The sequence below is a fragment of the Halochromatium glycolicum genome (assembly GCF_016584085.1).
Lineage (GTDB): Bacteria > Pseudomonadota > Gammaproteobacteria > Chromatiales > Chromatiaceae > Lamprobacter > Lamprobacter glycolicus.
Genome location: NZ_NRSJ01000046.1, coordinates 1 through 44,272, shown reverse-complemented (window position 1 = coordinate 44,272; position 44,272 = coordinate 1). Strand labels below are relative to the sequence as shown.

28 protein-coding genes and 2 pseudogenes are annotated in these 44,272 nt (G+C 65.5%); 12 read left to right on the top strand and 18 right to left on the bottom strand.

Annotated elements, in window-relative coordinates:
- Positions 1-748, bottom strand: a 748-nt coding sequence (locus CKO40_RS19390; protein WP_200348103.1) for an IS630 family transposase, incomplete at its 3' end; no start/stop codon positions are given.
- Positions 749-917: 169 nt separating this feature from the next.
- On the opposite strand from CKO40_RS19390, the gene CKO40_RS19385 reads away from it, so the two are divergent.
- Positions 918-1,163, top strand: a complete 246-nt coding sequence (locus CKO40_RS19385) for a PIN domain-containing protein (protein ID WP_200348102.1) — start codon at positions 918-920, stop codon at positions 1,161-1,163.
- A gap of 3 nt (positions 1,164-1,166) precedes the next feature.
- On the top strand, positions 1,167-1,340 hold the full coding sequence (locus CKO40_RS19380; RefSeq protein ID WP_200348101.1) for a hypothetical protein: 174 nt from the start codon (positions 1,167-1,169) through the stop codon (positions 1,338-1,340).
- Positions 1,341-1,431: 91 nt separating this feature from the next.
- Here CKO40_RS19380 and CKO40_RS19375 read toward each other — a convergent pair whose 3' ends face one another.
- From CKO40_RS19375 to CKO40_RS19345, 7 genes and pseudogenes are all read right to left on the bottom strand, one after another.
- Positions 1,432-2,508: a transposase gene (locus CKO40_RS19375; RefSeq protein WP_200348100.1), complete on the bottom strand. Its 1,077-nt coding sequence runs from the start codon at positions 2,506-2,508 to the stop codon at positions 1,432-1,434.
- Positions 2,478-2,798, bottom strand: a complete 321-nt coding sequence (locus CKO40_RS19370) for a hypothetical protein (protein ID WP_200348099.1) — start codon at positions 2,796-2,798, stop codon at positions 2,478-2,480. Before CKO40_RS19370 ends, CKO40_RS19375 begins: the two co-directional genes overlap by 31 nt.
- Positions 2,799-2,882: 84 nt before the next feature.
- Positions 2,883-3,056: pseudogene (locus tag CKO40_RS24575) on the bottom strand (LuxR C-terminal-related transcriptional regulator); the annotation flags it as partial.
- Positions 3,057-3,250: 194 nt separating this feature from the next.
- The gene (locus CKO40_RS19360; protein ID WP_200348098.1) at positions 3,251-3,784 is read right to left on the bottom strand and encodes a hypothetical protein; all 534 of its coding nucleotides are present in this window, start codon (positions 3,782-3,784) and stop codon (positions 3,251-3,253) included.
- A gap of 341 nt (positions 3,785-4,125) precedes the next feature.
- On the bottom strand, positions 4,126-5,754 hold the full coding sequence (hcp, locus tag CKO40_RS19355; protein ID WP_200348097.1) for a hydroxylamine reductase: 1,629 nt from the start codon (positions 5,752-5,754) through the stop codon (positions 4,126-4,128).
- A gap of 494 nt (positions 5,755-6,248) precedes the next feature.
- On the bottom strand, positions 6,249-8,279 hold the full coding sequence (locus CKO40_RS19350; RefSeq protein ID WP_200348096.1) for a sodium-translocating pyrophosphatase: 2,031 nt from the start codon (positions 8,277-8,279) through the stop codon (positions 6,249-6,251).
- Positions 8,280-8,492: 213 nt separating this feature from the next.
- A complete protein-coding gene (locus tag CKO40_RS19345; RefSeq protein ID WP_200348095.1) occupies positions 8,493-9,278 on the bottom strand; it encodes a hypothetical protein in 786 nt (261 codons plus the stop codon).
- Between the two features lie 524 nt (positions 9,279-9,802).
- Between CKO40_RS19345 and bcsA the strand changes: the two genes are divergently transcribed.
- The 4 genes from bcsA to CKO40_RS19325 are packed head-to-tail and all read left to right on the top strand — an operon-like array spanning position 9,803 to position 18,286.
- Positions 9,803-12,049 carry a UDP-forming cellulose synthase catalytic subunit gene (gene bcsA, locus CKO40_RS19340; RefSeq protein WP_200348094.1) on the top strand — a complete coding sequence of 749 codons (2,247 nt, stop codon included), beginning with the start codon at positions 9,803-9,805 and terminating at the stop codon, positions 12,047-12,049.
- A gap of 8 nt (positions 12,050-12,057) precedes the next feature.
- The gene (locus tag CKO40_RS19335) at positions 12,058-14,616 is read left to right on the top strand and encodes a cellulose biosynthesis cyclic di-GMP-binding regulatory protein BcsB (RefSeq protein ID WP_276570838.1); all 2,559 of its coding nucleotides are present in this window, start codon (positions 12,058-12,060) and stop codon (positions 14,614-14,616) included.
- Positions 14,617-14,624: 8 nt separating this feature from the next.
- Entirely contained in the window at positions 14,625-15,764 is a 1,140-nt protein-coding gene (locus tag CKO40_RS19330) for a family 8 glycosyl hydrolase (RefSeq protein WP_200348092.1), read from the top strand.
- Positions 15,761-18,286, top strand: a complete 2,526-nt coding sequence (locus CKO40_RS19325; RefSeq protein WP_200348091.1) for a cellulose synthase subunit BcsC-related outer membrane protein — start codon at positions 15,761-15,763, stop codon at positions 18,284-18,286. Before CKO40_RS19330 ends, CKO40_RS19325 begins: the two co-directional genes overlap by 4 nt.
- A 237-nt stretch (positions 18,287-18,523) precedes the next feature.
- On the opposite strand, the gene CKO40_RS19320 is transcribed toward CKO40_RS19325, so the two are convergent.
- From CKO40_RS19320 to CKO40_RS19310, 3 genes are all read right to left on the bottom strand, one after another.
- Positions 18,524-19,840 carry a hypothetical protein gene (locus CKO40_RS19320; protein WP_200348090.1) on the bottom strand — a complete coding sequence of 439 codons (1,317 nt, stop codon included), beginning with the start codon at positions 19,838-19,840 and terminating at the stop codon, positions 18,524-18,526.
- 4 nt (positions 19,841-19,844) lie between these two features.
- The gene (locus CKO40_RS19315) at positions 19,845-20,615 is read right to left on the bottom strand and encodes a Crp/Fnr family transcriptional regulator (protein ID WP_200348089.1); all 771 of its coding nucleotides are present in this window, start codon (positions 20,613-20,615) and stop codon (positions 19,845-19,847) included.
- A gap of 372 nt (positions 20,616-20,987) precedes the next feature.
- Entirely contained in the window at positions 20,988-21,572 is a 585-nt protein-coding gene (locus CKO40_RS19310; protein ID WP_200348088.1) for a CDP-alcohol phosphatidyltransferase family protein, read from the bottom strand.
- Between the two features lie 240 nt (positions 21,573-21,812).
- On the opposite strand from CKO40_RS19310, the gene CKO40_RS19305 reads away from it, so the two are divergent.
- Positions 21,813-22,277 carry a c-type cytochrome gene (locus CKO40_RS19305; RefSeq protein ID WP_200348087.1) on the top strand — a complete coding sequence of 155 codons (465 nt, stop codon included), beginning with the start codon at positions 21,813-21,815 and terminating at the stop codon, positions 22,275-22,277.
- A 44-nt stretch (positions 22,278-22,321) separates the two neighbouring features.
- On the opposite strand, the gene CKO40_RS19300 is transcribed toward CKO40_RS19305, so the two are convergent.
- The gene (locus CKO40_RS19300) at positions 22,322-23,017 is read right to left on the bottom strand and encodes a cytochrome b/b6 domain-containing protein (protein ID WP_200348086.1); all 696 of its coding nucleotides are present in this window, start codon (positions 23,015-23,017) and stop codon (positions 22,322-22,324) included.
- 178 nt (positions 23,018-23,195) lie between these two features.
- On the opposite strand from CKO40_RS19300, the gene CKO40_RS19295 reads away from it, so the two are divergent.
- Positions 23,196-23,630 carry a BLUF domain-containing protein gene (locus tag CKO40_RS19295; protein ID WP_200348085.1) on the top strand — a complete coding sequence of 145 codons (435 nt, stop codon included), beginning with the start codon at positions 23,196-23,198 and terminating at the stop codon, positions 23,628-23,630.
- Between the two features lie 40 nt (positions 23,631-23,670).
- On the opposite strand, the gene CKO40_RS19290 is transcribed toward CKO40_RS19295, so the two are convergent.
- Together CKO40_RS19290 and CKO40_RS19285 are read right to left on the bottom strand one after the other, a co-directional pair.
- Positions 23,671-24,735, bottom strand: a complete 1,065-nt coding sequence (locus tag CKO40_RS19290; protein ID WP_200348084.1) for a TolB family protein — start codon at positions 24,733-24,735, stop codon at positions 23,671-23,673.
- Between the two features lie 576 nt (positions 24,736-25,311).
- Positions 25,312-28,992 carry a M20/M25/M40 family metallo-hydrolase gene (locus CKO40_RS19285; RefSeq protein ID WP_200348083.1) on the bottom strand — a complete coding sequence of 1,227 codons (3,681 nt, stop codon included), beginning with the start codon at positions 28,990-28,992 and terminating at the stop codon, positions 25,312-25,314.
- 416 nt (positions 28,993-29,408) lie between these two features.
- Here CKO40_RS19285 and CKO40_RS19280 point away from each other — a divergent pair, with 416 nt between their 5' ends.
- Positions 29,409-31,226, top strand: a complete 1,818-nt coding sequence (locus tag CKO40_RS19280) for a hypothetical protein (RefSeq protein ID WP_200348082.1) — start codon at positions 29,409-29,411, stop codon at positions 31,224-31,226.
- The gene (locus tag CKO40_RS19275) at positions 31,223-34,984 is read left to right on the top strand and encodes a DEAD/DEAH box helicase (RefSeq protein ID WP_242477187.1); all 3,762 of its coding nucleotides are present in this window, start codon (positions 31,223-31,225) and stop codon (positions 34,982-34,984) included. The genes CKO40_RS19280 and CKO40_RS19275 overlap by 4 nt, the downstream gene beginning before the upstream one ends.
- Before the next feature lie 22 nt (positions 34,985-35,006).
- On the opposite strand, the gene CKO40_RS19270 is transcribed toward CKO40_RS19275, so the two are convergent.
- Positions 35,007-35,540 carry a type 1 glutamine amidotransferase domain-containing protein gene (locus CKO40_RS19270; protein ID WP_200348081.1) on the bottom strand — a complete coding sequence of 178 codons (534 nt, stop codon included), beginning with the start codon at positions 35,538-35,540 and terminating at the stop codon, positions 35,007-35,009.
- Positions 35,541-35,849: 309 nt separating this feature from the next.
- Here CKO40_RS19270 and glgB point away from each other — a divergent pair, with 309 nt between their 5' ends.
- Entirely contained in the window at positions 35,850-38,108 is a 2,259-nt protein-coding gene (gene glgB, locus CKO40_RS19265) for a 1,4-alpha-glucan branching protein GlgB (RefSeq protein ID WP_200348079.1), read from the top strand.
- Positions 38,109-38,297: 189 nt separating this feature from the next.
- Here glgB and CKO40_RS24570 read toward each other — a convergent pair whose 3' ends face one another.
- Positions 38,298-38,588: a hypothetical protein gene (locus CKO40_RS24570; RefSeq protein ID WP_242477186.1), complete on the bottom strand. Its 291-nt coding sequence runs from the start codon at positions 38,586-38,588 to the stop codon at positions 38,298-38,300.
- Between the two features lie 196 nt (positions 38,589-38,784).
- Between CKO40_RS24570 and CKO40_RS19260 the strand changes: the two genes are divergently transcribed.
- Positions 38,785-40,557: a glycogen synthase gene (locus CKO40_RS19260; RefSeq protein WP_338074226.1), complete on the top strand. Its 1,773-nt coding sequence runs from the start codon at positions 38,785-38,787 to the stop codon at positions 40,555-40,557.
- A gap of 77 nt (positions 40,558-40,634) precedes the next feature.
- Here CKO40_RS19260 and CKO40_RS19255 read toward each other — a convergent pair whose 3' ends face one another.
- The gene (locus CKO40_RS19255) at positions 40,635-41,615 is read right to left on the bottom strand and encodes a calcium/sodium antiporter (protein ID WP_338074225.1); all 981 of its coding nucleotides are present in this window, start codon (positions 41,613-41,615) and stop codon (positions 40,635-40,637) included.
- A gap of 182 nt (positions 41,616-41,797) precedes the next feature.
- Positions 41,798-44,272 (bottom strand): annotated as a pseudogene (locus CKO40_RS24565) (hypothetical protein); the annotation flags it as partial.

The following is a 44,272-nucleotide window of genomic DNA, read 5'->3' as shown; positions in this document are numbered from 1 at the left end:
TGACTTCGGCGGCGTGATGGCTGCTGAAGTGGTCGAGGATCACGATGATGGCCCGGTAGTCGGCGTTAGCGGCCCGGATGGCGTCGAAGAACGCGGCGATCGCCGTCTGGTTAGACCGGGGCAAGAAGTCCTGCACGGACGTGCCGATAAGGGCGTAGAAGCCGATGGCGTTGGCTTTCAGGCGCGCGGTGTTCTTGGTGATTTCACCGTGACCGAAGTGCCAGACCCGGGCGGTGTTGGCCGTCAGTTGGGGGCTGGCCTCGTCGAGGAAGCCGAGGGCGACCTCGTTATCGCTGAGCCCCTGCGCCCGCAGGCGCTCATAGGCGTCGATCAAGCGCTGCTCGAGCTGCGCCTCGGCGTCGCTGGGGCGTTTGGCATCGTAGGGATACGGCTTGCCGAAGTGCATCCCGAGCTTGTCACGCAAGATGCGGCTGACCTGGCTCTCGGAGAGGGTCACACCAAAGTGCTCGCGGATCAGGGTGCGCACCTCGCGGGTCTGCCAGAACGGGCGGTCTTCGAGCAGGGCCTTCAGGGCGGCCAAGTCGCCCTCATCGAGCGCGGGCGGTCGGCCTGGCTCGCCACCGCTCTCGGTGGGATGGCAGACGCCCCGATACCCGCGCTCGCGCCACGCCCGCACCCACACATAAGCGGTCGGCTCGGGCACATCGACCATCGCGCAGATCTGCGCCAATGAGAGCGAGCGTGGCAATTCGGCGAGCAGGTTCAGCAAGGTCAGGCGCAGGCGCACGGTAAGGTCTTTACTCTTCCTGCAAATACCGGCGCAACTGCGTTTTGTTCGGAATCTCGATGCGACGACTGCGAGTCATCTTCATCACCTCCGAGTCAGGTCTGCAATACCTACTTAACTATAGAACAAACTGCTGTTAACTATATCCATCATAGAAGAAATTGCGGCTTTGGATATCTCCGAAGAGGCCAAGAACATCGCCAAGGACTTGGTCAGATTCCAAGCTGTCCCGACAAATAGTGAAGAAGATGCCTTGCACATCGGTATTGCTGCAGCGAACGGGATTGACTACTTGCTTACTTGGAACTTTAAACACATCAATAACGCCGAGATGAAGGGAGCCATCGTAAAGGTCGTAGAAAACCATGGTTTTGTCTGCCCGGTGCTATGCTCTCCAGAAGAGTTAGGAGCGTAAATCATGACTGAAGATCCTATCGTTGAAGAAATAAGGCGCTACAGAGCACAGCATGCTGCAAAGTACGGGCATGATCTTGATCGTATTTGTGAAGCATTGCGGGAACGCCAAGCGAAGTCATCCAGGAGGGTCGTTAAGCTTAATCCGCGTTTACTTCTTTCGAAAACCGGCAGCTAATCGGGTAAGGGCGGGTGTTTAACCCGCCCTCCCCACACCACCTAGCATGCGGGTCCGCTACCAGCCCTTTAAAGGTGGGTCGCCAGCCGTGTTAACGCCCAGCCAAGAGTTTAGCCGTGGAGACATGCGGCTTGCCCTTGTGCTTGGTCCTCGGGGTGGGAGGTTTCTTCGGCCCGCGCGGACTCTTACGCAGCTTCTTGAGGTTGACGCGCTGAGCGAGCGCGAGCAGCAAGTCAGCACAGTGCGCGCGATCGGCCTGCGCAAAGACCTGCCAGTGTTGCTCCTCGACCGCGATGGTGAGCCCCTCGCTGGTGCGGGCGATCTCGCCGGCCAAGTCATACTCCGAGACCGTCTCGTTGACATTCACCTCGGGATGGGCGGCGCGCAGCGCGGCCATCACCACCGCATCGAGGTTGAAGGCCACCAGGGCCAGGCAGAAGCCGAACAGGGCGGCTTGTGGATAGCCCAGGGTATTGAGCTCGGAGTGGAGATGCCCCTCAAGCTTTTGAAACGCCGTCTCGATGGTCCAGCGGCTGCGGTCGAGCTCGGCCACCGTGGCCGCATCGGCCTGTTCCGCTGGCAGGTTGGTCAAGACGATCAGTTGCTGATCGCCGTTGCGAGTGGGACGCTCGAGTTCGAGCACGATGCGCCGCCAGGTCCAGGTGTGCCCCTCGGCATCGGTGACCTGCACGGCCTGCTCGAACACCGGCCCATCCGCCCCGGTGCCGGCCGGTTGCAGGGCACTGAGCGGCTTGATATGGAGCCCCGTGTGATGGCGGATGAGGAAGGCGGCCTGACGGCGCGCGATGGCGGCCAAGAAGGCGGTCACACAGAAGTTGCGATCGGCGATCCACAGGTCGTTGGCCTGCACCGTCTCGGCGACGTCATCGAGCAGGCTGCGCTCCTGGGCATGGCCATCGGCGCATGGGAAGACATCGCTGAGCAGGCCCCGGGCGTCATCGAAGACCACCAGCGACTTGCCCGGCAAGGGCGCCGCGGCACTGTCGCGCAACGGCTTGAGCCGCCGTTCGCTGGCGGCCAAACAGTTGCCGTCAAGGTACAGGATGCGATAGCCCGGCAGGCGCTCGGCCCGGGCACCGCCGAGCGCATCGATCAGCTCAGCGGCATCCTGGGCGCTCAAGCGCACCAGCACTTGCGCGGTCGACACCTCCACCCCCTTGAGCTTGTCCCCCTTGAGCTGTTACAGACGGCCGCGATCGAGGCGGCGATCGACGCCTCCCGATAGGCGGCATTGACGTTGGCCTGCACCCGGCAGATGACCTGCAGCATCAGCCCGACCAGCGAGGAGAACAGGATCGGGCGGGTGGACTGCGCCCCGGACGCCGACTCGAACCAGCGCTCGAGCCGCTCGGCGTTGAGCAGCCGCTCCAGCAGGCCGCGCACCATCACGCTCGCCGGCGCGCGCTCGGCAAAACGCTCCAGAACACCGTCAAACATTCGCGCATCAACTCCAGGGCTGCCAGAAGATGCCTAGAATTTACAACGTGTTAGGGCGACCTTTAAAGGGCTGGTTATCACAGCCTATAAGCTCAAAGGCAAGCCGTTTACGGCATTCGCCTCGACGCGGTTGTGCAGGCCGAGCTTCTGCAGCAGGTGCTTGACATGCGCCTTCACGGTCCCGATCGCGCGCTCGAGCTCGCGGGCGATGAGCTTGTTGTTCAGGCCCTCGGCGATCAGCTCCAGGGGCTCGCGCCCGCGGGCGGTGAGGCCGGGTCGGGACTGGTCGGGTCGGGCTGCTCACGCAGCGCAGGCCAGCAGTTCGGTGAGCCGGGGACTGATCACCAGACGTCCCTGCATCGCCTCCTGCGGCCGCACGAGGATGTCCTCGGGCTACATGTCCTTGAGCAGGTGGCCGTCGGCACCGGCGCATCGCTCGCCGCGCCGGCTCACTACCCATCGTTCTCGGAAGACCATCCGTCGGCACCGGCGGCTGATGATGCGCCCCGCTGCGCCGGCTCGAGCCGGGATTGCGGCAGCGGCGCTGACCGCCCGAGCACCTGCCCGAGTGCGGCCTGAGCGCGCTCAGCGATGAAGCGCGGTGAGAGGCGTCGATCGGCGAACAGCAGCGTCTGATCGGCCGGGCGGTCGAGGTAGAGCACCTCGTCAGCGGCGGGTTGGAAGGGGCGCCGGCTGATGCGGGCGATACGCCCGAGGTTCACTCCCCGTCCATCGTCGAGCAGGATCAGATGCGGCGCCAGCCCGCGTGCCGGGTCCGGGCGCGGGAAATCGATCACCCCGAGCAGTTCATAGGCGCGATCCGTCACCTGCACCCCAAGCTGGATGTCGGTCTCGCGCAGCTCGGCGAGGTAGATGCGCTCACCGATCGCCGCGCGCAGGCGCTCGACCTGAACAGGATAATCGGCCGAGGGCCAAAGCCCGCCTTCGTCGGTCCAGCCGGATTCGCGATCGTCCGCAGACGCCATCATCAACACTCCCATAGACCGGATCGGACGCCCAGTCGTTCAGAGGCGACCAGTCTAGAGCAGCGGCACCTTCTCAGCCGCCGGCACGCACTGAGCCCGCCGACCGGTGACGCTGAGGCCGCGACCCGCTACAGCAAGAAACAGGTGCGCCGTTGGCTAGGATCATTCTTGCCGATCCCGGCCATGATCGGCTCAATAATCTGGTCGGTGGACGCCGGCATCCAGTGTTCTGGCATTGAGGACGGAGCACGACCGGCAGCGAATGGTTTCAGCCGCCACGCCGCCCGGACCGGTCGGGCGGGGTCGGGCGGGGTCGGGCCGAGCAGCCTGGGCCGAGCGGATCAGGCCGCGGCCATCATCGCCGCGACGTCTTGCTGGACATCGCCGATCGGCTTGATGTCGAACTGCTCGATCAGGACCTTGGCCACGTTCGGCGACAGGAAGGCCGGCAATGTCGGACCGAGCCGGATGTGCTTCACACCCAGATGCAGCAGCGCCAGCAGCACGATGATCGCCTTCTGCTCGTACCAAGCGATGTCGTAGGAGATCGGCAGCTCGTTGATGTCGTCGAGCCCGAACACCTCCTTCAGCTTCAGCGCGATATAGGCCAGCGAATAGGAGTCGTTGCACTGGCCGGCGTCGAGCAGCCGCGGAATGCCGCCGATCTCGCCCAGCTCCAGCTTGTTGTAGCGGTACTTGGCGCAGCCGGCGGTCAGGATCACCGCGTCCTGCGGCAGCGCCTGGGCGACCTCGGTGAAGTAACTGCGCTCCTTGTGCCGACCATCGCAGCCGCCCATCACGACAAAGCGCTTGATGGCGCCGGTCTTGACCGCGTCGACTACCTGATCGGCCAGGGCCATGACCTGGGCATGGGCGAAGCCGGTCGTGAGCTCGCCCTGCTCCAGCTCGGTCGGCGGGTCGCAGCGCTTGGCCTGTTCGATGAGCGCCGAGAAGTCCTTGGCGCCGCCCTCGGGTCGATCCGGAATGTGCTGGATGCCGGGCCAGCCGGTCATGCCGGTGGTATAGATCCGATCCCGATAGGCGCTCTTGACCGGCGTGATGCAGTTAGTGGTCATCAGGATCGGGCCGTTGAAGGCGGCGAACTCCTTGTCCTGCTGCCACCAGGCGTTGCCGTAGTTGCCGACGAAGTGCGGGTAGCGCTTGAACGCCGGGTAGGCATGCGCCGGCAGCATCTCGCTGTGGGTGTAGACATCGACGCCGGTGCCGGCAGTCTGCTCGAGCAGGTCCTCGAGGTCCTTGAGGTCGTGGCCGGAGATCAGGATGCCGGGATTCTGGCCGACGCCGAGCTTGACCTGGGTGATCTCGGGGTGGCCGTAGGCGGCGGTGTTCGCCTGATCGAGGAGGGCCATCGCGGTCACGCCCTTCTCGCCGCATTCCATCACCAGCGCCGTCATCGCGTCGAGGTTCAGCTCGCGAGTCGTCGCGGCCAGGGCCTTGATCATGAAGGCATAGATCTCGGGCTTCTCGAGGCCGAGAATGGCGGCGTGGTCGGTGTAGGCCGCCATGCCCTTGACGCCGTAGATCAGCAGTTCGCGCAATGAGCGCAGGTCTTCATCGGGCTGCGAGAGCACGCCGACCTCGGCGCCCTTGGCGGCATAGGTGCTCACCGGGCCGTGCCAGGTGACGGCATCCTGATCGCTGCTGTAGCCAATCGCGACCTTGAGTGCATCGCGCTTGGCGAGCGCGGACTGGATCAGCGCCTCGATCCTCGCCGCGTCGAAGTTGGAGTTGGTGATGGTCGCGAATAGCGCCTGCGAGATGAAGGGACCGACGGTATCATCCGCCCTGCCCTGGCGTTCGGCCTCCTCGGCGACCACCGCTAGCCCCTTGAGCACATGGACCAACAGGTCGTGCAGCACGGCGACACTCTCGGTCTTGCCGCAGATGCCCTTGGTGGTGCAGCCGGTGCCCTTGGTGGCCTCTTCGCATTGGAAACAGAACATACTCATTGTTGGAAGACTCGCTACGCTGACGATGATTCAGGGTGGAATGCCGGTGTCGGCAGGGACAGTCTTCCAACTCAGCGGGGATCGCGACTTGACCGCGGTCAAGACCCGTTTTAGCTCATATAAACAGTTACTTACAAAAAATAAGGATTTTGGGGCGCCCGACTCCCGAGATCGGCTGCAATGCAGTGTTTAGAAGCCCTAACAGAATGCCTCCCTTAGCCCGATAGATCAGGAGGTTGCGCGAGTCGAGCGGCTGTTTCGATAGGACCTCTTAGCCAGCGACTTCATCCCGCACCTCCCGCAATGCCCGATTGACGAGGCGAATACCGGTTTCGATGCTGTCGAGACGGCCCAGGATCGGCACCGGACGCTGGACACGCGCGGTCTTCCAGCCAGCGACGGATTCGATATGTGCGGGGATTGTAATGGGCGTCGAAGTGACTCCCCGCGGCGGTTAACCGCCGCGGGGGCACCAGACCGATAGGCTGGACGGATCAGCCGAGCAGGCTGTTGCCAAGCAGCGGCGCGATGACCAGGCTGACGATCGCCATCACGTTGATCAGGATGTTCATCGACGGCCCTGAGGTGTCCTTGAAGGGGTCGCCGACGGTATCGCCGACCACCGTCGCCTTGTGGGTATCCGAGCCCTTGCCGCCATGCTCGCCCTTCTCGACCAGCTTCTTGGCGTTGTCCCAGGCGCCACCGGCATTGGCCATCGTCAGCGCCAGCAGCACGCAGCCGAGCAGCGCGCCGCCGAGCATGCCGCCGAGCGCGGCCGGCCCCAGCACAAAGCCGACCACCCAGGGCGCGGCGATCGCGATAACGCCGGGCAGCACCATCTTCTTCAGCGCCGCGGTGGTGGCGATGTCGACGCAGCGCGCGGTATCCGGCTCGGCATTGCCCTCGAGCAGTCCGGTGATCTCGCGGAACTGGCGGCGGATCTCGTTGATCATCTCGAAGGCGGCATCGCCAACCGCGGTCATCGTGATGGCCGCGATCGCAAACGGCAGAATACCGCCCAGGAACAGCCCGACGATCACCAGCGGGTCGCTCAGCAGCAGCTCGAAATCGGGCACATGCAGGGCCACGCTCTCGATGTAGGCGGTGATGATCGCCAAGGCCGCCAGCGCCGCGGCACCGATCGCGAAGCCCTTGCCGATCGCTGCGGTGGTGTTGCCGAGCTCATCGAGCGAGTCGGTGATGCGGCGCGTCTCGACCCCGAGGCCGGCCATCTCGGCGATGCCGCCGGCGTTGTCGGCTACTGGCCCGTAGGCGTCGATGGCCATGGTGATGCCGACGGTCGCGAGCATGCCCACCGCCGCGATGCCGACGCCATAGAGGCCCGCCAGCCAGTTCGAGACCAGGATGATGACGCTGATCGTGAGCAGTGGCACGATCACCGAACGCATGCCGACGGCGAAGCCGGTGATGATGACCGTCGCCGGGCCGGTCTCACCGGCCATCGCGATGTGCTCCACCGGCTTGGACGAGGTGTAGTACTCGGTCACCAGCCCGATGATGATGCCGCCGAGGGCGCCGACCAGCACTGCCCCCCAGACCGCGCTCGCGACGCCGGTGCCAACGATGACGAAGTAGGCCGCCGCGATGAAAATGACGCTCGCACTGATGGTGCCGATACGCAACGCCCGCTCGGGCGACTGGTTGGAGAAGATCCGCACCAGCCCGATACCGATGATCGAGCACAGCAGGCCGGCCGAGGCCAGTCCGAGCGGCAGGAACATCAGCGCTTGACGTTCACCGAGCGGGTCCATGATGTCCACGGCCAGCGTCGAAGCGATCGCAATCGTGGCGATCATCGAGCCGCAGTAGGACTCGAAGATGTCCGAGCCCATGCCGGCGACATCGCCGACGTTGTCGCCGACGTTGTCGGCGATCACGCCCGGATTACGCGGATCGTCCTCTGGGATGCCGGCCTCGACCTTGCCGACCAGGTCGGCGCCGACATCGGCGCTCTTGGTGTAGATGCCGCCGCCGACACGCGAGAACAGCGCCACGCTCGAGGCCCCCATGCCGAAGCCGTGGATCGCATGCGCGGTCTCCGGGTCGCCGCCGAACAGCAAGTAGAGGCTGCCAAGGCCGAGCAGCCCGAGCGAGGCGACCGCTAGACCCATGATGGAGCCGCCAAAGAAGGCGACCGAGAGCGCCTGGGCTGGCCCCTTGGTATGGGCCGCAACCGTCGTGCGCACATTTGCCCGGGTGGCGGTGCTCATGCCGATGAAGCCGGCAAGTGCCGAAGCGACGGCGCCGACCAGGAAGGCCAGCGCAGTCTTCCAGCCGAGGAAGATGTACAGCACCACCAGCAGCACGGCGGCGAAGATGCCGAGCATCGAGTATTCCCGCCGCATGAAGACCATCGCGCCGAGGTGGATGGCGTCGCCGATGGCGGCGACCTTGCCTTCGCCGCCGGGGTACGCGTTGACCGCACGATAGACGACATAGGCTGTCGCCAAGCCGAGGACCCCGAAAATCAGTGGTATATAGGGCAATAGAGCATTCAGGCTCATGGGTTGATGACTCCCCGTGTCGCTCGAATCAGTGTTTGTTGTATTGGGAAACGTCGAACCGACCCGGTGTCTCGACGTCTCGCCAAGGCTTGGGAATGAACAATCAAACGCCGGCTGCAGGGACAGCCGACAGCTCGGGATGCCCTCGAGCAAACAGCCAAATCGGCGGGCGGTATTGCTCTGAGTGGCAGGTCCCGATCGGGTGCCATCGGGTCACATGGCGCGCCAGAAGCGATAGTTCGTCGACTCGATCTCCGAACGCGAGGGCATCGGGAAGAAGCGGGTCTTGTCCTGCGAGGCGAACATGAACCCATGGCGGATGCTCTTGTAAGGGATCGTCTCGAAGGCGCTGTCGAGCTTCAGCCCCTTGGTGAGCTTATTCGGATCGGCGCGCAGCTCCATGATGGCCGCGCGCAGATTCGACGGATGCAGCCCAGGGATCGGCGGATGCATCGCCGGACGCGCCTCGAATTCCTCGAGGAAGTGCTCGATGTCGAGCTCGATCTGGGTATAGAACTGTTTCGGCGCGCCTTTCGGGAATTCCGGGTCGGTGATGTACTTGCCGAACGCAGGAAAATCCATGCGCGACATCACCAGCATACGCAGCGGCGCGATCTCGGCATAGATACGCAAGAACCCCTCTTCATGGGTCTTGTCATAGGGCGTGGCCTGGAGCTCCAGGGTGTAACCTTCCGGCGTACTCAGGATGACGCGCTGGATGGCGTCGAGTTCGATGTGCTCCAGCACCCGATAGGTGGAGATGAATCGCGTCGCCTTCGGTCGACCGTCATCGTGCGGCTTCAGCGTCGCGAGCGCCTCATCGATCTTGAAGTACGGATGGCGGTAGTCGACGTCGATCTCGGCGAAGACCACCTTGCCGGCGTAGTAGCGAAGCGACCCGGCCGTGTAGTGCTTGGCGAAGGCGTCCGGTTCCAGCTGTGAGGCTACCAGCGCTGGGTTCGGGGCCAAGATCTGATAGAGGTGACTGTCGTATTGCATTGCTCTTAATCCCCTAGTTGACCGTTTAGAGTCGGGCGGATGGTGAGGATCGGCGGCGCTACCGCTAACCAGCTCCGTTGGTCCAGCTCGGCCAGGATATCAGGCGAGAGGAGGCCGACCGCCTGCCGCGTCGCGGTCGATGCCCGTGACAAAGCGCCGGATTATGCACCCTTTTCGGATGCAGTGAATCGGTATAGCTTGACCCGCGTCATGGCGATGCACGTCCCTAGGCTCAGGCGCCGAGCGCGGGACGCTTCGCGAGCCCACAATCGTAGACGCGACGTCGTTACATCGCCGATCAGCGCCGTCCGCGCCCCAGTGCTGCTCTCAGTCGCTGAAGCAGCGTCTCGCCGAGACAGCGGCTCGCGACCGAGGCGGGAGACGGCGCACCGAGGTGGGTGCCAAACCCGACAGACCGCAGTATCGCCCGCGGCTGGGCCAAGACAACCCTACTGGTGTTGTCTAAACTGTCCACCGATGCGACCCCCTCCGACCCAAGACTGGCCTACCCGACAGATCCCATCATGCGTCTAGCCACCGCAGCCTCCCTTGCTGCGGTCGCCGCTGTCGCGCTACCGCTGCTGTCCCTCGCAGCGCTTCCGCTCAACGACGTCTCCCAACTCGTTCTCTCCGGGACACTGATCTTTCTGCTGCTGGCGCTGCGCCAAACAGCGATCCGGCATCTCTTTTTCGATAATCTCGGCCGTTTTCTTCGCCTCCTGCTATTGCTGATTGGCGTCTTCATAACGACGCGTTACCTGTTATGGCGCGCCTTTTATACCTTGCCGGACACCAGCCTATTAGAATTCGGCCTTGGTGTGACCCTGTTCGCCGGCGAGGTCTTCACCTTCCTGATCTTCATCCTCGGCGCCTTCGTCTCGTTACAGCCACTGGTGCGGCCAGTCGCCCCGTTACCTGAGGATCGCAGCGCCTGGCCAAGCGTCGACGTATTGATCCCAAGTTATAATGAGAGTCCCGAGCTGCTCGAGACGACCTTACTCGGCGCGATCAATATCGACTACCCTGCCGATAAGATTAACGTCTATCTGCTTGACGACGGGGCAACGACCGCAAAGCGCTCACAGCCGAGCCCTCAAGGCCGAGAAGAGGCCTGGTCTCGGCGCCGCACCTTGAAGGCACTGTGCAAACGGATCGGCGTCCATTATCTCACCCGGCGACTGAACCATTCCGCCAAGGCCGGCAACATCAACGATGCACTACCAAAGGTTCATGGCGACCTGGTGTTGATCCTGGATGCGGATCATGTTCCGACCTGCGATATCTTGGCCAACACGGCCGGCTGGTTTCTCCGCAATCCGAAGCTGTTCCTGGTACAGACGCCCCATTTCTTCGTCAGCCCGGACCCGATCGAAAAGAATCTCGGCACCTTCCAAAAGATGCCGAGCGAGCAGGAGATGTTCTATACAAACATCCAGCGCGGCCTCGATTTCTGGAATGCATCCTTCTTCTGTGGCTCCGCGGCCATACTGCGCCGTCACTACCTTGACGAGGTCGGCGGAATTCAGGGCTGCACCATCACCGAGGACGCCGAGACTGCGCTCGAGCTACATGCTAGAGGATACGATAGCGCCTACATTTGGCAGCCAATGATCGCTGGACTCCAGCCTGAGACCTTCTCCAGCTTCGTCGTGCAGCGCAGCCGCTGGGCGCAGGGGATGATGCAGTTATTCTTGCTGAAGAACCCGCTTTTCCTGAAGCATGAGCGGGGTCTGCACTGGTGGCAAAAGCTTTGCTATCTCAATAGCATGATGTTCTGGTTCTTCCCTTTGGTCAGGGTCATCTTTCTCTTCGCGCCGCTTGCCTATCTACTGTTCGGGCTCGGTATCTTCAACGCTGACCTGGCCGAGCTACTGACCTATATCGTTCCCCATCTCACGGCGCTGGTCCTGATCGTCGACTACCTCTACGGCAATGTGCGCTGGGCCTTCGTCTCCGAATTCTACGAGCTCGCTTTGACCCTCTTTCTCGCGCCGCCGTTGCTCAGTGTGATACGTCACCCGAATGCGCCGAGCTTTGTCGTCACGGCAAAAGGAGAGGTCACCGATCAGGATGCGGTCTCACCATTGGTGAAGCCAGTCTATTGGATGTCAGCGCTGACCTTGATCGCCATTACAATCGGGTTCTGGCGGCTCTTTTTTGTGCCGGGCAGCTTGACCACCGACCTTGTCACCCTGTTCTGGTCGTCGGTCAACCTATTCCTATTGTTCGGTGCGTTGGGTGCGCTCTTCGAGCGTCAGCAGCGCCGATTCTCACCGCGCTTTCCATGCTCTGAGAGGGCAGCGATCTTGACCTCCGACAGCCGCATCCCCGGCAGGATTGTCGACCTCTCCGCAACCGGAATGAGACTGGCAATCGAGCCTTTCTACCGGAGCGCAATCGAAGCCTCAGCGCCGACAGCGGTTGAGATCTTTCCCGAAGGCGGGTCATCGATCCGAATCGATATCGACGTCGCGACACTGATCCCGAAGAAAGGACACCTGGAGGCGGGTTGCCGTGTCCGCGCCGAATCGGTTCAGAAGAAGGCCGAATTCATCCGCTTTGCCTATGGTGATAGCAACCGTTGGAAGACCATGCTGCGCTCGAGAGACCGCCGCGTCGGCGTCTCCAAGGCGGCGTTAGTCTTGACGCGCTTGATGCTCAAGTACGGGATCGCGCATTTCGTCTTCATCTCGAGACGCTGGTTCAAGCGCCGCACCGCTTCGAGGCGGGTCGGCGAATCGGTTCACAGTGAGCAAGCCTTATCATCGTGAAAACTCTTATGCCCGCCTGCCGCTCTCGGCGCAGCCCATCCGGACTGCAGGCCCTTTGGGTGGCCTTGTTACTGACGGTCGCAACGGTTGGACTCGCTCAGCCCCCGCTTGGCCTAGGGTCGCCGGCTGACACCCCGACATCCTCTGCCGATCGGAAGGCCCCACCGGTCCCTTCGGAGCCGGAACACCGAGCGGATAGGGCAACGCCAGAGCACCCCGCGGGCCTTGCGGTCCGGTCCCAGTCCCATGATGGAACAGGAACCGGACAGGATGCCTCTGCGGACGCGCCCATCACAGAGATTACCCGCCCGCTCGCCCACTTCATCTCCGGTCGCGCCGAGATCGATCTGCGTCACGCCTGGGCAACGGCCGACGTCAACGTCCCGTTGCCGTCCGCATGGAAGCCGCAACAGCTTCTGCTGCGGCTCAAGTACCGCAATTCGGCGAACCTCCTCGAAGCACATTCCCAGTTGCGCATCGAGCTCAATGGTCTAATCGTCGCGCAGTTCAGGCTTGATCCCGACCGCCCCGAGGGCGAGGCGCGTATCCGGCTGCCAGTCGACCTGCTCGAGGCGGGATACAATCAACTTCGTTTTCGGGCCGCCCAGCATACCGTCATCGGTGAGTGCGAGGACCCGCTCGCCCCCGAGCTCTGGACCCAGATCGATGCGGTTCAATCCTCGCTGACCTTGGACTATCGCAGGCAGCCGGTCGCCCGAACCCTTGCCGAGGTCGAGGACCTATTCGGCAAGTACGCCTGGAACCAGGCGCGCCTGGCGGTCGCGATGGATGTCGACACCGACGCACCGAGCCGCGAGCAGCTCGAATGGGGCGCCTTGGTCGCTCAAGCAGCAGCGGTGCGTCTGGAGTACCGCCCCCTCGATGTCGCGCTGCGGTCGCTTGCAGAGCTGGGTGATCTTGCTGCAGAGCGGGAGCTGCTCGAGATGGCGCCGGACGGGGTCGTGCTGGTGGGCACCGCGGAGCAGCTCGAACCGACGCTGGGCGAGGACTGGGCCGCCGGCGTGACCAGTAGCTACCTTGGCTTGATCCAGAGCGAGCAGGGAAGCCCCTTGTCCGCGGAGCGGCTTGTCGTCTCAGGGCGGACGTCCGACGAGGTCAGGCGCGCCGCGATCGTGCTCGGCCTGATCGATTTCCCTCTCCCTGATACCGAAGAGGCACTGATCGGCGAGCTCGCGCTCCCGAGACTCCCTCTCAATACCGGCCAACGGGCACTTCTGGGCGGTGCGTTGGCGACATTCAAGGAGCTCGGGATACGGACGACGACCCTGACGAGCCCGATGGCGCCAGCCGATGTGTCCCATGGTGCCGCCGAGGGCTCGACCGAACGGCTCAAGACCTCGACTGTTCTGGACTTCTGGGTCCCGGCTGGTTTCTTCGCCGGTCGCCACCAGCGGGGGGTTGTTTCGCTCGATTTCAGCTACGGTGCCAAACTGCGCGGCGATTCCGTGCTCAACCTCTCGCTCAACGACACCTTCGTGCGCGGAATACCGCTCGATAACCCGGTTGGAGCGACGCAGATCGGTTATCGGGTGCAATTCCCGTTCGATCTGCTGATGGCCGGGAGAAACCGTCTTGAGATCACGCCCATGATGGTGCCGTCATTCTCTGACCTCTGTCAGTTCCGCCAGGGCGCGAATCTCCTGTTCACCCTATTCGACAGCTCGAGTCTGCTGATGCCGGACGTCGAGCGCCTGGTGAGATTGCCCGACCTGCGGTTGCTTGCCCATGCCGGGTTCCCCTTACTGAAGGACCCGACCGGCAGCCAGTTCGGCGTTCAGCTCGCGGGTCATCACCCCGGTACGATCTCGGCCGCATGGACGCTACTCGCCCGACTCGCACAGCTGATCCAGATGCCGCTCTATGAGGCGGCGATCGGATATGAGCCGTTCCTCGATCGGTTTGCCACGCTCGTGGTGGGGCCGGTTCCAGAGCTGGACCCGGCCCTTCGCGCCGACTCACCGATCGCCATCCGGGATGGTCTCCTTTGGGTCGACTATCCGGTCATGGACCTGATCGAACCGGAGGCGCTCCCGGGCGGTTGGGCCGAACGGGGCCTGGCTCGATTGCAGCGCTGGATCGAACCCCCTTCGGGTCGCTCGCGACCACGCGAGGCCCAGGTCGGTTTCGAGGATGATGAACCTTCAGGCCTCCAGGCAGGCTCGCTGCTCGGCCGACAGGGCGGGCTGTTCGAGTTTCAGCGTCGCCCGGCTTCGGGCAAACCGATCCTGATGTTGACCGCAAGTACACCGGAGCTGCTGCAAGCCCGCGCGGCACGCTTGGTTCAACCCGATTTCTGGTACAACCTCGCAGGTGGTTTCGCGCTCTGGGACAGCCGCGAAGACAGCCTCAGAACACAACCGGCCGCGGACCGCTTCACGATCGGGGAATCCAGCCCGCTCAATCGCGTCAACTATTTCCTCAACAGCTATCCCCAAGCGCTATTGGCGGTCACTATCGCACTGACCCTGCTGTTGGTTTCATTGCTTTTCGTCCTGATGCGACGATTCCGCCGACGGTCGGAAGCACAGGTCTTTACTGAAGAATAGGTGCCAAGATGCGTTGTCCTCGCAACCTCTACTTGTGCCTTGCAGTCGCGACGGCCCTGATCCTGGTCGCAACCGATGTGGTGGCGGCTCAAGCAATACCTGGCTGCTCGGGGTCGACGGACAAAGCGGAGTGGAGTCGCTATAAGCAGCGGTTCATGAGCAAGCAAGGCCGGATCATCGATACTGGCAACGGCGGGGTCTCTCATTCCGAGGGACAGGGGTTCGGGATGCGTCTTGCCGTGTATTACGGCGAGCGCGACGATTTTGAGCGCATCTGGCAATGGACTCGGCACCACCTCTATGTTCGGGATGATGAGCTTGCCGCTTGGCGCTGGCGGCCCGACAGCGACCCGCATATCGATGACAAGAACAATGCCACCGATGGCGACCTGTTCATCGCCTGGTCCCTTGCACTCGCCGGCCGGTGTTGGGATAACCAAGACTATCTCCAAGCGGCGCGCCGCATCGCCCAAGCTATCCGAAGCAAGCTGATCAAGGATACCGCAGCGGGCCACCTGCTCTTGCCCGGAGCGGCCGGATTCGTCCACGGTGATGTCCTGACACTGAATCCATCTTATTGGGTGTTCCCTGCCTTTGCCGAGCTCGAACGCCTGGAGCCGGACGCACCGCAATGGGCGGCGCTGATCACCGAAGGCCAGGCATTGATGGACCAGATGCGTTTCGGGCGCTGGCAGCTCGTACCCGATTGGGTGCAGTGGTCACCAGAAGCCGGGTTTTCACTCCCCGAGCAGTTTGCGCCGCGGTTTGGATACGATGCGATCCGGGTACCGTTGTATCTGATTTGGCAAGCCGACAACGCCGAAATACTCTCACGGCTCAGCCGCTACTGGGAGGAGCAGCGCGACTGGGCATGGCAACCCGACTGGATCGACCTCAAGACCGACGCCATTAGCAGCTATGGCGCGCCTGCCGGAATTCGCGCGGTCTCGGAGCTGACAGGATTCGCCGTCGCCTCTACCACCAATGGAACGGCGGCGTTTCTGTCGCTGCCAGCACTCACGGCCGAGCAGCAGGAGGGTATCGACTACTACTCCTCCAGTCTGAGCCTATTCGCCCGAATCGCAGCACAGAGCTGGTGTCGCCGGCACGGTTGCCTTGCTGCTCAGGAACCGGCTCCGGGCCGATGACCAGCATCCAACAAGCGGCGATCGCCCCAGAGACCCGCACCCCATGCCGGCACTACTGGCTCGTCTTATGGGCCGCGATCCCGTCACTGGGCTTTGCTCAACCATCGGCGCTCGAGTCCTCCGCTCACGAGCCAGCTCTTAAGGCGGTTCAGGAAGCGGCGCTGGCAGCAGCGGCTCAGGGGCCGATTCAGGAACCGGCCCAGCCGGATGCCCAGCCGGATGCCCAACCGGGTGTGGTCGAGCTGCAGCGGACGGCACCGCCAACGGTTGTCGAGCGCAAGCGCGAGCAGGTGCAAGCAGGCGTTGCAGACGAAGACGTCGCCACCGAGACCGAGTCATCGCCGGTTCAGATCGAGACCCGGGCAGAGGAGTCATCTCGCATCCGCGCCACACCCGATGAGGCCGCAGCACAGTCAGCGGCAACGGGCGCCGAGCCAGCACCTGGACGTTTCTATTCCGCGGGCCGGCGCGCCGAGCCGCAACTCTGGATGCTGCTGAATGCCGATCGCTATCAGGAGCTCCAGCGCGAGATCACGCGCCTGCAGCAACTTGACCCCCGCTGGCAGCCACCGCCGGAACTGGTCTACTGGTTACGGCACCATCTCGCCGAGCAGGCTAATGTCGACGCACGGAATGGCGAGACCCGAGACCGTGCAACAACAACGGCAAGCCCCTACTCGGCCGCACTCAGGCGCGCCGGTCGCCTGCAAGCTCAAGACCGGCCGGGCGAGGCGTTGCGGGCGCTTGATCCTTGGCTGGCGCAGATCACCTCGCGCCATGACGCAAATGCAATGGCGCTCATTGGCTGGCTTCGGCTCGACACGCAAGACGCACAGGCGGCATTACGCGCCTTTGAGCGGTCCTATCAGTGGCGAGCCAGTGCCGATGCGGCCAAGGGGGAATTGCTTGCGCTCGCTCGGCTCGACGATAACGATCGTCTGCTCAAGCAAGCCAAGTTGCAGGCAGAGCGTTGGCCAATACTGCACCCGACAGCGGCGGCTTCGCTGCGCTCCGCGGCGACCAGGCTGCACCAAGCCAGCCGGTATCAACAGGCTCAACACCTGCTGGATGCAGCCTTAGAGCTTGCCCCGGCCGGGCGCGACATCGAGATCCTGACCGGCTGGAATCTGCTTCGGCTTGGCGAAGGCCAGGCAGCCGCGGAGACCTTCGAGAAGCTCTACCGGCGGAATCCGGATTCCGCAAGCGCCGAAGGCTTGCTGAGAAGCCTTCGGCAACAAGGTGCCCATAGCAAGCTCGAGCGTCTCGCTCAAGCCCCAGGCCCGCTTCGCCAGCTCTGGCTGGCGGACCAGGTCGAGCGCTTCGTCGAACGCGGTGAGCCTTTGCGTGCCTATCGCACCGATCCGGAGGGCTTGCCCGCCCTTGCCAATCTCGACAGCCCTGCCGCAGGTCTCGGCCTCAGCTGGCGCGAGCGCAGTGGCGACCCCGGACTCGGTCAGCTGACCGAGACGCGGATTCCGGTCGTCCAGTACACCCACTGGACTGGTTTGCTCGGGGTGGGATTGAGCATCGACCGCGTCATGCTGGATGCCGGCACCGCACGCGCAGACGCGTTGATCGGCTCTGCACCGGGGCCCATGACGCCCTCCAAGCGGCGAGCGACCAGTGATGCGAGCCATGTCGACAACGGGCTCACTTGGACACTCGGGCTCAGCTATCAGGGTGATTGGCGGCTCGCCGCAGAGGTCGGCCAGACACCAACCGACGGTGCCCTTGACGCCACACTCCACGGCAGGCTTAGGGTCGGTCGACGTGGTTCGGACTTCGCCTGGAACGCGACCCTTGCCCATGAGCCCGTACGCGAATCCCTACTGTCTTATACCGGCATGACCGATCCGGGGAATGGCGGCGCCTGGGGGCGCGTCTTTCGCAGCGGGCTGACGCTGGATGCCTGGTACCAGATCGATCCGAAATGGACCCTGAGCAGTCGACTCCAGGTGCACGAGTACCGGGGCCGCGATGTCGCGGACAACACCGGCATTGCGGCCGCGTTCGCCATCGGCCGCAACCTTCCGCTACCTGGGCTCGCGTACCTGACCCTCGGCCCGGCCGTCGAGTATCAGCACTTCCGACGCAACCTGAACCATTTCACGCTCGGTCATGGTGGATACTACAGCCCAGAGCAGGATCTGGGGCTGATGCTCGCGCTCGACTTCCAGACCCGAGAGGCCGCCCCTTGGCTCGTGCAAGGCTCGGCCCGGGCAGGCTGGCGCTCACAAGAGGAGGCCGAGAGCCCCTGGTTTCCGCTCGGCACAACGCACCAGCAAGACAGGCCCCAACGCTATGCGGCCAGTTCCGAATCCGGACTTGCGGCCTCGTTACGCCTTGAGGGCGCCGCGCAGCTCAGCCGCCAGTGGCAGATTGGCGCGGCCCTGTCCGGCAACTACAGCCTTCGTTTTGAGGAATACAAAGGGATGTTGTTCCTGCGCTGGTTGTTCGAGCCAAGAAACGCTGTCTTCAGCTCCGACCTCCCGGGCGCAGCTATCGCGAATTCGCACCGATAAGGGCGGGTCAGTACGATTCAGCGCGGTTCGCCACGATCCAGTTCTACCGCATTAGAGGCCCGATCAGAATGATCATCCAGCCTGCACCGACCCCTGACCTCGATGGCCATAAGGGCCATTCTGTTAGCCGCGTGTTAGATGCCTTCACAGAATGCCCTCTACGGCCTAGCAGATCAGCAGCCTGTGCAGGCTAGCCGAGCATCACGATAGGGCCTCTTAACGGTCGCCCGAGCCAGATCACCGTTTTGCGCCCGCAGTCGTAGGCGACCCGGACGCGTGCGATGCGAACCGCTGTTGCTCACCGATCTTTGAGCCGCCGTCCTTGGTCACGACGTGCACTGCCCGAAGGGCAACGTAGCTATCGCCGTTGTCGCTGCGCTCAATGGTGTACCGACCGCCTTCGCCTAAGTCGATATCGAGCTGGTGGACCGCCACCCTCGCACCTGCCCGCGTGGACACCTGAAACTGGACATTCCGGATATTCGACCAGTCCAGTACGCCAATCTCGTTATAGGGAAAGAGCTTAAAATCATCCTTAGCGAGCTGATAGGTCCGCGCATGCTTGTCCAGACGCAGCCCGCGCTTGTAATAACTGACCCGGTTGCGATCGATCAGGTGCAGGTCGACCCTCCCTTTTCCCTGCAGCCTGGCCTGCACCGCCTTGAGATCCGACAGATCGATGGGCTTATCAAAAGCGAAGCCGAAATAGCAGAAATGGCCATGCCAGGCCGCCGTTGCTCCGGTTTCAAGCCGGGTGATCCGGCCCTGTTCCTGATCGCGATAGGTGCCGTAATAGGGAAAAAAATCTTCTGATCTCGTACCGACCTGAACCTGAATAGTCTTGACCCGAGACCAGTCGAACTGACCCTGCTGCTCGCCAAAATGGGCAAACCGACTGAAGTCAGCGGCCGTCAGCACATGGGTTTGCAGTTCATCGGTCAGGTCCAGGCAATCGCTCCGATAGACATGCCCTGTCTCCTTGCCCGGGACAATATCCTCGATGCGCAGATCAACGCACGCGCGGCTGCCCAACTTGCCCTTCAGCTCAAGCTCGATTCGCACCAACTTAGAGAGATCGAGCGGCGGCTGATGCCAGAATCCCACGTAGTTCCTGGCCCCCTCCCAGGCAAGCACGTCAGGCTCATCCCGAAAATCGATCGACCCTTCGGCGTCGGTATCGTAGACGCCAGAGAAGAGATTGGGTGCATTGCTCTTATGGGCCGAAAAGACCACAAGCCGACGCCGCGCTCTGTTCGCTAATGCCGTGCCCCGAGCATTCGATTTCGCATCCGCCCTTGTGTCCGCCCTTGCGTCCGCCCTCTGATCATCCTGGGCATCCGCCAGCGGGTTTCGAACGGCATCCACAACGGGCGGAGCCGCGCCAGGGCCTTCTGCGACGGCGCTCTGATCGTCGGCGCTCGTTTGCCCAGCCGCCGCAGCCCCCTCTATCGCGTATCCGGGAGCGCCCAGACCGATTAGCAGCGAGGCGCTGCAGTGCAGAATGGGCAGGCGCCGTTGTTTTACCCTGGACTGTTTCACGTTGTCTTGCCTCAAGTTACTAGACCTCATCGGCAAGCAGGTTCAAGGTAGCTCGATCGCGAATGGCGATCCGGTCCCCTTCCACCTCGATGAGGCCCTGCTCGCTCAGACGACGGGTGACCCGCGACCAGGTTTCGGGTTGGATCGAGAGGCGCGATGCCAGCACGGACTTGGACACACTGAGCCGCAACGAGGGCTCATCCGGCCGGCTGTTGTGCAGCAGCCAGCGGGCAACACGGCCTTGGGCCGAGAGCAGCGTCAGACTGTCGATCTCGGCGATCATCGAATGCAGGCGCCGGCTCAAGTCCCCGAGCAGCGCGAAGCAGGTGTCCGGGGAATCGCGCAGCATGGCCGCGAAATCGGCCGCATCGATACCAACCACCTCCGCTTCGGTCAGCGCTGCCGCACAAACCGGATAGCGACCGGTGCCCATGAAGAGCAGCCCCTCCGCGAAGGTCTGACCAGCGCGGATCAGTTCGATGATCTTCTCGTCGCCGTCACTGGATAGGCGGAAGAGGCGCATCTGACCGAAGCGAACGAAGTAGAAGCGCTCGGCAGACTCGTCCTGCCGAAACAGCAGTTGTCCCGGAGCGAGCCGCGCCCGGTTCGCCCGCTGCAATAGCCTGTCGAGCTGCGCCGGGCTCAGCGCTGTAAACAGGGGCGCCTGACGCAGCTCCGCTGCTTGGAGCGAGCGCGGCAGGGTGTTGAATGACGTCCCGGTCTTCACCCGCACCAGGTCGTGATCATCGATTCGCACCTCGTTACGAGACTCAGAGATCGGGTCCGACATAGCCCCTCCACAGCAAGACACCGTACCGATCAGACTGGCTGACCAGGGGGTCAGCCGGACACCGACGCAACACCCGAACCGGCCTCAGCATTCTGGCCAGTCAAGCGCAATTCAGGCCCCAGATGCAAGCGTTCGCTGTAACCGGCCGTCAGAATCGCAAGCGAGCGAGACAGGCTCGCTTGTCAGTGCGCGGGTTGCCCAGTGCGCGGGCTGGCCAGTGCTGGGCTGGCCAGTGCTGGGCTGATGGGAGCACGGCATGGTCAGTGCGCGGCTGCCCAAAGCGGGGCTGGCCAGAGCACGGTTGGCCAGAGCACGGCTGGTCGGAGCGGGGCTGGTGGAGCACGGCATGGCCAGAGCGAATTGGGCCCCGCCTCATGACGACCGCCCTGGCGCACCGCGTTGCTCGCGCAGCACCTGCCAGAGGCTCGTGATGTTCGAGCGCTCTTCGCGCAGGATCATCGTGATAATGAGCTCTTCGAGCCCCGCCAGCACCGCCAGCGCCGCAGCAATCCGAAAGGGCCAGACTGAGACATCGAGCAGCATTGCGAACAGCCCGATCACCGTCGCGACGACCGCGATCTTGACCAGAATCGTGTGATAACTGGTGAAGCGGCCAAAGCGCAGCAACCCCATCACCGCCGGTGTCATAAAGCTCACGACCACTGCGACCACGGGGACCCACTCCTCGCGCACCCGTTCCGGCCACAGGATCAGCAGCGACGCGGTGGTGGCGACGTAGACGGCCACATCGGCCCATGAGTCCAAGCGCGCGCCGAGCGGCGTGGTTTGGCCGATGGTGCGCGCGATCATCCCATCCACTGCGTCGGTGAAGAAGGCCAGCGCCAACAACCAAAGAAACGCCTCGCGCTCGCCCGAGACCGCCAGCACGAGCAGCAAGGGAGCCGACAGCAGACGGAAACCGGACAGCAGATTCGGCAGATTCCAGGGCTTGATCATCACCCACCTCAATGCTCAGTGTCGCGCCCAAGACCGACGCAACAGGATGCAGCTCGGGATGAGCCGGCCCGACGGGACCAACCTGAGCCACTGAGAGATTGAACCCATCCCGTTCGCCCAAATCCTTTGCCTCGCCAAGACGCGGTCTTCGCGGCGAGACGCGCTGCACGAGCGCGTGCAACAACACCTCTCCATCGCTATCATCGCATCCGCCAATTCCCACATAAGAGAGAAGACAATATGCAGACCAGACTACGCAGCGCCCTCATTGGCGCCACCGCGATCGCAGTCGCTGGGGCTGTCCAGGCCGCCGATCTGACCCCGAAGGAGCAGATCCAGACCCGCCAGGCCGGATACAGCTTCATGTCCTGGAACATGGGCAAGATCAAGTCGAATCTCGAGGGTAACTTCAGCCAACCTCAGGTTCAGGCGGCCGCCGAGGCCATCGCCGGCATCGCCAATTCCGGGATGGGCGCCCTGTACGGGCCGGGCACCGATCAGGACATTGACGACGTCAAGACGCGCGTGAAGCCTGAGCTCTTCACCAATCAGGAAGAGGTTGGGGAGGTCGCCCGCAACTTCATCGAGGCCGCGGACAACATGGCAGAGGTTGCTGCCTTCGGCGACGAGGCCGAGGTCAAGAAGGCCTTCGGTCAGCTCGGCGAGTCTTGCAAGGCCTGCCACGACAAGTTCCGCAAGGACTGAACGGCTCAATCCCCCTGGGGGCCACTCTCGGTCCCCGGGGACCTCTACCAGGCCGGTACCGAACCCGGAGGGGGTGGAGGCGGCGGAGGGGGCAGCAAGCCGCCGGCAGCAATCCAGACGGCAACGCCACTGATCACCAACGCCAGCAGCAGCGCCCACAGGGGGCCGCCGCGGGCCGAGGGCGCGCCAGACCCATCAGGTGGTGCCGGCTTCCAGCCCGTGATCATTGGGCTGATCAGGTTGTTGCGCCGCACGAACGTGTAGAACAACGCCGCCAGGATGTGCAGCGAGACCAGCACCAAGATCACCCAGAGCCCTTGACGGTGCAGCCCGGTCAAGGTCCGGCTCAGGTCCCCGCTCACCAGATCGCGCAGTGGTCCATCGAAGGCGATATCGTCGTTGGCAAACAGACCGCTCATCGCCTGGAACAGCAAGACCAGCAGCAGCGCGAAGATCGATAAGGCGCCGAGCGGATTGTGTCCCTCCCCTCGCCAGTAGCCGCGCAGATAGGCCGATACCTTGCCGGGCGTTGGAAAGAACTCGGCGAAACGGGCATAGGTGGACCCAAGCACGCCCCAGATCAGCCGAAAGACCAGCAGCCCCAGTATCAGCAGCCCGATCCGCTCGTGCCAGACCATCCAGTTGCCGCCCTGCAGACCGGTCAGAATGGCTGCCACAACGGCCAAGAAGAGCGTCCAGTGGAAGACCCTGGTCGGCAGATCCCAAACCTTGATGCGCATGATTGAGGCGTTCGCTGATGCTGTCCGCAATCGGACGGTGTTAAAAGGGCATTGATTATGCCATGCCGTCGCAAGGCCCGAGCCGGCCTCCCTGTTCGTTTGCGCAGCCCGCGATCGAGCGAGCAAGATTGCGTAGAATCAGTGGCTCCGACCCAGACAGATTCAGGATTTGCGACCTATGCCCTTTCAGCTCTGCTACGCCAGCACGGCGACGCGTGACTTCACCCGCAACGACCTGCTCAAGCTCCTGAGCGCAGCGCGTGCGTACAATGCCGAGCAAGGAATCACCGGGCTGCTGCTGTATCAGGACGGGCACTTCCTTCAGGTGCTCGAAGGCGAGATGGACAAGGTTCGCGCGCTGTTCAAGCGAATCTGCGAAGACGACCGCCATACGAAGGTCGCCCTGCTGTTCGAGGAGCTCGTTTCGCAGCCACAGTATCCAGACTGGAGCATGGGCTTCCAGGCACTCGACGGCAGCGAGCTGATGGAGTTCCCGCAGGAGGACGGCGAGGAGAAGGACCTGCGCTCTGTCGCCCAGACCATGGGCCGGGCCAAGGAGCTGCTGATCTACGTTCGCACCCAAGGGCTTGACCCGGCCAAGGACGTCATCTGAATGGCCGCGCCCGCCGTACAGGCTGCGGCGCGGCCTGCCGCTACCAGACCCAGTCCGCGATGAAGACGTTGGTCTCGCCGCGCACCGCGTTGTTGCGGTTCGACGCGAACACCAGCTTGCTGCCGTCGTACGAGAACATCGGGAAGCCGTCGAAGCCCGGGAAATGGGTCACGCGCTCGAGCTCGCGCGTCTCGACGTCGATCAGATAGAGGTCGAAGTCGCGCCCCTTCGGGTCGTCCATGTTCGAGACGAAGATCACGTGCTCGCCGTCCGGGTGCCAGTACGGGCCGAAGTTGGCCGCGCCGTTGTCGGTGAGCTGGATCGGCTCGCGGTCCTCGAGGTTCATGATGAAGATCTCGAGCTTGCTCGGACGCACCAGACCTTCGGCGAGCAGCGCCTTGTAGTCGGCCAGCGCCTCGCCCTCGGGGCGCGACGCGCGCCAGACGATCCATTCGCCGTCGCGCGAGAAGAAGGCGCCGCCGTCATAGCCGGGCACATCGGTCAACTGCTCGACGCCGGTGCCGTCCGGGTTCATCAGGTAGAGCTCGAGGTCGCCGCTGCGCACCGAGGTGAAGACGATCTTGTCGCCCTGCGGCGAATAGACGCCTTCGGCGTCGTAGCCGGGCGTGTCGGTGAGACGCACCCGATTGCTGCCGTCCGGGTCGGCACGGAAGATGTCGTAGCTCGCGTACAGCGGCCAGACGTAGCCCTGCGACATATCCGGCTTCGGCGGACACTCCGGACCGCCGAGATGGGTCGACGCATAGATGATCGCCTTGTCATCGGGCGCGATGAACGAGCAGGTGGTCGCGCCCTCGCCCGACGACACCTGACGGACATTGGAGCCGTCGGCGTCCATCCGGTAGATCGCATCGCATTGGCGATCGCCACGGGTGGATTGGAAGATCAGCTCGTCACCATCGCTGGAGAAATAGGCCTCGGCGTTCTCGCCGCCGAAGGTCAGCTGGCGCACGTTCGCCAGGCGGTCCTCACCGGGGTACAGGACCCGGCTGGCTCCTCCCTCGTTGGGTTCGCCCTCGCCTGCCGCCAACACGGCGCCGGTCGCCAACGGCAGCAGGGCCGCGGCTAGGATTCTCTGGATCATATTGGTCTCTCTCTTTGGCTTAGGCGATTTCTGTCAAAGCTCATACCGCCTTGCTGGTCTTTTCGCTCGCCTTCTTCGTCGCGCCGCCGGTCACATAGCCCGGCGATGCTCCCGGCGACGCTCCTTGAAGGCAAACGAAAATCCTGCGCAATTCGGTACGAGCTTTTCCGGCAATCGCCTTAGACGTCCTATCAGAATGCCTGCGTAGCCCACATAACCTGCTGATCTATTTAGAGGGCATTCTGTTAGGGGTTCTCAGATGGACGCCGAGCGCTGGCCGCGACCGACCAACGCGGTCATGTGGTCTATCCGCGATCGCAGCGGCAAGCACAAGACAGCGAGAATCCCGAGCCCGATGGCCGCTCCCCGCACTGGTCTTGAGGTAGGAGCCCGCTTGCAGGCGATCTTCGCAGCTGGTCTTGAGGTAGGAGCCCGCTTGCGGGCGATCTTCGCAGCCGCGAGCGCGGTGTGGTCCCCCGCTACAGCGCTGCGAGGTGAGGTCGCCCGCAAGCGGGCTCCTACAGCGCTGCGAGCCAGGTGGCCGGGAACGGGTCTCGGTCGTTCTGTCACAATGCACTAGCGCTCGACGACCTGGGTCTCGACCCGGTACGACGCGCCATCGCGCCGGTATTGGATCGCAACCGCATCGCCCGGCGCGAGTTCACTCAGCACCTCGGCATAGCCGCGCAGGTCGACAATCCCTTGGCTATTGACGGCGACGAGGATATCGCCCTCGCGCAGCCCGGCACCGGCCGCGGGCGACGCCGGCATCACGCCGGTCAGACGCACGCCTTCGCCTTCGAAGGCGAAATCGGGGACGGTGCCGAGCGCCGCCCGCCGCGGAGCGGGACGCGCGGGGGCGTCAAGGCCGGCGCCTGAGGTCGCCCCGGAGCCTACCCTGGCTAGCGCCCCCGAAACCGGACCCGCGACCGAGCCATCTGACGCACGAGCGACCAAACCGGCGCTCGTGCCAGCAGCCGCCTTGGCCGCACCGCTCGGGGCCAGCCGGGCCTCCGGACCGGTCAGATAATCGATCGCCTCCTGGGCCACGCTCGCGACCTGAACCAAGCCGGCCGCGTCGATCTTGTCGGCGGTGTCGGTCGGACGATGGTAATCGGGATGGGCGCCGCTGAAGAGCTGCACCGCCGGGATGCCGGCCGCGATGAAGCTGGTCTGATCGCTGGCGTCCAGCGGCTCGGCGACCGGCTTGACCTCGACCCCGGTCACATAGCCGGCGCCGCGCAGGATATGACCCCATTGCTCGCCTGAGCTGGCCCCGAGCGCATACAGTGGGCCGCCCTCGAGCCGGCCGACTGTGTCGAGGTTCAGCATCGCGAACGGCCGCGTCCCGGCGTCGTCGAGCCGCTCGACGAAATGGCGGGAGCCCAGACGGCCCGCCTCCTCGCCGGAGAAGGCGACGAACAGGATCGGCCGCGCCGGCGGCGAGCCAGCGGCCAATGCGCGCGCCAGCTCCAGCATCACCGCGACACCGCTCGCGTTGTCATCGGCGCCCTGGTGGATCTTGCCGGCGTTGTCGGCGCGCACGTCCGGCCATCCGGTGCCAAGATGATCGTAATGGGCGCCGATGATCAGCGGTTGCTCGGCGAGGGCCGGATCGCGGCCCGGCAGCCGGCCGACGATGTTGCGCAGCGTCACCGGCCCTTCCGGCGCGCCGCTGCCGGTCTGTCGGCCCTGGTCCCGAGCCCTCTCCGCAACTTTCTTCTCACCGTTTTCCTCGGCGTTCTCCCCAACCTTGTCCCCAGCGTTTTCCCCGACCTTGTCCTCAGCCTTCTCGCCAGCCTTGTCCCCAGCGTTCTCCCCAGCGTTCTCCCCAGCGTTCTCCCCAGCGTTCTCCCAGGCCTCGTCCCAAAGCTCCTCGACGATCTGTTGATAGCCGTGCCCCGGATCACCCGCCGGTTCCAAGCCGAGTGCCTCGAAGCGCTCGGCGATCAAGTCGGCAGCCCGATCGAGCCCGGCGCTGCCGAGACCACGACCCTCGAGCTTCGGGTCCGAGAGCCGACGCACATCGCCCAGCATGCGCTCGGCCGAGAACGCCGGCGGCAGCTCGGCGAGCGGCGCGCGTGGCGGCAGATTCAGCGGCGGCGCATCGGCGACCAGCGTCACCGCCAACGGCGATGCCTGCGGTGGCCACTGCCCCTTCAGCACGTTATCGGGCGCATCGCCGCGGAAGCCGAGATAACTGTACTTGCCGTAGTGCGGCAGCTTACGCGCCAAGCCGGGGATCGCAGCCGGGTTGTCGGTCGCAACCCAGCCGAGCGCCTGCTCCGGATTGGCCGGATCGCGGGCGAGCACGACGACGCTGTTGTCGGCCCGGCTCAGGGTGCGCTCGCCGATCCGGACCTCGTCGGCCTCGGCAGCAAATGCATAGCCGTCGAGGGCCTGTTCGAACATTGGCCGGAACCGGTTGCGCCACCCGAGAACCCAGACCGCGCGATCATCGGGCAGCGAATCGAGCTCATCGTCACGCCGGATCGCGAGCTGCACCGAGCGCCCGCGCTGCCAGGACCGGGCGAGCTGCCGATAGGCGTTCTGGAGCGATGTCGGCGCCGACGCCGGCAGCACCACCAGCACCCGCTCGGCGCCGAGGGCCTGACTGATCGCCGGCGGGATCTCCTCGCGATAGAGCCGGCGGAACAGATCGAAGGCCGGGTCGACCGCGACCCGCAGCGGACGCGCCGGCAGATCCAGCTCGAACGAGTGCTGACGCCCGTCCATCGCGACCATGCGCGTCACGGCCTCGTCCTGGCCCTCGAGCATGATCGCGACCGGCACCTCGAGCCGATAGGCCGGGCCGTCCTGCGTCTGCTCGAGCACCGCCTTCAACGCATAGCCGGTCCCGACCGGCTCGACCGACGCGTCGCCCAGCCGCAACGATGGCGCACCGGCCCGATTCACCCACTGCGCGAAGAAGCCGTCGAGCGCATCGCCGCCGATCGCCTCGAAGGTCGCCGCGACATCGGACCAGCTCGCGACCTGAAACCGATGCGCCTCGTAGAAGCGGCGCAGCGCGGCGCGGAACGCGGCGTCACCGAGTGTCTGACGCAGCATATGGAAGACCATCAGCGTCTTGCCGTAGCCGACCGCCTCGGTGACCGCATTGTGCCGGCCGCGGAACTCGGTCAGCGCGAAATCCTCGTGATCGCCGACATAGTCGGCGTACTTCTGTAGCGCCTCGCGCCGGTAGTCGGCCCCCTTGCCGCGCTGCTCCTTGAGCAGATGGTCGGCCAGATAGCTGGTCAGCCCCTCGGACCAGTTGCCGGAGGCGAAGTCGACATAGACCCCATTGCCCCACCAGTTGTGCAGGATCTCGTGCGGATAGGAGGTGTACGGGATGAACGGCAGCCGGATCACGCGCGGGCCGAGCAGCGTGAACGACGGCATGCCGTAGCCGGTCTCCCAGAAGTTCTCGACCAGCGCGAACTTGGCGTAGGGATAGTCACCGATCAGCGCCTCGTACATCGCCAGATAGCGCCCGGTCAGCGCCAGATAGCGATCCGCGAGCGCCTCGTCCGGCTTTCGCAAGAACACCACCGCATCAGCAACGGTGCCCGGCTGCCGGTACTCGGTGAACGGCGCCGCGATCAGATAGACCTCCTCCTGGCGATGCCCCTCGGCCCAGGTCTCACGGACCATGCCGTCCATCGCTTGCCGATCCTCGCGCTCACCCTGGCTGACCGCCCGCCAGCCTTTGGGGAGGTCGACCGTCATCCTGAAGGTCAGATACGGGTGCTCGGCGAAGGCCGGAAGCCAGTGGCTCGCGCCGCCGAGGAAGACGCCATCGGCGTCGATCAACCCGGGCGAGACGCTGAAGCTGCGCGAATAGGCGGCCCCGAGCTCGGCGATCGGGTGATGGATCGCGCCGCCGTAGCGCAGGGTCACCTGCTGCACATCGGGCTCGAGCCGCAGCCGCCAGGTCTCGACCGGCACGCCGCGGCGCGTCGCGTCGAGCCGCTTCAGGGTCGCGCCGTCGCTGACGACCTCGGGCTCGAGACCGCCGTGGAGCTGGAATCGCAGCGAGCGCGGCGTCCCGGCAGGCAGCCGGATGCGGTCCTCGACGACGAGACGCTGCGCGTCGACGTCGAGCGCGACGGCGAGGACGTGATGGATCGGCTCGGGCTCATCGGCCGCGGCGCTGTCCGCTCCGGCGGCACTCCGTTCGGCGGCCAAGGCTTCAACCCCGGCCGCCAACAACGACATCAACACCCATAGCAGCGAAGTGCGCAGTGCAGTAGGCATCGGTACGGGTTTCTCCTCGATTCTTGGGTATCGGATGGATCGACGCCGCGTCGATCTCGCGCCACCATTGCGCCCGCCGCTTCGCAGATACGGGCCGCGGCCGCCAATTGCGACCGCATACGCGCGAACTGGTTCTGCGTCGCGCGCACCAGTCTATACCGGGCAAGCGGTGACGCAGCGGCAGCCCAAGGACGATTGCCGCGTCCAGCCATCAAGCACTATGGTTATCTGACCGACATCCTCGCCGGCTCTTCGCCCGAGCGCCACCAACGCTTTCCTGAGCCGATTTCCGGCACAGACGCGGGACAGACGCGGGACAGACGCGGAGCCGTCGCTCAGCCGGCCCGCGATTTGGACCCACGGTTTTGGGCCCACGGTTTGATCTGGCCAAGACAATCACAGACCAACGAGACCGCATGACCCTGCAAGACGCCCTGAGCTCGCTCACCGTACCGGAGCTGAAACAACGCTGCAGCCTGATTCCAGACCTGCGCGCCGCGAACCGCAAGGACCAGCTGATCGCCGACATCAAGGGCTATCTGCTCTCCGAGTCGCTCGACAAGCTCGTCGCCCGCCTGACCGAGCTCGAGCGCAACGCGGTCGCCGAGGCCGTCCACAACTGGGACGGCCATTTCCACGCGGTTGGCTTCGAGGCCAAATACGGCTCGCTGCCCGCACCGTTCAGCGACGACCCCCTCAGCTGGCTCAGTCGTCGGCGTAAGGACAGCCAAGACAGCATGCTCAAGCTGTTCTTCTACCAGCAAACCATCCCGGCCGACCTCGCCGCCCGCCTGGCGCAGCGGGTGCCGGCACCGCCACCGCTGCGCGTCGAGACGCTGGACGATGAGCAGTTGCCGGAAACGGTCAGGATCCAGCGCCCCACCAGCGAAGACCCCGAACCGTTACGGCGCGCGAGCACCGAGATGCTGGTCCATCAGGATCTGCCCGCGGTACTGCGCCTGGTCGCGCAAGGCGGCCTCGGCGTGGGCGCCAAGACCGGCCTGGCCAGCGCCGCCGCCATCCGACGCATCGAGTCGGTGCTGCTCGGCGGCGATTGGTACGACCCCGAGGACGATGCAGACCTCCCGCGCTGGGCCGGCGGGCCGATCCGCCCGATCCGCCCCTTCGCCTGGCCGCTGTTGCTGCAGACCGGCGGGCTTGCCAAGATCGACGGCAACAAGCTCGGCTTGACGGCCAAGGGCAAGAAGGCGCTGTCACAGCCCGTCCACGAGGTCGTCAAGCAGCTGTTCGAGCGCTGGCAGCGCAAGGGCAAGCCGGATGAGCTGCGCCGCGTGGACCTGATCAAGGGACAGACCAGCAAGGGCGTCAGACTCACGGCGCCGGTGGACCGGCGATTTGTCATCGAGGACGCCCTGCGCGACTGCTGCCCGGTCGGCGAATGGCTCTCCATCGATGATCTGTTCCGGCAGATGAAGGCCGCGGGTTACCGGTTCGTTATCAGCGGGAATCCCTGGAAGCTCTACCTGACAGAGGCCAACTATGGCTCGCTCGGCTATGAGGGCAACGCCAGCTTCGAGGTCCTGGAGGCGCGCTACACCCTGGCCTATCTGTTCGAATACCTCGCCACGCTCGGCCTGATCGATGTCGCCTACGTCCGACCTTACCGCGCCCGGCCCGACTATTATGATCTTTGGGGAGCCGACAGCTTCTCCTTTCTGAGCCGCTATGACGGACTGCAATACCTGCGCCTCAATGCGCTCGGTGCCTACTGCCTGGACCTGTCCGAGCACTATGCCGCACAGGCCGCGGAACGGCCGCCATTGTTCCGTATCGGCCCCGACCTGCAACTGGAACTGCTCCGAGCGCCGGAGCCGGCGGAACAGCTCCAGCTCGAGCAGATCGCAACACCCGCGGAAGCCGGTCGCTGGCAACTGGACCCGGCGCAGCTCCTCGCGCGCGGCACCGATGCCGACGAGCGCGAGCGCAGTCGGCAGTTCCTGGAGTCGTCAGTGGAAGGCGAAGCGCCGGCCGAGCTGAGCGATCTCCTGGCGCGCATCGAGGAGCGCGCCAGCGCGCTGACCGATGCCGGGCCGGCGCGGCTGATCCAATGCCGCGATGCTGCGCTGGCAGCGATGCTGAGCACCGACCCGGCGACCGCGGCGCACTGCAGCCGCGCCGGTGAGCGGCATCTGTGTGTCCCCGAGAAGAAGCTCAATGCCTTCCGCAAGGGGCTGGCTAGGCTCGACTTCGTGCTGCCGGAGCTCGCACCTTGATCCAGACCGTGACCCAGACCGAGGCCCAGACCGAGGCCCAGACCGCCCTCATCGAAAAGGCCTTGGCAGGCGATGCCGATGCCGCGCTGGACCTGCTGCCGCTGCCCGCCGACGCGCTCGAGACCCTGCTCACCAAGCGCACGGCCACCGAGGCGCTGATGCTGCGCGGCTGGCTGGCCGTCCTGCGCGGCGATTACGCTGGCGCGCTCGGCCACTTCGACCAGGCCCACCAGGCCGAGCGCAAACGCACCCGCAAGCGCAACCTCTACCTGCCTGGGCTACCCGGCGCGCTCTATCTGATCACGCTGCTGCATCGCGGCGAGCCCGACGACCTCGCCAAGGTGCATCAGCAGGTGCGCACCTGCCTGCGCGCGAGCGTGACCGACAAGCTCGAAGCCGCCTTTCGCGTCATCGGCGAGCTGGCCCAGGTGCTCGCCGGGCAGAGCAAGCCCGAGGAATGCTACGCGCTGCAGCACGGCTACGGCTTCGGCTCGCGGCGACCGCTGGGCCTGCTGTTCCGGGCCTTGGCACTGTATTGGCTTGGAGAGCCGATCGGTTCAGAGATCAAGCAAGCGCTTGCCCGGTACGCCGAGCAGTCCGCTCAACCGGGCACCGGACAGGGCATGGAACAAGGTTCCCGGCAGGCCGCCGGGCCGCGCAGCCAGCAGGCCGCTGGGCACGGCTTCGCGCAAGGCACTGGCCAGAGCACTGGCCAGAGCACTGGTCAGAGCACTGGTCAGAGCACTGGCCAGAGCATCGGGCGGGAGAGCGAACAGGACGCCGAACAGGCTGGACGTTGGTTCCGGCACGAGGCACTGTCACTGCTCGCCGCCGTTGGCTATCAGGGCGCACTGCCGGCCGCGCCCTCGATGCCGCCCGAGCTGGTCGCACTGACCGGTATGCTTGAGCCCAAACCGCCCTGGGCACTGGCGCTCGAGGCGTTGGAACGGCTCGCGTCGGACTCGGCCAACGCCGAGGACGAGCAGCCGTCGCAGGATCGGCGTCTGGTTTGGCTGCTGGTGATCCAAGGCAGCTACGCGACCTTGGAGCCGCGCGAGCAGAAGCGCGCGAAGAGCGGCAGCTGGACGCGAGGGCGTGCCGTGGCCTTGCAGCGTCTGGCGAGCGAGTCCGAGATGATGCCCCACCTCAGCGCCCGCGACCGGGCCCTCTGCGCCTGCATCGTGCGCGAGCGGCAGCAGACCTATGTCGGCGGCCCGGCGCAACAGAGCTACACCCTGGACCCGGACTGCGCCTTGCTGGCCGCTGTCGGCCATCCGCTGGTGCTCGCCGACCCCGGCGATGAGACACCGCTGGAGCTGGTGCCGGCCGGCCCTACCCTACGCGTGATCGATCGCAGTAAGGACATCCTGGTCCAGATCGAGCCATTCCCCCAGGAAGGACGCAGCGTACAGCCGGTGCTCGAGAGCGGCCAGCGCATCCGGCTGGTCCAGTTCGACGACTCCCACCGGCAGATCGGGGCCATCCTCGGTCCCGACGGGCTCGCCGTGCCCAAGGCATCGCAGCAGGCGCTGCTGAAGACACTGTCCTCGGTAGCACCCCTGTTGACGGTCCATTCGGATATCGGCGGCGGCGACAGCAGCGCCGCCACCGAGGTGCCTGCCGATGCGCGCCCGCACCTGCACCTCACGCCGAGCGGCCAGGGCCTGGAGCTGGGGCTGCAGCTGGAGCTGTTCGTGCACCCGTTCGGCGACGCCGGCCCGCAGCTGCGCCCGGGCGAGGGCAGCGCGACCCTGTTGACCGAGATCGATGGCCGCGCCCTGCGCTGCACCCGTGATCTGCGCGCCGAACGCCACGCGGTGCAGCAGCTGCTGACGGCCTGCCCAGCGCTCGCCGGCGAGACCGCGTCGACCTGGCAGCTGGACGACCCGGAAGCGGCCCTGACCGCGCTGGAGCAACTGCAAGCCCTGGGCGATGCGGTGGTATTGGACTGGCCCAAGGGCAAGCGTGTCGCGTTGACGGAGCAGGCCCAAGTCGGTCAGCTGCGCGCCAGCGTGACGCAGAAACAGGACTGGCTCGAGCTCGGTGGCGGCCTGCAGCTCGACGATGGCCGCGTTCTGGAACTGCGCGAGCTGCTGGCCCGCGCCACCGAGGCCAAGGGCCGCTTCGTGCGCCTGGGCGAGCAGGAGATCCTGAGCCTGAGCGCCGCGCTGCGGCGTCGCCTCGACGGCCTGCGCGGTCTCACCGACCGCGGCCGCTTCCATCCGCTGGCGGCACCCGCCATCGCGGAGCTGATGGATGGCATGGAGGTCGCCTCGTCACCGGCCTGGGAGCAGCTGCTGGCGCGCCTCGCCGAGGTTCGCGAGCTGAACCCGCAGCTGCCCTCCACCCTGCAGGCCGAGCTGCGCGACTATCAGGCGGAAGGCTACCGCTGGCTCGCCCGCCTCGCGCACTGGGGCGCCGGCGCCTGTCTCGCCGACGACATGGGCCTCGGCAAGACCGTCCAGGCGCTGGCGCTGATCCTGTCGCGCGCCCCCGAGGGGCCGACGCTGGTACTGGCGCCGACCTCGGTCTGCGGCAACTGGCTGGACGAGGCCACGCGCTTCGCCCCGACCCTGCGCCCGCTGCGCTTCGGCCCCGGTGACCGCACCGCGATGCTGGCGCAGGCCGGCCCGTTCGATCTCGTCGTCGCCAGCTACGGGCTGTTGCAGACCGAAGGCGAGCGCCTGGCCGGCGTGCATTGGCAGACCATCGTCGCCGACGAGGCCCAGGCGTTCAAGAACGCGCTCACCAAGCGCTCCAAGGCCATCATGCAGCTCGCGGGCGCGTTCCGGATCATCACCACCGGCACGCCGATCGAGAACCACCTGAGCGAGCTGTGGAACCTGTTCCGCTTCATCAATCCCGGCCTGCTCGGCTCGCTGGAGTCCTTCAACGCCCGCTTCGCCACGCCGATCGAGCAGCACCAGGACCAGGACGCCCGCGCACGACTGCGCCAGCTGCTGCGCCCATTCATCCTGCGCCGCCTCAAGAGCGAGGTCTTGAGCGAGCTGCCACCGCGCACCGAGATCACGCTGAGCATCGAGCTCAGCGACAGTGAGCGGGCCCTGTACGAGGCCGTGCGCCGCGAGGCCCTGGCCCGCCTCGAAGACGGTGAGCCCAACGCCAACCCGGGGCAGCAGCGCATGCAGCTGCTCGCCGAGATCATGCACCTGCGCCGCGCCTGCTGCCATCCGCGCCTGGCGCTACCCGACAGCACCCTGCCGAGCAGCAAGCTCGACGCCTTCGCCGACATCGTCGACGAGCTGATCGAGAACCGTCACAAGGCGCTGGTGTTCAGCCAGTTCGTCGATCACCTCAAGCTCATCCGCGCGCACCTCGACGCCCGCGGCATCCGCTACCAATACCTCGACGGCAGCACCCCGGAGCCGCAGCGCCGCGCCGCGGTGACTGCGTTCCAGTCCGGCGCCGGCGAGCTATTCCTGATCAGCCTGCGCGCCGGCGGCGCCGGGCTCAACCTGACCGCGGCCGACTACGTCATCCACATGGACCCCTGGTGGAACCCGGCGGTCGAGGACCAGGCCTCCGACCGCGCCCACCGCATCGGCCAGCAGCGCCCGGTGACCATCTATCGGCTCGTGGCCAAAGGCACCATCGAGGAGCGCATCCTGCAGCTGCACGCCAACAAGCGCGACCTCGCCGATGCGCTGCTCGAGGGCACCGACGACAGCAGCCGCCTGAGCTATGCCGACATGCTGGCGCTGGTGCAGGAGCGCGACCCGGCTCGCGAGGCGGTCTGACCCGATCACCGGCCCAGCCCCATCAGTGGCGCGCGGCTAGCGCCTCGAGGATCGCGGGCAAGAACTGCGGCAGATCGCCCGGATTGCGGCTCGAGATCAGGTTGCCGTCGACGACGACCGGCGCATCGAGCCATTCGGCACCGGCGTTGACCATGTCGTCGCGGATGGAGAAGAACGAGGTGCAGCGCCGCCCGCTCAGGACGCCGGCCGAGGCCATCACCCAGCCGGCATGGCAGATGAAGCCGATCACAGCACCACGTTCGTGCAGTGCCTTGACGAAGGCGACGATCTCGGTGTGTCGCCGCAGCCGGTCGGGTGCGTAGCCGCCGGGGATGATCAGGCCGTCGAAGTCGGCCGGGCTCACCGCATCGACGCCGACAGGGGGATCGGCGCTGAGGCCGTGCTTGCCGCGATAGGTCCGGGCGCTCGGACCGACCAGGGTCACGTCGGCGCCGGCCTCGCGCAGGCGCAGCACCGGATACCAGAGCTCGAGGTCTTCGAATTGGTCTTCGACCAGTACCGCAATGCGGGCATCGATCTGAGAGATATCGGACATGGATGTTCTCGTGCTGCAGTGGATCAGGACCCAGCCTTCACTGGCTCGAACGAGCTCAGGAGCCGCAACTGGATCACTGCCAAGTATTGCACTTCACTTGCACCGGGTCAGAGTCCGGTGTTTCCCTGATGGAGTTGATCCAGCCCATGCGCGGCAGGTCGGCGCATCCACGAAACCGCACATGGTTGCGGGTAGATGCCCGATAATCATGCCGATGACCGCGGCGTCAACCCGGCCCAACCATCGCTGCGGCCTCGCTGCGCGAACGCGGCCACCTCGACCAGACCACGCACGGAGACAGACACCCGCATGAGCACGAACCAGCTTCCCACCGCGATTCAGCAGCTTGTGGAGGCGACCCATGCTGACCCCTTCGCCGTTCTCGGCCCTCATCGTGACGGCGAAGAGCTGTGCGTGCGGGCCATCTTACCGCAGGCCGAGACCGTCTCCATCGCCGAAGCCCAGCAGGAGATGACGCGCCTGCACGGGACCGATGTCTTCGAGTGGCGCGGCGCCGTCACGAGCCTTCCGGAGCGCTACCGATTGATTTGGCGCGACCAGGACCACCGCGAGCACATCGCCCACGACCCCTACTGCTTCCCGCCCCAACTACCGGACTTCGACATGCACCTGTTCGGCGAGGGCCGCCACTGGCACGCCCATCGGCTGCTCGGGGCCCACGTCCACGAGACCCAGGGCATCGCTGGTGTGCTGTTCGCGGTCTGGGCGCCCAACGCCGCCCGTGTCAGCGTGGTCGGCGACTTCAACCAGTGGGATGGCCGCTGCCACCCGATGCGCCTGCACGGCAACGGCGTCTGGGAGCTGTTCATTCCAGACCTGGCACCCGGCCAGCTCTACAAGTTCGAGCTGCGTAGCCGCGAGGGGGCGATCCTCCTCAAGTCCGACCCCTACGGGCGGCATTTCGAGGTGCGTCCAAGCACCGCGAGCATCATCGAGCCGCCCAGTCACTACCGCTGGCGGGATGAGGAATGGCGCAGCGCGCGAGCGGCTCACGACTGGCTGCACAGCCCGATGGCGATCTACGAGGTCCATCCGGGCTCCTGGCAGCGCGGTCCCGAGGGCGAGATGCTCAACTACCGCGACCTCGGCGAGCGGCTGGTCGCCTATGTCAAGGAGCTCGGCTTCACCCACATCGAGCTGATGCCGATCACCGAGCACCCGTTCGACCTCTCCTGGGGCTACCAGACCACCGGCTACTATGCCCCGACCAGTCGTTTCGGGACTCCCGACGACTTCCGCTGGCTCGTCGACCACTGCCACATCAACGGTATCGGCGTGATCCTGGACTGGGTCCCGGCCCACTTCCCGAAGGATGCCCACGGCCTCGGCCGCTTCGACGGCACCGCGCTCTTCGAGCATGCCGACCCGCGCCTCGGCGAGCATCTCGACTGGGAGACCCTGATCTTCAACTTCGGCCGCAACGAGGTGAAAAACTTCCTGATCTCGAGCGCACTGTTCTGGCTCGAGGAATACCACATCGACGGGCTGCGCGTCGACGCGGTCGCCTCGATGCTCTACCTCGACTATTCCCGCACCGATTGGCTGCCGAACCAGTACGGCGGCCGCGAGAATCTGGAGGCCATCGCCTTCCTACGCGAGCTCAACGAGATCGTCCACGACCAGGTGCCCGGCGCGCTGGTGATGGCCGAGGAGTCGACCTCCTGGCCGCAGGTGACGCGCCCGACCTATCTCGGCGGGCTCGGCTTCGACCTGAAATGGAACATGGGCTGGATGAACGACACCCTGGAGTACTTCAAGGAGGACCCGATCCATCGCCAGTACCACCAGGACGCGCTGACCTTCAGCATGCTCTATGCGTTCACCGAGAACTTTCTGCTGCCGTTCTCGCACGACGAGGTCACGCACGGCAAGCGCTCGCTGCTGTACCGGATGCCCGGTGACGAATGGCAGCGCTTCGCCAATCTGCGCCTGCTCTACACCTACATGTATACCCACCCGGGCAAGAAGCTCCTGTTCATGGGCAGCGAGTTCGGCCAGGGCGAGGAATGGAACAGCCAACGCGTCCTGGATTGGTACGTGCTCGAGTACCCGTTACACCAGGGTATCCAGCAGCTGGTGCGCTCGCTGAACCAGCTCTATCAGGCCGAGACGCCGCTCTATGAGCTGGACTTCAACTGGGAAGGCTTCGAATGGATCGACTGCCACGACGCCCAGAACTCGGTGCTGATCTACCAACGCAAAGGCCAACCCAGCGACGCGGCGACCGATGACCTGGTCCCCTCGCACCTGGTCATTGCGCTCAATTTCACACCGGTGCCGCGCCACGATTATCGCGTCGGGGTGCCCGCAGCCGGGGCCTATCGAGAGGTCTTCAATTCGGACGACACAGCCTTCGGCGGCAGCGGCGTCCGCAACGGCCCCGAACCGCTGCAGACCGAGCCCGTTGATTGGATGAATCGCCCCAACTCGCTGGTACTGACCCTACCGCCGTTGGGCGGAATCGTGCTGAAACAGGACCCGGGGGCAGAACCGGGAGAGGCCCAAGCAGCCCCAGCCCCACTCCCAAGCGCCAGCGGAGCAGACTGAGTGCGGCCGTGTGCCCGGCGGCATTGGGCCAACACCTGGCGAACCCCTGGTGCAACCAAGCATCAGCCCGTTTCCAGAGGTACGTAGCCAGTTAGAGCATCCGATCCCATCCCGATCGCGCAGGTGAGCAGCGATGGCAAAAAAGCCAACCACGACCAAAAAGACCAAGGCATCGGCAGGCGCAAAGCGTCATAACACCACGGCTTCGAGTCCGGCCAGCAAGAAGACCTCAGCGAAGCCCACCGCCAAGACAACCAAGAAGGTGGGCGTCGAGCAAGCCGAGCAGCCGACGGCGACCAGGGCGTCGACCTCTGATTCGGCTTCGGCTTCGGCTTCGGCTTCGGCTTCGGCTTCGGCTTCGAACAGCGCGACCGGCGCGACCGGGTCATCGCCCGACAGGCCAAGGGCACAGAGCGGAACCGCCGCCGCGCAGCCCTCTTCTGCACCAGGAGCTGCGCCGGATACCAAAACGGCTGCCACGCAAGCGGCGAGCAACGCCGACAGCCCCGATCAGGGCGCTGAAGACCAACCCTCGACCGGGCGTCCTGACCAAGAGGACAAGCAGTCGACCGCCACGGTATCGACTACCAGTGCAGGCGAACGATCCGCGACCGGCAAGGCGCCTCAGGCACCGCGCACGCCAGGGCACACCGAGGCGCGCGCCGACGAGGCCCTAGTGCAGCCGACGCCGCCACCGGCATCCGAGCCGCAACCCGGCGAGTCGAGTCCAACCGACGAGGCGCCCGAGCCGCTTCCCCCAGAGGCGCGCTCACCAGAGGCGCGCTCACCAGAGGCACGCTCACCAGAGGCACGCTCACCAGAGGCACGTTCAACAGAGGCACGTTCACCAGACGAACGTTCACTAGAGGCGCGCTTACCAGAGGCGCCAACCATCGAGCCAATCTCGGCCGAGCCCGAGTCTCAGCGGGAGCCTGAACCGGAACCACCGGCGGTCCATCACCCGCCGCGACCGAGCCTGTTCATCGTCCATATCACCCCGGAGATGGCGCCGATCGCCAAGATCGGCGGGCTTGCCGATGTGGTCTTCGGGCTCAGCCGCGAGCTCGCGATCCGCGGCAATCACGTCGAGATCATCCTGCCGAAGTACGACAACCTGCGCTACGACCACATCTTCGAGCTGCATCCGGTCTACAACGACCTCTGGGTGCCCTGGTACGACGGCGCGATCCATTGCACCGTCTATTTCGGCTTTGTCCATGACCGCAAGTGCTTCTTCATCGAGCCGCATTCGCATGACAACTTCTTCAATCGCGGCAGCGTCTACGGCTTCAATGACGACATCCTGCGCTTCGCGTTCTTCTCGCGCGCCGCGATCGAGTTCCTGTGGCAGGCCGGCAAGCACCCGGACATCATCCACTGCCACGACTGGCAGACCGCGCTGGTCCCGGTATTCCTGTACGAGTTCTACCAGCGCCTCGGGATGACCCACCCGCGCGCCTGCCTGACCATCCACAACTTCAAGCATCAAGGCGTCACCGGCGGCGAGCTATTGCGCGCCACCGGCCTGCACCAGCCCGAGCGCTTCTTCGACTGGCACCGGATGGGCGACAACCGGCACAAGAACGCGCTGAATCTGCTCAAGGGCGGGGTCGTCTACTCGAACTTCGTCACGACGGTCTCGCCGCGCTACGCCTTCGAGACGAAGGACCAGGGCCAGGGGTTCGGCCTCGAGCCGACCCTCCATACCCATCACATGAAGTATGGCGGCGTCGTCAACGGGATCGACTACGACGTCTGGAACCCAGAGGTCGACCGCTACATCCCAGTGCGCTACGGCCTCGACAGCATCGATGCCAAGTACGACAACAAGCGCGCGCTGCGCCAGCGGCTGATGCTGGCCGACAACGAGAAGCCGATCGTCGCCTTCATCGGCCGGCTCGACCCGCAGAAGGGACTCGAGCTGGTGCGCCATGCGATCTTCTCGACACTCGAGCACGGCGCCCAGTTCGTGCTGCTCGGCTCGAGCCCCGACCCCAGCATCAACAACGACTTCTGGGGCCTCAAGCACATGCTCAACGAGAGCCCCGACTGCCACCTCGAGATCGGCTTCGACGAGGACCTCTCGCACCTGATCTACGCCGGCGCCGACATCATGCTGGTGCCGAGCCAGTTCGAGCCCTGCGGCCTGACCCAGCTGATCGCGCTGCGCTATGGCACCATCCCGGTCGTTCGCACCGTCGGCGGCCTCGCCGACACCGTCTTCGACAAGGACTACTCGGACCGCCCGCTGCACCAGCGCAACGGCTACCGCTTCGACAACTACGACGTGCCCGGTCTGGAATCGGCGCTCATCCGCGCGATCGACTGCTACTACCAGTATCCGGATCACTTCCGTGAGCTGATCAAGAACGCGATGCGCGCCGACTACTCCTGGAACTACCCGGGGCAGGACTACCTGAACATCTACGACTTCATTCGCGACCGCTGAGCCGCGACTCGAGGCCAAGCAAGCGCCCGATGACCGCCGAAACGAACGGAGGACATCGGGCGATCCCAACAGCCGATTCACCCCGTCATGACCGACGCCACCAGCCAGGTGTTGTAGGCGACGAACGCGAGCACCAGCAGCGCGCCCTCGAGGCGGTTGATGCGCCCTTGCCCGCGGAAGCCATAGGCCATCACGAACAACGCCGCGATCAGCCCCATCATCACCGGCCAGTCGCGGGTCAGGATCGCGGGCGCCAGGGTCGGCATCGGCATGATGACGCCGGCGATACCGACGACCGCCAGCAGGTTGAACATGTTGGAGCCGACCAGATTGCCGAGCGCGATGTCATGCTCGCCCTTGCGCGCGGCCATCACCGATGCGGCCAGCTCCGGTAACGAGGTTCCGAGCGCGACGATCGTGAGGCCGATGACGAGATCGCTGACCCCGAGGGTCTGAGCGACGTTGACCGCCCCCCAGACCAGGCCCCGGGAGCTGACGATCAGCAGCACCAGCCCGGCGGCGAGCCAGAAGAGGGCCCGACCGAGCGTCATCGCGTGCGACTCGAGCTCTTGAACGGTTTCGGCTTCCAGCGCGTCACCATGGCCGCGCAGCGCCGCGACCAGGCTCCAACCGATCAGCGCGAAGAAGCCCAACAGCAAGAGCAGCGACTCGGGACGTGTCAACGCGCCATCCCAGAACAGGATGCCGGCAGCGAGGCCGATGCCGAACAACAGCGGCAGCTCACGCCGGATGATCTTCGAGTGCACGACGATCGGCGCGACCAGAGCCGTTACACCGAGCACCAGCCCGGTATTGACGATGTTGGAGCCGAGCGCATTGCCGAGGGCCAGGTCGGGATTCCCGTCCAGCGCCGCCATCGCCGAGACCACCATCTCCGGCGCCGAGGTGCCGAAGCCGACGATCACCATCCCGATCACCAACGACGGCATGCCCGCATGTCCGGCGGTCGCCGCCGCCCCGTCGACGAAGCGATCGGCGCTCCAGACCAGCAGCGCAAAGCCGCCGACGATGGCCAATAAGGCCGGAATCAGATCCACGAACCGATTACCCCTGAATCACGGCCTGACCGGCGATCGCCTGACAGACCAGCATGCGATCAAATATGACCCCAAGGGTAATCGCGCTCTCGCCGGAATGTCCAGGACCGCTCTGCCTCGGGGCGCCGCCACGAGGACAGGGCGCTAGAGGCTGCGGCGCACGTCGAGCCGGCCGGCGCTCATCATCCCAGACGCCGGTCGCGCAGCTCGTGGCGCTGAAAGCCGTCGTCGCCGAGCGCGTCCTGCGCCAGCTCACCGAGATGGCGATGATGGGTGAAGAGCAACACCTGGGTCTTGCCGGCCAGCTCGCGCAGGATCGGCAGGATCGCGCGGCAGCGGCGGTCGTCGAAGGTCATCAGGAGGTCGTCGAGGACCAGCGGCATCGGCGCATGCTGCTCCAGATGGCGCTCGATCGCGGCGATGCGCAGCGCCAGATAGAGCTGGTCGCGCGTGCCGTCGCTCATGCCCTCGACGCCGACCTCGGCCTCACCGCGTCGCCCGACCAGCACCGGCGTGTCGTCCCCGGCGAACGCGGTACCGAGTCCATCGAAGCTGCCGTCGGTCGCCTGCCTGAACAACGCGCCGGCACGGCTCAGCAGCGGCCCTTGACTCTCGCGCCGGAAGCGCTCGATCTGATCGCGCAGCAGCTGCACCGCGAGCTGCAGGCGCAGATAACGGTGGGCGTCGCGGCGGATGCGCGCGGCGGTGTTCTTGGCGTCCTGCAGGTGCGCAGCGGCGTCGAGACCGGCCTGTTCCAGCCGGGCCTTCTCGATATTGGCCTCGTGCAGCGCATGCAGCGCCTGATCCCGTTCCTGTTGCAGGCTCGCGATCGCCTGATCGAGCCCATCGCGCTCGGCGGCCAGCGCATCGGCATCCTCGGCGCGCACCCGCTCGATGAAGGCATCCAAGGGCTCGCCGCGCGCCCAGGGATGCAGCGCCTGGCGCCGGCGCTCGATCTCGCTGTCGATCGCGTGCCGGCGCTTCAGCCCGTCCAAGAGCCCCGTCAGCGCCGCCTCGTCGCCGCCCTCGGCGCGGGCGAGCTGCGCGGCCAGTTCCTGCTCGGCCTGATCCAGCTCGGCACGTGCCGTGGGTCGCCGTTCCTGCGCCTCGTTCAGATCGCGCCGGGCCTCGTCCTGGCGCACCTTGTGGGCTCGGGCCTCATACAGCGCCTGCCACAACGCCGCCTCCCGCGCCTCGACGGCGCCACCCGGCAGCGCCAGCGCGTCGGCGAGCCCATGCACCCGGGTCGCGTAATCGGCGATGTCCTGTTGTCTGCGCGCCAGGGTCTCGCCCAGCGCGTGCCAGCGGTCATAGCGTCCGACCAGCGCCTGGCGACGCTCCAAGAGCGCGAGCACAGTCGCGATGGTCGCCTCGACCGGCAGCCCGAGCCGCCGGCAGCGTTCCTGCCAGCGCGCATGCGCATCGGCCTCGGCCTGCTCCAGCGCCGGCGCTTCCGACTCCAATGCAGCAAGCTCCTCATGCAGCCCGCGCTGGCGCTCCAGGAGCTGTTCGCGGGCACCGCGCGCCTCATCAGCGGCCCGCACCGCGCGCTCGGCTAGGGCGCGCAGGCTCGGGAGATGCCCGTCGACCTGCCGTTCCTGCCCGGCCTGCCCGGCCTGCCCGGTCTGCCCGGTCTGCCCGGCCTGCCCGGCGTGCCCGGCCTGCCCGGTCTGATCGGCCTGCCCGGCCTGATCGGTCCGACCGGCGCGCCCGGCATGCTCTGCCGGCCTGGCCTGCCCTGTCTGCCCTTCAGGCCCGGACGGCACCGGCAGCAGCGGGCGCAACAGCCCGATCGCCTCGTCCAGCGCGGCGCGCGCGCGCGCCAGCTCGGCGTCGGCCGTCTGCCAGCTCGCGAAGGCGGCGCGCAGCTCCAGCCAGCGATCGCGCCACTCCAGCATCTCCTGGGGCGTGGCGGGCGTCAGTCCGCAGGATGCCCAGGCGGCGTGCCAACGGTGTTGCCAGTCGGCGCGCGCGGTCTCGGCCTCGGCGCGGACCCGCCGTGCATCAGCGGCATCGTCGGCAGCGCTGCGTTGCTGCTCGCGCAGGGTCTGCGCCTGGGCGACCGCATCCGCCTCGGCGCGCAGCCGGTCGGCGATCTCGTCAGCGGCGCGGACGCTGGCCGGATAGGTCTCAGCCAAGCCTTCGCCACCGGTATCACCTCCGGCACCAGCACCAGCACCAGCACCAGCATCGGCATCGGCATCGGCATCGGCATCGGCATCGGACGCACCATCCCGCCAGACGGCGACGACCCGGGCCCAGGTGCGGTCGCGGTGCGCTCGCGCCTGTTCCAGGTCGTGCTCGGTCGGTAGCGCGCCGCGCCGCTCCAGCCGGGCCAACTCGGCTGCGGCTTGACGCTCGCGTGCCTGCGCGGCCGCAGCGCCGTCCTCGGCCGCCGCCAAGTCCTTGGCGATGGCCGCCTCCTCGTCAGCGAACTGCCGCAGCGCCGCCGCCGATGGCACGGACAGGGCACAGGCGCCGGCAGGGTCCGCCGGCGCCCCAGGCAGCAGCTGATGGCGGAGCGCACAGTCGCGGCCGGCCGCGGCGAGGTCGGCCTCGAGCTCCGGCAGCCGGGCCGCGAACTGCGCCGCGGCCTGGGTGCGCGTCAGGGCATCGCGCAGCCCGGTCGGGTCCGGCAGCGGCTCGCCGCCGCGGCC

Coding starts and splice junctions, on each gene's coding strand:
- CKO40_RS19380 (WP_200348101.1), top strand. CDS start 1,167: ATGACTGAAGATCCTATCGTTGAAGAAATAAGGCGCTACAGAGCACAG.
- CKO40_RS19370 (WP_200348099.1), bottom strand. CDS start 2,798: ATGTTTGACGGTGTTCTGGAGCGTTTTGCCGAGCGCGCGCCGGCGAGC.
- CKO40_RS19360 (WP_200348098.1), bottom strand. CDS start 3,784: ATGGCGTCTGCGGACGATCGCGAATCCGGCTGGACCGACGAAGGCGGG.
- hcp (WP_200348097.1), bottom strand. CDS start 5,754: ATGAGTATGTTCTGTTTCCAATGCGAAGAGGCCACCAAGGGCACCGGC.
- CKO40_RS19350 (WP_200348096.1), bottom strand. CDS start 8,279: ATGAGCCTGAATGCTCTATTGCCCTATATACCACTGATTTTCGGGGTC.
- CKO40_RS19345 (WP_200348095.1), bottom strand. CDS start 9,278: ATGCAATACGACAGTCACCTCTATCAGATCTTGGCCCCGAACCCAGCG.
- bcsA (WP_200348094.1), top strand. CDS start 9,803: ATGCGTCTAGCCACCGCAGCCTCCCTTGCTGCGGTCGCCGCTGTCGCG.
- CKO40_RS19335 (WP_276570838.1), top strand. CDS start 12,058: ATGCCCGCCTGCCGCTCTCGGCGCAGCCCATCCGGACTGCAGGCCCTT.
- CKO40_RS19330 (WP_200348092.1), top strand. CDS start 14,625: ATGCGTTGTCCTCGCAACCTCTACTTGTGCCTTGCAGTCGCGACGGCC.
- CKO40_RS19325 (WP_200348091.1), top strand. CDS start 15,761: ATGACCAGCATCCAACAAGCGGCGATCGCCCCAGAGACCCGCACCCCA.
- CKO40_RS19315 (WP_200348089.1), bottom strand. CDS start 20,615: ATGTCGGACCCGATCTCTGAGTCTCGTAACGAGGTGCGAATCGATGAT.
- CKO40_RS19310 (WP_200348088.1), bottom strand. CDS start 21,572: ATGATCAAGCCCTGGAATCTGCCGAATCTGCTGTCCGGTTTCCGTCTG.
- CKO40_RS19305 (WP_200348087.1), top strand. CDS start 21,813: ATGCAGACCAGACTACGCAGCGCCCTCATTGGCGCCACCGCGATCGCA.
- CKO40_RS19300 (WP_200348086.1), bottom strand. CDS start 23,017: ATGCGCATCAAGGTTTGGGATCTGCCGACCAGGGTCTTCCACTGGACG.
- CKO40_RS19295 (WP_200348085.1), top strand. CDS start 23,196: ATGCCCTTTCAGCTCTGCTACGCCAGCACGGCGACGCGTGACTTCACC.
- CKO40_RS19290 (WP_200348084.1), bottom strand. CDS start 24,735: ATGATCCAGAGAATCCTAGCCGCGGCCCTGCTGCCGTTGGCGACCGGC.
- CKO40_RS19285 (WP_200348083.1), bottom strand. CDS start 28,992: ATGCCTACTGCACTGCGCACTTCGCTGCTATGGGTGTTGATGTCGTTG.
- CKO40_RS19280 (WP_200348082.1), top strand. CDS start 29,409: ATGACCCTGCAAGACGCCCTGAGCTCGCTCACCGTACCGGAGCTGAAA.
- CKO40_RS19270 (WP_200348081.1), bottom strand. CDS start 35,540: ATGTCCGATATCTCTCAGATCGATGCCCGCATTGCGGTACTGGTCGAA.
- glgB (WP_200348079.1), top strand. CDS start 35,850: ATGAGCACGAACCAGCTTCCCACCGCGATTCAGCAGCTTGTGGAGGCG.